Source organism: Erwinia pyri (genome assembly GCF_030758455.1).
Lineage (GTDB): Bacteria > Pseudomonadota > Gammaproteobacteria > Enterobacterales > Enterobacteriaceae > Erwinia > Erwinia pyri.
Window position 1 is genome coordinate 686234 of record NZ_CP132353.1, and the last position, 57050, is coordinate 743283.

At 55.4% G+C, this 57050-nt stretch carries 54 protein-coding genes and 1 riboswitch (1 of these 55 cut by a window edge); of the genes, 30 read left to right on the forward strand and 24 right to left on the reverse strand.

Annotation, left to right across the window (positions count from 1 at the left end; translation table 11 throughout):
* Nucleotides 1–56, reverse strand: partial view of a glycerol-3-phosphate 1-O-acyltransferase PlsY gene (gene plsY / locus Q3V30_RS03230; protein ID WP_306210409.1) — the beginning only. It extends 562 nt beyond the left edge of the window; the window shows 56 of its 618 coding nt (coding positions 1–56); the start codon lies at nt 54–56; its stop codon lies off the left edge, out of view.
* A 107-nt stretch (nt 57–163) separates the two neighbouring features.
* On the opposite strand from plsY, the gene folB reads away from it, so the two are divergent.
* Entirely contained in the window at nt 164–523 is a 360-nt protein-coding gene (gene folB, locus Q3V30_RS03235) for a bifunctional dihydroneopterin aldolase/7,8-dihydroneopterin epimerase (RefSeq protein WP_306210411.1), read from the forward strand.
* 144 nt (nt 524–667) lie between these two features.
* Nucleotides 668–1486, forward strand: a complete 819-nt coding sequence (gene bacA / locus Q3V30_RS03240; protein WP_306213052.1) for an undecaprenyl-diphosphate phosphatase — start codon at nt 668–670, stop codon at nt 1484–1486.
* A gap of 53 nt (nt 1487–1539) precedes the next feature.
* On the opposite strand, the gene Q3V30_RS03245 is transcribed toward bacA, so the two are convergent.
* Together Q3V30_RS03245 and Q3V30_RS03250 are read right to left on the reverse strand one after the other, a co-directional pair.
* Nucleotides 1540–2766 (reverse strand): multifunctional CCA addition/repair protein, encoded by a 1227-nt coding sequence (locus tag Q3V30_RS03245; RefSeq protein ID WP_306210413.1) that lies wholly within the window; start codon nt 2764–2766, stop codon nt 1540–1542.
* A gap of 137 nt (nt 2767–2903) precedes the next feature.
* A complete protein-coding gene (locus Q3V30_RS03250) occupies nt 2904–3524 on the reverse strand; it encodes a TIGR04211 family SH3 domain-containing protein (RefSeq protein WP_306210415.1) in 621 nt (206 codons plus the stop codon).
* Nucleotides 3525–3803: 279 nt separating this feature from the next.
* Between Q3V30_RS03250 and Q3V30_RS03255 the strand changes: the two genes are divergently transcribed.
* From Q3V30_RS03255 to hldE, 3 genes are all read left to right on the forward strand, one after another.
* Entirely contained in the window at nt 3804–5111 is a 1308-nt protein-coding gene (locus tag Q3V30_RS03255) for a CYTH domain-containing protein (protein WP_306210417.1), read from the forward strand.
* Between the two features lie 68 nt (nt 5112–5179).
* The gene (gene glnE, locus Q3V30_RS03260) at nt 5180–8014 is read left to right on the forward strand and encodes a bifunctional [glutamate--ammonia ligase]-adenylyl-L-tyrosine phosphorylase/[glutamate--ammonia-ligase] adenylyltransferase (RefSeq protein ID WP_306210420.1); all 2835 of its coding nucleotides are present in this window, start codon (nt 5180–5182) and stop codon (nt 8012–8014) included.
* A gap of 146 nt (nt 8015–8160) precedes the next feature.
* Nucleotides 8161–9588, forward strand: coding sequence for a bifunctional D-glycero-beta-D-manno-heptose-7-phosphate kinase/D-glycero-beta-D-manno-heptose 1-phosphate adenylyltransferase HldE (gene hldE / locus Q3V30_RS03265; RefSeq protein WP_306210422.1), 1428 nt, complete (start codon nt 8161–8163; stop codon nt 9586–9588).
* A gap of 68 nt (nt 9589–9656) precedes the next feature.
* On the opposite strand, the gene ubiK is transcribed toward hldE, so the two are convergent.
* Entirely contained in the window at nt 9657–10070 is a 414-nt protein-coding gene (gene ubiK / locus Q3V30_RS03270) for a ubiquinone biosynthesis accessory factor UbiK (protein ID WP_306210423.1), read from the reverse strand.
* Between the two features lie 147 nt (nt 10071–10217).
* Nucleotides 10218–10368: riboswitch (FMN riboswitch) on the forward strand.
* A 108-nt stretch (nt 10369–10476) separates the two neighbouring features.
* On the opposite strand from ubiK, the gene ribB reads away from it, so the two are divergent.
* A complete protein-coding gene (ribB, locus tag Q3V30_RS03275; RefSeq protein WP_306210425.1) occupies nt 10477–11133 on the forward strand; it encodes a 3,4-dihydroxy-2-butanone-4-phosphate synthase in 657 nt (218 codons plus the stop codon).
* A gap of 50 nt (nt 11134–11183) precedes the next feature.
* Here the strand turns inward: ribB and zupT are convergent, their stop codons facing one another.
* Nucleotides 11184–11951, reverse strand: coding sequence for a zinc transporter ZupT (gene zupT, locus Q3V30_RS03280; RefSeq protein ID WP_306210427.1), 768 nt, complete (start codon nt 11949–11951; stop codon nt 11184–11186).
* 196 nt (nt 11952–12147) lie between these two features.
* Between zupT and ygiD the strand changes: the two genes are divergently transcribed.
* Nucleotides 12148–12933, forward strand: a complete 786-nt coding sequence (ygiD, locus tag Q3V30_RS03285; RefSeq protein ID WP_306210430.1) for a 4,5-DOPA-extradiol-dioxygenase — start codon at nt 12148–12150, stop codon at nt 12931–12933.
* Between the two features lie 180 nt (nt 12934–13113).
* On the opposite strand, the gene Q3V30_RS03290 is transcribed toward ygiD, so the two are convergent.
* From Q3V30_RS03290 to tolC, 3 genes are all read right to left on the reverse strand, one after another.
* Nucleotides 13114–14274, reverse strand: coding sequence for a glutathionylspermidine synthase family protein (locus Q3V30_RS03290; RefSeq protein ID WP_306210433.1), 1161 nt, complete (start codon nt 14272–14274; stop codon nt 13114–13116).
* A gap of 5 nt (nt 14275–14279) precedes the next feature.
* Nucleotides 14280–14945, reverse strand: a complete 666-nt coding sequence (locus Q3V30_RS03295; protein WP_306210435.1) for a DUF1190 family protein — start codon at nt 14943–14945, stop codon at nt 14280–14282.
* A gap of 143 nt (nt 14946–15088) precedes the next feature.
* On the reverse strand, nt 15089–16558 hold the full coding sequence (gene tolC, locus Q3V30_RS03300) for an outer membrane channel protein TolC (RefSeq protein ID WP_306210437.1): 1470 nt from the start codon (nt 16556–16558) through the stop codon (nt 15089–15091).
* Between the two features lie 213 nt (nt 16559–16771).
* On the opposite strand from tolC, the gene nudF reads away from it, so the two are divergent.
* The 8 genes from nudF (at nt 16772) to Q3V30_RS03340 (ending at nt 23756) form a co-directional block, all read left to right on the forward strand.
* Nucleotides 16772–17407, forward strand: coding sequence for an ADP-ribose diphosphatase (nudF, locus tag Q3V30_RS03305; RefSeq protein WP_306210439.1), 636 nt, complete (start codon nt 16772–16774; stop codon nt 17405–17407).
* Nucleotides 17404–17829: a DUF1249 family protein gene (locus Q3V30_RS03310; RefSeq protein ID WP_306210441.1), complete on the forward strand. Its 426-nt coding sequence runs from the start codon at nt 17404–17406 to the stop codon at nt 17827–17829. The genes nudF and Q3V30_RS03310 overlap by 4 nt, the downstream gene beginning before the upstream one ends.
* A 32-nt stretch (nt 17830–17861) precedes the next feature.
* Nucleotides 17862–18689, forward strand: coding sequence for a 3',5'-cyclic-AMP phosphodiesterase (gene cpdA, locus Q3V30_RS03315; RefSeq protein WP_306210443.1), 828 nt, complete (start codon nt 17862–17864; stop codon nt 18687–18689).
* A 2-nt stretch (nt 18690–18691) separates the two neighbouring features.
* Nucleotides 18692–19273 (forward strand): esterase YqiA, encoded by a 582-nt coding sequence (yqiA, locus tag Q3V30_RS03320; protein ID WP_306210444.1) that lies wholly within the window; start codon nt 18692–18694, stop codon nt 19271–19273.
* A 53-nt stretch (nt 19274–19326) separates the two neighbouring features.
* Nucleotides 19327–21222, forward strand: a complete 1896-nt coding sequence (gene parE, locus Q3V30_RS03325; RefSeq protein ID WP_306210446.1) for a DNA topoisomerase IV subunit B — start codon at nt 19327–19329, stop codon at nt 21220–21222.
* Nucleotides 21223–21303: 81 nt separating this feature from the next.
* Nucleotides 21304–21576 carry a metal/formaldehyde-sensitive transcriptional repressor gene (locus Q3V30_RS03330; protein WP_306210448.1) on the forward strand — a complete coding sequence of 91 codons (273 nt, stop codon included), beginning with the start codon at nt 21304–21306 and terminating at the stop codon, nt 21574–21576.
* A 100-nt stretch (nt 21577–21676) separates the two neighbouring features.
* A complete protein-coding gene (locus Q3V30_RS03335) occupies nt 21677–22786 on the forward strand; it encodes an S-(hydroxymethyl)glutathione dehydrogenase/class III alcohol dehydrogenase (protein WP_306213054.1) in 1110 nt (369 codons plus the stop codon).
* 70 nt (nt 22787–22856) lie between these two features.
* The gene (locus tag Q3V30_RS03340) at nt 22857–23756 is read left to right on the forward strand and encodes a LysR family transcriptional regulator (RefSeq protein WP_306210450.1); all 900 of its coding nucleotides are present in this window, start codon (nt 22857–22859) and stop codon (nt 23754–23756) included.
* Nucleotides 23757–23823: 67 nt separating this feature from the next.
* Here the strand turns inward: Q3V30_RS03340 and Q3V30_RS03345 are convergent, their stop codons facing one another.
* Nucleotides 23824–25818: a BCCT family transporter gene (locus tag Q3V30_RS03345; protein ID WP_306210453.1), complete on the reverse strand. Its 1995-nt coding sequence runs from the start codon at nt 25816–25818 to the stop codon at nt 23824–23826.
* Nucleotides 25819–26568: 750 nt separating this feature from the next.
* On the opposite strand from Q3V30_RS03345, the gene Q3V30_RS03350 reads away from it, so the two are divergent.
* Genes Q3V30_RS03350 through argE form a run of 4 tightly spaced genes read left to right on the forward strand, consistent with a single transcriptional unit; the run spans nt 26569 to nt 30119 of the window.
* The gene (locus Q3V30_RS03350; protein ID WP_306210454.1) at nt 26569–27834 is read left to right on the forward strand and encodes a flavin-containing monooxygenase; all 1266 of its coding nucleotides are present in this window, start codon (nt 26569–26571) and stop codon (nt 27832–27834) included.
* A gap of 38 nt (nt 27835–27872) precedes the next feature.
* On the forward strand, nt 27873–28307 hold the full coding sequence (locus Q3V30_RS03355; RefSeq protein WP_306210457.1) for a RidA family protein: 435 nt from the start codon (nt 27873–27875) through the stop codon (nt 28305–28307).
* Complete coding sequence (locus tag Q3V30_RS03360; protein WP_306210459.1) at nt 28304–28978, forward strand: DUF1028 domain-containing protein; 675 nt, start codon at nt 28304–28306, stop codon at nt 28976–28978. The genes Q3V30_RS03355 and Q3V30_RS03360 overlap by 4 nt, the downstream gene beginning before the upstream one ends.
* Nucleotides 28971–30119, forward strand: a complete 1149-nt coding sequence (gene argE, locus Q3V30_RS03365; protein ID WP_306210461.1) for an acetylornithine deacetylase — start codon at nt 28971–28973, stop codon at nt 30117–30119. Before Q3V30_RS03360 ends, argE begins: the two co-directional genes overlap by 8 nt.
* A gap of 52 nt (nt 30120–30171) precedes the next feature.
* On the opposite strand, the gene Q3V30_RS03370 is transcribed toward argE, so the two are convergent.
* Genes Q3V30_RS03370 through Q3V30_RS03385 form a run of 4 tightly spaced genes read right to left on the reverse strand, consistent with a single transcriptional unit; the run spans nt 30172 to nt 34230 of the window.
* Nucleotides 30172–30903: a class II aldolase and adducin N-terminal domain-containing protein gene (locus Q3V30_RS03370; RefSeq protein WP_306210463.1), complete on the reverse strand. Its 732-nt coding sequence runs from the start codon at nt 30901–30903 to the stop codon at nt 30172–30174.
* Between the two features lie 54 nt (nt 30904–30957).
* Nucleotides 30958–31788 (reverse strand): transporter substrate-binding domain-containing protein, encoded by an 831-nt coding sequence (locus tag Q3V30_RS03375; RefSeq protein WP_306210465.1) that lies wholly within the window; start codon nt 31786–31788, stop codon nt 30958–30960.
* 22 nt (nt 31789–31810) lie between these two features.
* Complete coding sequence (locus Q3V30_RS03380; protein ID WP_306210467.1) at nt 31811–32683, reverse strand: phytanoyl-CoA dioxygenase family protein; 873 nt, start codon at nt 32681–32683, stop codon at nt 31811–31813.
* A gap of 26 nt (nt 32684–32709) precedes the next feature.
* Complete coding sequence (locus tag Q3V30_RS03385; protein WP_306210469.1) at nt 32710–34230, reverse strand: amino acid ABC transporter permease/ATP-binding protein; 1521 nt, start codon at nt 34228–34230, stop codon at nt 32710–32712.
* Nucleotides 34231–34700: 470 nt separating this feature from the next.
* Here Q3V30_RS03385 and Q3V30_RS03390 point away from each other — a divergent pair, with 470 nt between their 5' ends.
* Together Q3V30_RS03390 and Q3V30_RS03395 are read left to right on the forward strand one after the other, a co-directional pair.
* On the forward strand, nt 34701–35642 hold the full coding sequence (locus Q3V30_RS03390; RefSeq protein WP_306210471.1) for a LysR substrate-binding domain-containing protein: 942 nt from the start codon (nt 34701–34703) through the stop codon (nt 35640–35642).
* 199 nt (nt 35643–35841) lie between these two features.
* Nucleotides 35842–36771: a 2-hydroxyacid dehydrogenase gene (locus Q3V30_RS03395; protein ID WP_306210473.1), complete on the forward strand. Its 930-nt coding sequence runs from the start codon at nt 35842–35844 to the stop codon at nt 36769–36771.
* A 37-nt stretch (nt 36772–36808) separates the two neighbouring features.
* On the opposite strand, the gene Q3V30_RS03400 is transcribed toward Q3V30_RS03395, so the two are convergent.
* Entirely contained in the window at nt 36809–37117 is a 309-nt protein-coding gene (locus Q3V30_RS03400) for a putative quinol monooxygenase (RefSeq protein WP_306210475.1), read from the reverse strand.
* A gap of 33 nt (nt 37118–37150) precedes the next feature.
* Complete coding sequence (locus tag Q3V30_RS03405) at nt 37151–37732, reverse strand: NAD(P)H-dependent oxidoreductase (protein ID WP_306210477.1); 582 nt, start codon at nt 37730–37732, stop codon at nt 37151–37153.
* A gap of 153 nt (nt 37733–37885) precedes the next feature.
* Between Q3V30_RS03405 and Q3V30_RS03410 the strand changes: the two genes are divergently transcribed.
* The 6 genes from Q3V30_RS03410 (at nt 37886) to Q3V30_RS03435 (ending at nt 44232) form a co-directional block, all read left to right on the forward strand.
* Nucleotides 37886–38653, forward strand: a complete 768-nt coding sequence (locus tag Q3V30_RS03410) for a transporter substrate-binding domain-containing protein (RefSeq protein ID WP_306210479.1) — start codon at nt 37886–37888, stop codon at nt 38651–38653.
* 209 nt (nt 38654–38862) lie between these two features.
* Nucleotides 38863–41136, forward strand: a complete 2274-nt coding sequence (parC, locus tag Q3V30_RS03415; RefSeq protein ID WP_306210481.1) for a DNA topoisomerase IV subunit A — start codon at nt 38863–38865, stop codon at nt 41134–41136.
* 167 nt (nt 41137–41303) lie between these two features.
* Nucleotides 41304–42041: a 1-acylglycerol-3-phosphate O-acyltransferase gene (locus Q3V30_RS03420; RefSeq protein WP_306210483.1), complete on the forward strand. Its 738-nt coding sequence runs from the start codon at nt 41304–41306 to the stop codon at nt 42039–42041.
* 101 nt (nt 42042–42142) lie between these two features.
* The gene (ftsP, locus tag Q3V30_RS03425; protein ID WP_306210485.1) at nt 42143–43561 is read left to right on the forward strand and encodes a cell division protein FtsP; all 1419 of its coding nucleotides are present in this window, start codon (nt 42143–42145) and stop codon (nt 43559–43561) included.
* 94 nt (nt 43562–43655) lie between these two features.
* Nucleotides 43656–43982: a BrnT family toxin gene (locus Q3V30_RS03430; RefSeq protein WP_306210487.1), complete on the forward strand. Its 327-nt coding sequence runs from the start codon at nt 43656–43658 to the stop codon at nt 43980–43982.
* Nucleotides 43957–44232, forward strand: coding sequence for a BrnA antitoxin family protein (locus Q3V30_RS03435; protein ID WP_306210488.1), 276 nt, complete (start codon nt 43957–43959; stop codon nt 44230–44232). Before Q3V30_RS03430 ends, Q3V30_RS03435 begins: the two co-directional genes overlap by 26 nt.
* A gap of 56 nt (nt 44233–44288) precedes the next feature.
* Here the strand turns inward: Q3V30_RS03435 and dkgA are convergent, their stop codons facing one another.
* On the reverse strand, nt 44289–45113 hold the full coding sequence (dkgA, locus tag Q3V30_RS03440; RefSeq protein WP_306210491.1) for a 2,5-didehydrogluconate reductase DkgA: 825 nt from the start codon (nt 45111–45113) through the stop codon (nt 44289–44291).
* 252 nt (nt 45114–45365) lie between these two features.
* On the opposite strand from dkgA, the gene Q3V30_RS03445 reads away from it, so the two are divergent.
* Complete coding sequence (locus tag Q3V30_RS03445; protein WP_306210493.1) at nt 45366–46259, forward strand: AraC family transcriptional regulator; 894 nt, start codon at nt 45366–45368, stop codon at nt 46257–46259.
* A gap of 27 nt (nt 46260–46286) precedes the next feature.
* Here Q3V30_RS03445 and Q3V30_RS03450 read toward each other — a convergent pair whose 3' ends face one another.
* Both Q3V30_RS03450 and metC read right to left on the reverse strand, forming a co-directional pair.
* Nucleotides 46287–46943, reverse strand: a complete 657-nt coding sequence (locus Q3V30_RS03450) for a DedA family protein (RefSeq protein ID WP_306210495.1) — start codon at nt 46941–46943, stop codon at nt 46287–46289.
* Between the two features lie 98 nt (nt 46944–47041).
* Nucleotides 47042–48241, reverse strand: coding sequence for a cystathionine beta-lyase (gene metC / locus Q3V30_RS03455; RefSeq protein WP_306210497.1), 1200 nt, complete (start codon nt 48239–48241; stop codon nt 47042–47044).
* Between the two features lie 247 nt (nt 48242–48488).
* Here metC and exbB point away from each other — a divergent pair, with 247 nt between their 5' ends.
* Nucleotides 48489–49217 (forward strand): tol-pal system-associated acyl-CoA thioesterase, encoded by a 729-nt coding sequence (gene exbB, locus Q3V30_RS03460; protein WP_306210499.1) that lies wholly within the window; start codon nt 48489–48491, stop codon nt 49215–49217.
* Nucleotides 49218–49222: 5 nt separating this feature from the next.
* Nucleotides 49223–49645, forward strand: coding sequence for a TonB system transport protein ExbD (exbD, locus tag Q3V30_RS03465; protein WP_306210501.1), 423 nt, complete (start codon nt 49223–49225; stop codon nt 49643–49645).
* Between the two features lie 48 nt (nt 49646–49693).
* Here the strand turns inward: exbD and tcuC are convergent, their stop codons facing one another.
* The 6 genes from tcuC to Q3V30_RS03495 form a co-directional block, all read right to left on the reverse strand.
* Nucleotides 49694–51016 carry an MFS transporter gene (gene tcuC / locus Q3V30_RS03470; protein ID WP_306210502.1) on the reverse strand — a complete coding sequence of 441 codons (1323 nt, stop codon included), beginning with the start codon at nt 51014–51016 and terminating at the stop codon, nt 49694–49696.
* 213 nt (nt 51017–51229) lie between these two features.
* Nucleotides 51230–52216 (reverse strand): Csu type fimbrial protein, encoded by a 987-nt coding sequence (locus Q3V30_RS03475; protein WP_306210504.1) that lies wholly within the window; start codon nt 52214–52216, stop codon nt 51230–51232.
* A complete protein-coding gene (locus tag Q3V30_RS03480) occupies nt 52213–54636 on the reverse strand; it encodes a fimbria/pilus outer membrane usher protein (protein WP_306210506.1) in 2424 nt (807 codons plus the stop codon). Before Q3V30_RS03480 ends, Q3V30_RS03475 begins: the two co-directional genes overlap by 4 nt.
* A 3-nt stretch (nt 54637–54639) precedes the next feature.
* On the reverse strand, nt 54640–55359 hold the full coding sequence (locus Q3V30_RS03485; RefSeq protein WP_306210509.1) for a fimbrial biogenesis chaperone: 720 nt from the start codon (nt 55357–55359) through the stop codon (nt 54640–54642).
* A 26-nt stretch (nt 55360–55385) separates the two neighbouring features.
* Nucleotides 55386–55865 carry a Csu type fimbrial protein gene (locus Q3V30_RS03490; protein WP_306213056.1) on the reverse strand — a complete coding sequence of 160 codons (480 nt, stop codon included), beginning with the start codon at nt 55863–55865 and terminating at the stop codon, nt 55386–55388.
* A gap of 73 nt (nt 55866–55938) precedes the next feature.
* Complete coding sequence (locus Q3V30_RS03495; RefSeq protein ID WP_306210511.1) at nt 55939–56505, reverse strand: spore coat protein U domain-containing protein; 567 nt, start codon at nt 56503–56505, stop codon at nt 55939–55941.
* Between the last annotated feature and the right edge of the window lie 545 nt (nt 56506–57050).

Genomic DNA, 57050 nt, shown 5'->3' on the forward strand with positions numbered 1-57050 from the left:
GAAATGGAGCCGCACAGATACGCGAAAAGAATCATACCAAGCGCGAATACACTCATAACACCGTTCCATCCCTTAGGGGTCGTTTTGTTCTCATCATCCGTGGATAATACGCATAATCCGCCGGAAGTGGTATCCGGCAACCACAAAAACAGAGACCAGCATCATGGATATCGTATTTATAGAACAACTGTCGGTGATCACCACCATTGGTGTTTACGAGTGGGAACAAACGATTCAGCAGAAGCTGGTGTTCGATGTCGAAATGGCCTGGGACAATCGCCAGGCGGCAGCCAGTGATGATGTCAGCGACTGCCTGAGCTATGCCGATGTGGCTGAGGCGATCGTTGAGCATGTGGCGGGGGGCAAATTTGCCCTGGTTGAGCGGGTGGCTGAAGAAGTCGCCTCGCTGCTGCTGGCGCGTTTCAACTCACCCTGGGTGCGCATAAAGCTCAGCAAGCCAGGCGCAGTGGCCCAGGCGGCTCAGGTTGGCGTAATTATCGAACGCGGGACTAATCCGAAATAAATTCAATGTGATTGCCATCACAACGAAACCAAACCACATTATGCTCTGTCTTAAGGTTGGCCTAATTCTTGTCAGGCACAATTTTGGCGGATGCGTGAAGCAGCCGCCTTTTTACTGGATTTAAAACGGATAGGGGTAGATTTGATGGCAGATATTCATCAGCTATGGGTGGCAGCAATACTTGGCATTGTTGAAGGGTTAACAGAATTTCTTCCTGTTTCTTCCACCGGGCACATGATCATTGTCGGTCATCTGTTGGGATTTGAAGGCGATAAGGCAGAAACGTTTGAAGTGGTTATCCAGCTGGGTTCAATCCTGGCGGTGGTAGTGATGTTCTGGCGTCGTCTGTTTGGTCTGATTGGCATCCATTTTGGCAAAGTTCCACACGAAGGTACGGGCAAGGGTCATCTTTCGCTGATCCACATTCTGCTGGGCATGGCACCGGCCGTAGTGGTTGGTCTGGTTTTTCATGACCAAATCAAACAACTCTTTAATCCCATTAACGTAATGTATGCGCTGGTTGTTGGCGGCGTGCTGCTGCTGGCGGCGGAGTACCTGAAGCCTAAACAGCCGAAAGCCGAGGGCATCGATGACATGACCTATCGTCAGGCATTTATCATTGGCTGCTTCCAGTGCCTGGCGTTGTGGCCGGGCTTCTCCCGCTCTGGCGCCACTATCTCTGGCGGTATGCTGATGGGTGTAAGCCGCTATGCGGCTGCGGAGTTCTCTTTCGTGCTGGCGGTACCAATGATGATTGGCGCAACGGTGCTGGATCTCTACAGAAGTATGGGCTTCCTCTCCATGGCTGATTTCCCGATGTTTGCCGTAGGTTTCGTAGTAGCCTTTATCGTGGCGCTGATCGCGATTAAAGTCTTCCTGAAGCTGATCCAGCGCATCTCGTTTGTACCTTTCGCCATCTATCGCTTTATCGTGGCGGCAGCGGTTTACATGATTTTTGTGTAATTAAACGCTTGTTCCCGAAGCCAGCTCCTTTCAGGTCCGGCTTCGGGAACGGTTTAAAGCTGCTGTTCCCTCCAGTGGGACAAAGCGGCAATCCTTCTTCTGGTTAACTCTTCCCTGACCTCCACGCCTTTAAATCCGGCCGCCACGACCTCTTTTGTGGACACGCCCAGTGCGATTTCAAACGCTTTACGCAGACAATCGCCCTGAGGATAGGCGTTGCTTTCAAATCCTGTTCGTCCCCGGGCGTCAGCTTCACTGGTCAACGCAATCTGTTCCACGCGGTGCGGCTTTCGCCAGGCATCAATGCGATCAAAGAGCGCGATCAGCGTTTCCGGGCTCTGGCGTTCAATGGTGTGCACCACATCGTGAAATTCGGTCACCAGCAGCGCCAAATCACGGATAGCGTTGGGAACGCGAAGGCGCTGGCACAGGGCTGCCACTAAAGGCACGCCCGCCGGTCCGTGACCGTGATGGCTGGGCCATTTTTCGGGCGGCGTCAGCGCTTTACCAACATCATGAAACAGCGTGGCAAAGCGGACATCGACCTCGGGGCTGAGCTGGGCTGCAATCGCCAGCGTCATCAGCGTATGTACACCGGTATCAATTTCAGGATGCCATTTCGCCGGGGCAGGAATGCCATAAAGATTATCCAGCTCAGGAAAGAGCACCGCCAGTGCGCCGCAGTCCCGCAGTACCTGAAAATAGATCTGTGGATTGCGGGTTTCCAGCGCTTTTTCGGTCTCTTTCCACACGCGTTCCGGCGTCAGCGTGTTCAGCTCGCCGCTTTCTGCCATCCAGCGCATTAACGCCTGGGTTTCTTCGGCAACCACAAAATTGAGGTGGGCAAAACGCGCTGCAAACCGTGCCACGCGCAGCACGCGCAGGGGATCTTCCTGGAAGGCCTGAGAGACATGCCGTAGCTGGCGCTGCTGGAGATCGGCGCGGCCCTGCCAGGGATCGTAGAAATGGCCCTGTTCGTCCTGGGCAATAGCGTTGATGGTCAGATCGCGGCGCTGTAAATCCTGCTCAAGAGTGACATCCGGCGCGGAGTAGCAGACAAAACCGGTATAACCGCTGCCGTTTTTCCGCTCCGTGCGGGCGAGAGCATACTCTTCGTGTGTCTCTGGATGCAGGAAGACCGGAAAATCACGGCCCACCTGCTCAAAGCCCTGACGCAGCATCTCTTCGGGTGAGGCACCCACAACTACCCAATCTTTGTCTTTGACCGGCAGATTTAACAGTGCATCGCGTACCGCGCCACCGACAAGGTAAGTCTTCACTACCGCGCTCCTGATCTGTTTGTTTTATGCATCATACTTGAAGTGTAGAACCATCCCAACGTTGTGCGGCCCATGCTTTCCTGAAGGCATGCCAAAAAGGGCATCAATAGATGCCCTGAGAACTTTACCCGGAGAGGTCAGTTCATCCAGCGATCTTTCTTTTTACGGCTGGGGATCATGTGCGGCAGTAACAGGCCTAACAGCAGACCCACGCCAGCCACACCGCCGCCGTACATAAACCACTGCATAATGATGGTGCGCTGTTTATCATCCAGCTGAACGTTGGCCGCGCTCACTTTTTTCTGCGCCACCACCAGCTGATTTTTCAGCTTCTGGTTTTCCTCTTTCAGGCTGTTAATCGCCCCATCGCTACCCGCCACTTTCTTCTGCATCTCGGCAGTACGCTGGTTCCAGCTGCCATCAATATTAGCCAGCTTGTCAGTGAGATCTTTTACCTGCTGCTCAAGCTGTGGCACGCGCGTCCGCAGGCTTGGCTGCTGGCTGAGCTGTGCTTCGGGGATCCAGGTTGTGCGGCCGTTGGCATCGCGAATCTGCGCATAGTGCGTGCTGTCGTTGGTTTGTAGCAGCTCAACCTGCTCACCAGCATTCAGGGTGCCAACCAGGCGGAAACTGTCGCTGGGGCCACTGCGCACCCAGGTTGAAAGCTCGTCGGAAATATAGCGCTTCTCTTCGGCATGAACGGATGCTGCTACGCTAAAAGTCAGTAAAGTGAGGCCAATAAAATGTATTTTTTTCATTCGATGTCTTGTTTACGTGAATCCTGGACAAAAGTAATGGCACAGTCTGGAGCTGGCTCGCATAAAGCTGAATGAGAACTTTCCTGGTCTCAGGCCAGTGCGAGGCGTGGTGCGAAAGCATAATAAAGCCGAGACAGCCACGGCGATTCTGCATTACTCTTCACCTCATATCTGGCCGATTTGGCTCGCCGTTTTCTGCTGCTCAGGCGCCATGAAACGGGCAGGGAAATCAGGCCAACACTCCATTTACCGTACCGCTAATCATCTGATTAAGAAAATATGACCATCGAAATCGAAGTAAAGTTCATTGCCACGCCGGAAGCCGCTAAAAATCTGCCTGCCCGCCTGGTGGCCTGGCCGCATCAGCATACGGCGCCGCTGAAACTGACCAATATCTATTTTGAAACAGCAGAGAGCCAGCTCCGCCGTTGGGATATGGGGCTGCGCATCCGCGGGTTTGATGACCGCTATGAAATGACGCTGAAAGCGGCGGGGCAAACCGTCGGCGGCCTGCACCAGCGGCCCGAATACAATGTGGATATTGAAAAGCCAGAACTGGCGATTGATCGCCTTCCTGCCGAGATCTGGCCTGAAGGGTGCGATGTTGCGGCGCTTCAGCAGCAGCTTAAGCCGCTGTTCAGCACTAATTTTGTTCGTGAAAGGTGGGTGGTTACTTACAAGGAAAGCGAGATAGAGATTGCTTTCGATCAGGGCGAAGTCAGCGCTGGAGCATTAAGCGAGCCGCTGTGTGAGATTGAGCTGGAGCTGAAAAGCGGAGAGAGGGATGACCTGCTGGCCTTTGCAGCAGAGCTGACGGATCTGGGCGGATTACGGTTGGGCAGCCTGAGTAAGGCCGCCAGAGGGTATGCGCTGGCCAGAGGCAATCCAGCCCGCGAACTGCGGCCGCTCACGGTGATGAAAGTCAAACCGAAAGCCACGGTTGAAGAGGGGATGCTGGCTGCCTTCACGCTGGCGCTGAGCCAGTGGCAGTATCATGAAGAGCTGTGGCTGCGTGGCAACAGCGCGGCGCAGCATGAGGTCCGCCAGGCGCTTGAAGCGCTGCGTCAGACCTTTTCGCTGTTTGGTTCGCTGGTTCCCCGTAAAGCGAGCAACGAGCTGCGTCACTCTCTGACGGGCCTGGAAGAAGCGCTGCTTGAAGAGCAGGTGCAGGCGGAATCGCTCTGCTTCACGCCACTCTCCTTACGTACCCAGTTGGCGCTTACTAACTGGATAGTGACCGAGCGCTGGCGTGGGTTTATCGATGCTAAAGCGGATGCCAAGCTGCAGGGCTCGTTCAAGCGCTTCTCTGACATTATGCTGGGCAGGATTGCCGCCGATTTAAAAGAGACCTTTGCCTCAGTAAAGCAGATGAATGAGTATCAGGACAAACTGACGCGGCTGCATCGGCAACTGCTGGCAGCACGCTTGCTGGCGGGCGCTTATGACCCTGCCGCCGTGGAAGCCTGGATGCAAAGCTGGGAACAGCTGGCGCAGGCGATTGAATCTGGTCAGGAAGTCTGGCTGGAAAGCCACAGCCGACAGGCGCTGAAGCAGGCGGCTTTCTGGAAAAACGGCACGGCTCTCTGATCCTCTCCACGGGTTAGGCCGGAACAGTGCAGACAGAGCATTAATCAACGCGTTAACAGGGAGTTTTTATGTTGTCACCACCTTTGCCAGCTTTGCCCCCTTCTCTGGCACTACAGGCTCAACAGCTCAGCCCGGAAATGAGCGCGCTGAGTCAGGCAGAACAGGGCGCGCTGGTTTTCAGTGATTTCATGCTGGAAAACCTGACGCGTCAGCCAGAGTGGTGGCAGCACCTGCAGCAGCAGCCTCCGCAACCCGCGGAGTGGCAATACTATCCGGCATGGCTGGCGGAAAAGCTGGCAGAAGTGACGGATGAGAATGCATTGATGCGAACGTTGCGGCTGTTCCGCCGCCATATGCTTACCCGCATAGCGTGGATGCAGACGCTGGCGCTCAGCAGCACCGAAGAGTCCCTGAAACAGCTCAGCGAACTGGCAGAAACGCTGATCGTTGCCGCGCGTGACTGGCTGTGGCTGGCCTGCTGTCGGGAATTCGGCACGCCCATGAATGCCGCCGGGGAGCCGCAGCCTTTACTGATCCTGGGTATGGGCAAACTGGGTGGCGGAGAGCTGAACTTCTCATCGGATATCGATCTGATCTTTACGTGGCCGGAAAACGGCACCACCTCCGGTGGCCGCCGTGAGCTGGATAACGCCCAGTTTTTCACCCGCCTTGGGCAACGCTTAATTAAGGTGCTGGATCAACCCACGGCAGAGGGCTTTGTTTATCGGGTAGATATGCGTCTCCGGCCGTTTGGCGAGAGCGGGCCGCTGGTGCTGAGCTTCGCTGCGCTGGAGGATTACTATCAGGAGCAGGGCCGCGACTGGGAACGGTATGCGATGGTCAAAGCACGGCTGATGGGCGGCACGGACGATCGCTGGAGCCAGGAGCTTGAGCTGATGCTGCGGCCTTTTATCTATCGCCGCTATATCGATTTCAGCGTCATTCAGTCCCTGCGAAATATGAAGAGCATGATCGCCCGTGAGGTGCGGCGGCGTGGCCTGAAAGATAATATCAAGCTGGGCGCAGGCGGGATCCGCGAAACAGAATTTATCGTCCAGGTATTCCAGCTCATTCGTGGCGGCCGGGAACGTTCGCTGCAGCTGCGCTCACTACTCCCCACGCTACAGGCAATTGGCGATCTCAATCTCCTGCCGGCAGACCAGGTCGCTCAGCTGCAGGAGACTTACCTCTTCCTGCGCCGTCTGGAAAATCTGCTGCAGAGCATCAACGATGAACAGACCCAGACGCTGCCAGTTGACGATCTGAACCGCGCGCGGCTCGCATGGGCGATGGGGGAGGAGAGCTGGGAAGCGCTGACCGGGAAGCTGGAAAATCATATGGCGGCAGTCCGCGCTATTTTTGACGATCTTATTGGCGATGATACGCCAGAGACGGGCGGTAGCGTTGAGGCGGATGAATATGGCGTGCTCTGGCAGGATCGGCTGGAAGAGGCCGATCTTATCCCGCTGGTTCCTCAACTTGCAACCGACGCCAGGCAGCGCCTTCTGCAGGTGATTCAGGATTTCCGTCAGGATGTGGATAAGCGCACTATCGGTCCGCGGGGCAGACAGGCACTGGATCAGCTGATGCCCCGCCTGCTGAGTGAGGTCTGTCTGCGGGAGGATGCGGCGGTGACGCTCAGCAGGCTGACGCCGCTGCTGCTGGGCATAGTCACCCGCACCACCTATCTGGAACTGCTCACTGAATACCACGGCGCGCTCAAGCACCTGATCCGCCTGTGCGCCGCGTCGCCGATGATAGCCAGCCAGCTGGCGCGCTACCCCCTGCTGCTTGATGAGCTGCTCGATCCGGCCACGCTTTATCAGCCGACGGCAACCGATGCCTATCGCGATGAGCTGCGGCAATATCTGCTGCGTATCCCGGAAGAGGATGAGGAGCAGCAGCTTGAAGCGCTGCGCCAGTTCAAACAGGCACAGCATCTGCGCATTGCCGCTGCGGATATAGCTGAAACGTTGCCGGTGATGAAGGTAAGCGATCACCTGACCTGGCTGGCAGAAGCGATGATTGAGCAGGTGGTGCAGCAGGCCTGGCAGATGATGGTGCAGCGCTATGGACGGCCTTCTCACCTTACTCACCAGCAGGAGCGCGGTTTTGCCGTAGTGGGTTACGGTAAGCTTGGCGGCTGGGAGCTGGGCTACAGCTCCGATCTGGATCTGGTCTTTCTGCATGACTGCCCGGCGGAGGCGGTAACCGACGGCGAGCGCAGTATTGACGGACGGCAGTTCTATCTCCGTCTGGCCCAGCGCGTTATGCACCTGTTCAGTACGCGGACCTCATCAGGCATTTTATATGAGGTTGATGCCCGGTTACGTCCTTCCGGCGCCGCCGGGATGCTGGTCAGCACTTTTGACGCCTTTGATGATTACCAGAGAAATGAAGCCTGGACCTGGGAGCACCAGGCGCTGGTGCGGGCGCGGATCGTCTTTGGTGAGACGGCGCTGAGCCAGCGCTTCGACGAGATCCGTCGCGGTATTCTCTGCCTGCCGCGGGAAGCAGAAAAGCTGAAAACCGAGGTGCGGGAAATGCGTGAAAAAATGCGTACGCATACCGGCAATAAGCATAAAGGACGCTGGGATATCAAAGCTGATCAGGGCGGCATCACCGATATTGAGTTCATTACGCAATATCTGGTCTTACGCTTTGCGGCCAGTGAAGCAAAACTCACGCGCTGGTCCGATAATGTTCGTATCCTGGCGCTGCTGGCCAGCGATGGCCGTATCACGCAGCAGGAAGCAGAGGCGTTAACCAACGCCTACACCACGCTACGCGATGCGCTGCATCATCTGGCTTTACAGGCGCTGCCGGGTCACGTCCCACCGGAAGCCTTCAGTGAAGAAAAAGCGGTGGTAAACAGCAGCTGGCAACGCTGGTTTGGTGAGTGAGCGCTTACATGACAAAGCGTTGTTTCCAGCAGTAGCTGGCAGCATCAGCGCTTAATCTGCCTCTGCGCCGCAGGTAAATGTGCGGGATAGCCAGCTTATGCTATCATCGCGCGCACTATTTTTGACTTCAGCCTGGAGTGTCTGGAATGAAAATTACGCTGCCCGATTTTAACCGTGCAGGTGTTCTGGTTGTTGGCGACGTGATGCTGGATCGCTACTGGTACGGCCCAACCAGCCGCATCTCCCCTGAAGCCCCGGTGCCCGTTGTGAAAGTGGATAACGTTGAGGAACGTCCGGGCGGCGCGGCTAACGTAGCCATGAATATTGCTTCACTGGGCGCGGGTTCACGCCTGGTGGGGTTAACAGGCAAGGATGATGCAGCGCGTGCGCTGGATGCGACCCTGAGCGGCGTTAACGTGCAGTGCGACTTTGTGGCGGTGGCGACCCATCCCACCATTACCAAGCTGCGTATCCTGTCGCGTAATCAGCAGCTGATCCGCCTGGATTTTGAAGAAGGTTTTGAAGGTGTGGATCCGGAGCCTCTGCATGAGCGCATCCGCGAGGCGCTGCCGACCTCCGGCGCACTGGTGCTCTCCGATTATGCCAAAGGGGCGCTGGCAACCGTTGAACGCATTATCCAGATTGCCCGTGAAGCGAAGGTGCCGGTACTGGTTGACCCCAAAGGCACCGATTTTGAACGCTATCGCGGCGCCACCATCCTGACGCCCAATCTCTCTGAGTTTGAAGCGGTGGTGGGCAAGTGCAGGGACGAAGCGGAAATTGTTGAGCGCGGCATGGCGCTGATGACGCAATACGATCTTTCGGCGCTGCTGGTTACCCGTTCTGAGAATGGCATGACGCTGCTGCAACCCGGCAAAAAGCCGTTCCATCTGCCCACGCAGGCGCAGGAAGTTTATGATGTGACCGGTGCAGGCGACACGGTCATTGGCGTGCTGGCGGCTGCCCTGGCGGCGGGAAATACGCTGGAAGAGAGCTGTTTCCTCGCTAACGCGGCTGCGGGTGTGGTGGTGGGTAAACTCGGGACCTCAACGGTTTCTCCTGTTGAGCTGGAAAACGCCATTCGCGCGCGGCCGGAGTCGGGCTTTGGCGTGATGGATGAGGCGCAGCTTAAAGAGGCCGTAGCCCTTGCGCGTCGTCGCGGCGAAAAAGTGGTGATGACCAACGGCTGTTTTGACATCCTCCATGCCGGACACGTCTCCTATCTGGCCAACGCCCGCAAGCTGGGCGACAGGCTGATTGTGGCGGTAAACAGCGATGCCTCTACCAAACGCCTGAAGGGCGAGAGCCGTCCAATTAATCCGTTGGTTAACCGGATGATTGTGCTGGGCGCGCTGGAAGCCGTTGACTGGGTGGTGCCTTTTGAAGAGGATACGCCGCAACGAGTGATTGCCGATATCCTGCCGGATCTGCTGGTTAAAGGCGGAGACTATAAGCCGGAAGAGATCGCTGGCAGCGAAGAGGTGTGGGCTAACGGCGGCGAGGTTCGGGTGCTGAACTTTGAAGATGGCATCTCAACCAGCAACATCATTAAAGCGATCAAGTCGAAAAAGTAAATTCTGGCTTAATCACAGAGACAAAAAGGGCGATCTGAGATCGCCCTTTTTTATTCCCTTCGATCGGCTTACTGCTTATCGATCGCGTCTGTTGGGGTGACCGGCGCGGCTGGATCCGTAGAGGCTGCGGGAGAAGCGGGAGCCGCAGAGGCGTGCGTTGCACCCGGGGTAACGGAAGAGGTTGAAACCGGAGCCGCTGAAGAGAGCGGCGCGGCGGCAGGAGCAGGATCCGTTGCCGTAGTCCCCCGGCTTTCCAGTTCAGCAATACGCTGTTCCAGCGCGGCGAGCTTTTCACGGGTGCGTAATAACACCTGCGTCTGCACATCAAACTCTTCACGATTCACTAAATCCAGACGAGTCAGCTGTGATTGCAGCGTCTGACGAATTTTTTTCTCAACGTCGTCGCCGAACTCACGGATGCCTTTAGGCATAGACTCGTGCACCTGGCGGGCGAGTTGTTCAATTTTTTTCGGGTCAATCATAGCGGCATCCTGGTAGCGGCAAAGTTTCTCTAAGTGTAATGCGATAATCCAAAAGGATAAACCAGAAATCCCTAAAGCGGAAACAGGGCAAACGAATCGCACATTTTGTTCGTTGCCCGGAATTTTTATCGGCGTTATAGTAATTGGGCTTATTCTCAGGGCGGGGCGAAATTCCCCACCGGCGGTAAATCAGCGTTGCTGAAAGCCCGCGAGCGCTTCAGGCCTGCCGGTCTGAAGGTCAGCAGACCCGGTGTGACTCCGGGGCCGACGGTTAGAGTCCGGATGGGAGAGAGTAACGTATCTGGCCGGGCCTGCGCCCGCCTCGCCGTTATTTTTTGTCACTGCATGACACTCCTAAGCACGCCCTGATTCTGGTAACCCATACATTTTATAAGGTTTTATTACCATGAATCAGACGCTACTTTCTGAATTTGGCACGCCGCAGCAGCGTGTGGAACGGGCTCTCGCAGCATTGCGCGAAGGGCGCGGCGTGATGGTGTTAGACGATGAAGATCGCGAAAACGAAGGCGATATGATCTTCGCTGCAGAGACCATGACCGTTGAGCAGATGGCACTGACCATTCGCCACGGCAGCGGCATCGTTTGCCTTTGCCTGACTGAAGAACGTCGTCGTCAGCTTGAACTGCCGATGATGGTTGAAAACAATACCAGCTCCTATGGCACCGGCTTTACCGTGACTATTGAAGCGGCTAAAGGGGTGACCACGGGTGTTTCTGCCCGGGATCGTCTGACCACTATCCGCGCGGCTATCGCTGACAATGCCAAACCTTCCGATCTGAACCGTCCGGGCCATGTCTTTCCGCTTCGCGCCCGCGAAGGCGGCGTTCTGACCCGTGGTGGCCATACTGAAGCCACCATCGATCTGGTTACGCTGGCCGGTTTTAAGCCTGCTGGCGTACTGTGTGAACTGACCAACGATGATGGATCGATGGCTCACGCGCCGGAAGCTATCCTGTTTGCCAGACAGCATGATATGCCGGTAGTGACTATCGAAGATCTGGTCGCTTACCGTCAAAATGACGAGGCGCGTCGGGCAGGTTAACCCGCAGAGCAGAAAAAAACCGGGCGCTGTATGCCCAGTTTTTTTTCATCTTAGCTCAGGCCACTGCTCTGTAGCAGCGTCAGGCTTAATCCCATCACCGCCATCCCGCACAGGACGCCATAGCTGGGGTTATTGTGCGGATCGATCTCTTTAGCCAGCGGCATGAGTTCATCAACAGAGAGCGCCACCATAATTCCGGCAACGGCAGCCATGATAGCGCCCATGATGACCGGTGAAACCAACGGCCCGAGCAGCCAGAATGCCAGCAGCCCGCCGACGATCTCAGCCATGCCGGAAACGCCAGCCCAGAAAATCGCTTTGCTCTTCGAGCCGGTAGCGGCATACATCGGCCCGGCCACCGCAACTCCTTCAGGAATATTGTGGATGGCAACGGCTAAAGCGATACCCAGCCCCATTTCAAGGTCGCTGCTGGCGGTCACAAAGGTGGCGACACCTTCCGGGAAATTATGCAGGCTGATGCCAAGCGTCAGCAAAATCGCGGTGCGGCGCAGGTTAGCTGGCGGCTGACTGCCTTTCAACAGATCCTGGGGATGCTGATGAGGCAGCAGGCGGTCCAGCGCAAAATAGCCAAGCAGACCCACCACAAACATGCCGTAGCCCAAAAGTGGCGACATCCCTTCCGCGCGCAGCGCTGCAGGCAGCATCTCCATCAGCGAGATCAGCAGCATGATCCCAGCCGCAAAACCCAGTGCAAAAGCCAGTACCCGGTTTGACGGTTTTTGCCCTATTACACCCAGAAAGGCGCCGATAAAGGTTGCGCCACCGGCGAGTAAAGTCAGTAACAAAGGCACGGACATAGTGACCTCCTGAAGGAATGAGTAAAGTATAGCCTTTGCTATACCTTAGCAAAAAATACTCAGCAGGAACGTCAGGAATTGTCTGGGCAGATCGTTCAAATTTCCTGAAGATCTTCTTCAGGCTTATCCGGGTTCATCGCCCGTTAAAAGCGCGTAGTGTAGCGCTCATTAAGCCGACACATTCAGGGGAAATATTATGAGTCAGTCACGTATGCCCGCACTTTTTCTGGGTCATGGCAGCCCCATGAATGTGCTGGAAGAGAATGTTTATACTGAAACCTGGCGCGAGCTGGGGAAGACTTTACCGCGCCCGAAAGCGATTGTGGCGGTATCCGCTCACTGGTATACCCGTGGCACCGCGGTCACCGCCATGGAAAAACCCCGCACGATCCACGATTTTGGCAATTTTCCTCAGGCGCTGTTTGATACGCACTATCCAGCCCCCGGATCGCCAGATTTAGCCAGCGCTGTAGCAGAAGCGCTCGCTCCCTTTGAAGTGCATCTGGATCGGGAGTGGGGCTTCGATCACGGCTCCTGGGGCGTGCTGATCAAGATGTATCCTGAGGCGGATATACCGGTGGTCCAGCTCAGTATCGACGGCACGAAACCGCCCGCTTATCATTTTGAACTGGGTCGTAAGCTGGCCGCTTTGCGTGAGCAGGGCATTATGATTGTAGCGAGCGGCAATGTGGTGCATAACCTGCGGATGGTGCGCTGGCAGGGCGAGGCGGAACCTTATGCCTGGGCAAGCTCATTTAACGAATATGTGCGCGAAAACCTGAACTGGGAAGGGGAGGCTGAGCAGCATCCGCTGGTGAATTTTATGCGCCATGAGGGCGCTGAGCTCTCTAACCCGACGCCAGAACACTATCTGCCGTTGCTCTACGTACTGGGCGCGCGGCTGCCTGGTGAAGGGGTATCCGTGCCGGTTGACGGACTGGAGATGGCTTCACTGAGTATGCTCTCTGTGCAGGTAGGATAACGTATCAGGCGGCCGGGACATTCAGGGCAGGTAGAGCATCAGTTTTGACGGCGACTCTGCTGAAGGATAGCGCTGCGTTTGAGCGGGCTGAGTCCGGTTGTGTGCCGGACTCAGCTAAGAGAGGATCCTGTGCTGCGGTTTCAGAAAATTGCTGTTTTCTTCCGCCGCCCGATCCCGCTCTTATTCAATAAACGCATGCGGATAGAAGCGGGAAAGATCCTGAGTGATCAACGCGCGATCTTCCCGCAGACCGATCCCGGCAGGAAGATCGTCAATCAGCCAGCTGCCAATCAGCGTGTAGCTGTCGCCAAATTTAGGCAGCGGATGGAACTGCTGCACAATCATCCCTTCCTCACCATAAGGTCCATCTGCGCGGGCAATTTCCTGCCCCTTATCCATGATGCGGATATTGGCGCCTTCCCGTGAAAACAGTGGCTTAACCACATAGCTATCCATGTGCGGGACCTCATCTTCAGCAAAATAAGCGGGCAGAAGATTAGGATGGCCCGGGAACATTTTCCATAGCATCGGCAGCAGCGCTTTATTGGAGATAATGCTTTTCCACGCCGGTTCCAGCCAGCGAACGCCTGCGTCTTCCAGCTTGGTTGAGAAGACCTCGCGCAGCATAAATTCCCACGGATAGAGCTTGAACAGGTTGCTGATAACCTGATCCTGCACGTCGGTGAACTGTCCCTTTTCGCCTAAACCAATCTCATCGATAAAAAGAAATTCGCCCGGCAAACCCGCTTCCGTCGCACAATCCTGCAGATATTGCACCGTACCGCGATCTTCATCAGTATCGCGGCAGCAGGCAAAGTGCAGCAGGCTGAAGCCATGCTGCTGATGCAACGCCGCAAAGCGCTCAATCAGCTTCTCCTGCAGACTGTTGAACTGGTCGCTGCCTGGCGGGAGGTTCCCTGCGGCGAGCTGATCTTCCAGCCAAATCCACTGGAAAAAAGCGGCTTCATACAGCGAAGTGGGCGTGTCCGCATTGTTCTCCAGCAGCCTGGCGTCGCTCTGGCCATCCCAGGCCAGATCCAGGCGGGAATAGAGCGACGGCTGAGTGGTCTTCCATGACGCGCGAACAAAATCCCAGGTGTGTTTAGGAATGCGAAATTTGGCGAGCAGCTCTTCGCTGTTCACCACTTTATCGACCACCTGTAGACACATCTGGTGCAGCTCGCTGGTTACCTCTTCCAGCTTCTCAACCTGCTGAAGCGTAAACTGGTAGTAAGCATCTTCACACCAGTAAGGCTCGCCGTGCATGGTGTGAAAACGAAAGCCGTACTCGGTGGCTTTCTCACGCCAGTTCGGGCGTTCAGCAATGGCAATACGCTTCATAAACCTCAGCCCCCGTAAGAGCGGCTGGAGCCGGAAGCGGCGCTGCTACGCTGCATCGAGGTCTGTTTCGCCACGCTTTCGCCAAAGCCACCGCGGGTAACGGTGCTGGTGGTCGCTGGTTTCGGCGTCAGGGCGGTTTTCGGCACCGTCATGGTACGGCCAGGTGTGGCCGCGCCGAAGCTTTTGCCGGTGGCATCAACAAACTTACCGTTGGCCGGGCTGTTTGGCGCGCGTGAGGTAAACAGCGGTTGCTGAGCACCCATGCCGCCGCCCATCAGGCGGCCCATCATGTAGCCAGCCATTAATGGCATCCAGAAGCTGCCGCTTTGCTGAGATTCTGCGTTAGTGGTCCCGACGCCCGCCTGAGCTGGCGCCTGTTGGCACTGACCTTCGCCGAATTCTGCCACGCAATCCTCGCGGGTTGCGTATTTCGGTGCGGTTTTCTCCGCTTCTTTTTTGGCGTTATTAAAGGCGGTCGTACACTGTTCGCTCTTGCCCGGGTTGGCGCTGGAGCAGTCGTCCGCATTTTGATACATCGTTACGGTTTCATCCGATTGTTCACAACCGGCAAGCATAATGACCGCGGTGACCGCTAAGGCGACCGGGGTTAAGTGTCGTGCGCTCCAGCTTTTGCGAAAGGAGGCATGATTAATTTGTTTAGTCCGTTTCATCACGTTCTGTCCTGTGCCCAAAGGTAATGGACAGAATAGGGTAATAGCGGTGGAAAATGAAGCGACGGAGGCTGTTGGGAGGGGGATCTTTACTTAGCTATACGTTTGATTGTGAAGGGGCAGCCGATGCTGCCCCTCAGAGATTACTTAGCGAAAGGATTACGGTTGCTATTGGCAGGCGCGCTGCTCTGTGCCGCCGGGGTGGCACGTGGAGCGGCATCACCGTTATTAGCGGAGGCATTTTGCTCTGGCGTTTCCGGTGCGACTGCTTCAGGCGAGGTAGAAATATCTTTGCCCAAACGCGCATTCAGCGCCTGCAGATCCTGCTCATTGAGCGTACCCAGCGCCGACTTGATGTTCAGCTCATTGATCATGTAGCTGTAACGCGCATTAGAGAGCTGCTGTTTAGCACTGTAAAGGGTAGTGGTGGCGTCCAGTACATCAACAATCGTACGCGTACCCACTTGATACCCGGCTTCAGACGCATCAAGCGAACTCTGCGCAGAGACTACGGCCTGACGGTAAGCTTCAATGCTGCTGATGGAGGCGTTCACGTTGTTGAACGAGGAGCGTACGGTCTGTACGGCCGAACGGTGCGCGCTCTCTAGCTGCTCGCTGGCAGAAACGTAGGAATATTGCGCCTGTTTGACCTGAGAAGTTACCGCACCGCCGCTATAGAGTGGCAGAGAGAAGCTCAGACCAACCTGGTTAGAACCGGTAATGCTGTCAGCGGTAGAAGCGGTCTGGTTTGCCCGGCTGCCGCCATATTTGCTGTTTGAAAGTCCGGTAGAGGCGGTCAGGTCCAGCGTTGGCATATGGCCGGTTTCCGCATAGCGGATCTGCTCACGCGCTAAATCCTGCGATAAACGCGCTGACAAGACGTTGAGGTTGCGGCTTTCCGCCTCTTTCAGCAGGGCGTTAACCGGCTGAGGTTTTTCCGTTTTAAAACGTTCAACGTTCAGCGAAGCCAGAGTTGGGTAATAATTACCGGTGACCTGCCGCAGAGTCTCTACGTTATTATCAAGGTTATTACGGGCAGTCACTTCGTTAGCCAGAACGCTGTCATACTGCGCACGGGCGTTCTGCACGTCGGTGATGGCGACCAGACCCACGTTGAAACGTTGCGTCGTCTGGTCTAACTGGCGATAGATCGACTGTTTCTGCGCTTCGGTGTAAGAGAGCGTATCAATGGCGTTCAGCACGTTGAAATAGGCGGTAGCCGTATTAAGGATCAGCGTCTGCTGTGCGCTCTGGTAAGAGACATCCTGTATACCAGCTGTTTTCTCCTGAAGCGTCAGCGCGCGCCATTTTGACATATCAAAAATGGTCTGGGTCAGTTGCAGAGAACCGCTGGTAGTATTGGAATGCAGGCCGCTACTGTCGCGATAACCGTTGTTATAGGTATAATCAGCACCCAGACCTAACTGCGGCAGCAACGGGCTGCGGGATTCGTTAATCTTCTCAAAGGCCGCATCGCGATCGGCCGCAGAGCTGCGCAGATCGGGGTTAGAGAGACGAGCCTGTTGATAAACCTGCAACAGGTTTTCAGCCTGACTGGCGACGCTAAAGCTGCCCAGGCTCAGACCAATAAGTAAAGGGAGCAGTTTGTTCATTTGCATTCCTTGTAGTGCAGCAAAATTGCTATGGTAGCGCTGACGTAAGCCAAAAAATTATCGCCGATTCTAGCAGAGTAAACGGAGCAGTGAAGTTGGCTGAAAGTGCCATGTTGCCCTAATTTACTCAAATAATTCATTAAGAACCACACTCTCAGCGGAATCGGGATTGCATTTCCCGGCTTTGCCCTCATCAGGAAAGGAGCGGTCCCAATGGAAACCAGCAAAAAATACCCAGTGACTTTCACTAAAAACGATGTAGAAATTATTGCACGTGAGTCACTTTATAACGGTTTTTTTTCGCTCACCAGCTACCGTTTTCGCCATCGTCTCTTCAGAGGCGGCTGGAGTGGTGAAGTGAAAAGAGAAGTCTTTGAGCGCGGACATGCCGCCGTGCTGCTACCCTATGACCCCGTGCGGGATGAAGTGGTCCTGATCGAACAAATCCGTATTCCTGCATTTGACAGCAGTCAGACACCCTGGCTGTTAGAATTAGTCGCCGGTATTGTTGAACCCGGCGAAACGCCTGAAGATGTGGTCCGGCGTGAAGCGTATGAAGAAGCTGGAATTCATCCGGCGCGAGTGAACCCGGTGCTGAGCTATCTGGCCAGCCCCGGCGGCACCAGCGAACGGCTGCATATTCTGGTGGGAGAAGTGGATGCCAGCGTGGCGCAGGGAAACCACGGTCTGGAGGAAGAGAATGAGGATATTCTTGTCCATGTGGTCAGCCGCGAACAGGCTTACCGGTGGGTGGAAGAGGGGAAAATAGATAACGCAGCTTCTGTCATCGCATTGCAATGGCTCGAGCTGCACCATAAAAAATTACGAACCGAGTGGAAACCCGAATGATAAAGCGTTATGTCCCTGACTTTCCTGAAATGATGCGCGTCTGCGAAACCAATTTCGCTCAACTGCGTCGCCTGCTCCCCAAAGAGGACCGGGCGGAAGAGTCAGTGACCTATCAGGTTAACGGTGCCAACTATTCGGTCACCATCCAGGAGTCGACGCGTTACACCACGCTGGTAGAGATCAAGCAAACTGCCCCCGCCGTCAGCTACTGGAGCCTGCCAGCCATGTCCGTCCGGCTCTATCATGACGCCATGGTGGCCGAAGTGTGTTCAACGCAACAGATCTATCGCTTCAAAGCACGCTATGATTATCCTAATAAAAAGCTTCATCAGCGTGATGAAAAGCATCAGATAAACCAGTTTCTGGCTGACTGGTTGCGCTACTGTTTAGCACATGGCGCGATGGCCGTACCGGTTTGTTAAGAGTGAGCTGGCGTTAACCCTAAGGATTTTGATTGGAAAGCCTGTTAAAACTTCCTGCGGCGAGTGGGTCCAGGGTCAGGATTTTACAGATCACGGATACCCACCTCTTTGCCGGTAAAGATGAAACGCTGCTGGGTGTGAATACCTGGGCCAGTTTTGACGCGGTCCTTCAGGCGATTTCTGCCAGCCCGCGTCACTACGACCTGATTGTCGCAACGGGCGATCTGGCTCAGGATCATACGGTTGAGGCCTATCAGCATTTCGCTGAGGGAATTGCACGCCTGCCTGCGCCTTGCGTCTGGCTGCCGGGAAATCATGATTTCCAGCCCGCGATGTTCAGTACTCTGGATGAAGCGCAGATTGCTGATGAGAAGCACGTGCTGATTGGCGACAGCTGGCAAATCGTGCTGCTGGACAGCCAGGTTTTTGGCGTCCCGCACGGCATGCTGAGCGACTATCAGCTTGAATGGCTGGAAAAGACGCTGGCGATTGAGCCGCAGCGGCATACGCTGGTTTTGTTACACCATCACCCTTTGCCTTCCGGCTGTACCTGGCTTGACCAGCACAGCCTGCGCAATTCACATATGCTGGAAGCGGTATTGCAAAACTATCCGCTGGCGACCACGCTGATTTGCGGCCACATTCATCAGGATCTTGACCTCAACTGGAACGGGCGGCGCCTGCTGGCCACGCCATCCACCTGCGTGCAATTTAAACCTCACTGCACCAGCTTTACCATCGATTCGGAAGCGCCAGGCTGGCGCTGGCTGGATCTGTTGCCGGATGGCCAGGTAGAGACTGAGGTAGAGCGATTGATTACGCGGGCGTTCAGTCCCGATCCTGATGCGGAAGGGTATTGATCGTGGCGACGTTACTCTATCTGCATGGCTTCAACAGCTCGCCGCAATCGGCGAAAGCGACGCAGTTTCGTGAATGGCTGGCACTACATCACCCGGCGCTTAAGGTTTTTGTTCCCCAACTGCCCGCCTTTCCGGGCGAAGCGGCGATCGAACTGGAAAACTGGATCATGTCTTCCGCAGGCGAAGAGATCGGGATTGTGGGATCTTCGCTTGGCGGCTATTACGCCACCTGGCTCTCACAATGCTTTGCTTTACCGGCGGTGGTGGTTAACCCTGCAGTGCGGCCTTTTGAGCTGTTAACCGATTATCTGGGCAACAACGAGAACCCATACACCGGCCAGCAATATGTGTTAGAGTCACGCCATATTTACGATCTGAAAGTGATGCAGATTGACCCGTTACCCTCACCCGATTTGCTCTGGTTACTGCAACAAACGGGCGACGAAGTGCTCGACTACCGACAGGCCCTGGCGTATTACGAAGCCTGCCGTCAGACGGTGGAAGAGGGCGGCAATCATGCTTTTACCGGATTCGAACGCCATTTCTCCCCGATCCTCGACTTCCTGGGCCTTTCAGGCGCCTGAAGCAGGCCGCGGAGAGTGACCAATCATTTTTAGCCACCAATCAGATTTATACGATGACTCAATCCAGCTATAACGCTGACTCCATTGAGGTTCTCAGCGGCCTTGAACCCGTTCGCCGTCGTCCGGGAATGTACACCGATACCTCACGTCCAAACCATTTAGGCCAGGAAGTGATCGATAACAGCGTCGATGAGGCGCTGGCGGGCCATGCTAAACGCGTTGAAGTGATCCTCCATGCCGACCAGTCGTTAGAAGTGATTGACGACGGGCGCGGCATGCCGGTGGATATTCACCCTGAAGAGGGTGTGCCGGCGGTTGAGCTGATCTTCTGCCGCCTGCATGCTGGCGGGAAATTCTCCAATAAAAACTATCAGTTTTCCGGCGGCCTGCATGGCGTGGGGATCTCGGTGGTTAACGCCCTTTCCACGCGCGTGGAGGTGACCGTCCGGCGTAATGCTGAAGTCTATGAGATGGCTTTTGAAAACGGCGACAAGGTCGAGGATCTGCACGTCACCGGCACGGTTGGCAAACGCAATACCGGCACCCGCGTGCGCTTCTGGCCGGACGTCACTTTCTTCGACAGCCCACGCTTCTCTGTCTCCCGCCTCAGCCATCTGCTGAAAGCCAAAGCGGTGCTCTGCCCGGGCGTGGAAATCGTCTTTAAAGATCGCGTTAATAATACCGAGCGGACCTGGTGCTATGCCGATGGCCTGACCGATTACCTCTGTGAAGCGGTAAACGGCCTGCCAACGCTGCCTGAAAAGCCTTTTGTCGGCGCCTTCGCCGGTGATGTGGAAGCGGTAGACTGGGCGCTGCTGTGGCTGCCGGAAGGGGGTGAGCTGCTGACAGAAAGCTACGTTAACCTGATCCCGACCATGCAGGGCGGTACGCACGTCAACGGCCTGCGTCAGGGGCTGCTGGATGCGATGCGCGAGTTCTGTGAATATCGCAATATTCTGCCGCGCGGCGTCAAGCTCTCGGCGGAGGATATCTGGGACCGCTGTGCCTATGTGCTGTCGGTAAAAATGCAGGATCCGCAGTTTGCCGGTCAGACCAAAGAGCGTCTTTCCTCCCGTCAGTGCGCCGCGTTTGTCTCCGGCGTGGTGAAGGATGCTTTCAGCCTGTGGCTGAATCAGAACGTGCAGGCGGCTGAAATGCTGGCGGAGCTGGCTATCTCCAGCGCCCAGCGTCGTATGCGTGCGGCGAAGAAAGTAGTGCGTAAAAAGTTAACCAGCGGCCCGGCCCTGCCCGGCAAACTGGCTGACTGTAGCGCTCAGGATCTTAACCGCACCGAACTCTTCCTGGTGGAGGGAGATTCCGCAGGCGGATCGGCCAAGCAGGCTCGCGATCGTGAATATCAGGCGATCATGCCGCTGAAAGGCAAGATCCTCAATACCTGGGAAGTCTCCTCGGATGAGGTTCTGGCCTCGCAGGAAGTCCACGATATTTCGGTGGCGATCGGCATCGATCCCGACAGTGAGGATATGAGCCAGCTGCGTTACGGTAAAATCTGCATCCTGGCGGATGCGGACTCCGATGGCCTGCATATCGCCACGCTGCTCTGCGCGCTGTTTGTTCGCCATTTCCGTACGCTGGTGAAAAATGGCCACGTCTACGTGGCGATGCCGCCCCTCTACCGTATCGACCTGGGTAAAGAGGTCTACTATGCGCTGGATGAAGAAGAGAAAACCGGCATCCTCGACCAGCTCAAGCGCAAGAAGGGCAAACCTGGCGTGCAGCGCTTCAAAGGGCTGGGCGAGATGAACCCGCTTCAGCTGCGCGAAACCACGCTCGATCCCAACACTCGTCGTCTGGTCCAGCTGACCATTGAAGATGATGAGGTGGAGAAGACGATGGCGGTAATGGATATGCTGCTGGCGAAAAAACGCTCGGAAGATCGCCGTAACTGGCTGCAGGAAAATGGCCATACGGCAGAGATTGAAGTGTAACAAACGGCCAAACGTTTAGGCAGGGAAGCTTAAACGGGCTGATAACGCCGCCAGATAGAGTAAAAGTTTCCACGAGGACCTATGCCACACTCACCAGAAGATAAAAAACGCGCCCTGAACAGAATCAAACGCATTCAGGGACAGTGTGAAGGGATCCAGCGCTCGCTTGAAGCGGGAGCCGACTGCACACCCATTCTGCAGCAGATTGCCTCAGCGCGCGGCGCGATGACCGGGCTGATGACCGAAATTCTGGAAAGCTATATCCGCGATGAATTTGTGAAGCCGGGCGAGCAGGCGCCGGGTGATGAAGAGATCGCCGTGCTGCTCAGCCTGGTCCGCTCTTATACTAAATAATCCCGGCGGGATTTTTGCTCCAGGCTGTATACCCCCCACCCCTATATGATGTATAGTCCCCCCCACTATATCGTCTGTCTGAATGATCCTGGAGAACATGATGAAATCCCGTGCTGCCGTCGCCTTTGGTCCCGGAAAACCGCTTGAAATTGTTGAACTGGATGTTGAGCCGCCTCGCGCGGGTGAAGTGCTGATCAAAATCAGCCATACCGGCGTCTGCCATACTGATGCCTTTACGCTTTCCGGGGAGGATCCGGAAGGGTTATTCCCGGTTGTGCTGGGCCATGAAGGGGCTGGTGTTGTGGTAGAAGTGGGAGAGGGCGTGACCAGCGTTCAGCCCGGCGACCACGTTATTCCGCTCTATACCGCAGAGTGTGGCGAGTGCCTGTTCTGCAAATCTGGCAAAACTAACCTCTGTACGGCCGTGCGCGCCACGCAGGGGAAAGGGGTAATGCCGGATGGGACGACCCGCTTCTCTTATAACGGTCAGCCGATCTATCACTACATGGGCTGCTCAACCTTCAGCGAATACACCGTAGTAGCTGAGGTGTCGCTGGCTAAAATCAACCCGGAAGCGAACCACGAGCATGTCTGCCTGCTGGGCTGCGGCGTTACCACGGGCATCGGCGCCGTGCATAACACGGCAAAAGTTCAGCCAGGTGATTCGGTGGCAATCTTTGGTCTGGGTGGAATTGGCCTGGCCGCTATTCAGGGCGCTCGTCAGGCTAACGCTGGCCGGATCATCGCCATTGATACCAATCCTGCGAAGTTTGAGCTGGCGCGCAAATTTGGCGCCACCGACTGCATCAACCCGAAAGAGTTCGACCGGCCAATTCAGGAGGTCATTATCGAAATGACCGGCTGGGGTGTGGATCACTCGTTTGAATGTATCGGCAACGTCAACGTGATGCGTGCAGCGCTGGAGAGCGCTCACCGTGGCTGGGGCCAGTCGATCATTATCGGCGTGGCCGGCGCAGGCCAGGAAATTTCAACGCGTCCCTTCCAGCTGGTCACCGGACGGCAGTGGAAAGGCTCAGCTTTTGGCGGCGTCAAAGGGCGTTCTCAACTGCCGGGCATGGTTGAAGAGGCGATGAAGGGAAATATTGAGTTAGAGCCGTTCGTCACGCACACCATGGGACTGGACGACATCAACGACGCATTTGATCTGATGCACGAAGGCAAATCGATTCGTACCGTTATTCGTTACTGATCCTTAAGGTAAAAGATCGCGGCAGAAAGTAAGATATACTGCCGCGATCTCTCTTACTTTAAGGCTGTCCTTGAAAATTACGCTTGAAGAGTTGCGTGCCTGGGTCGTGGTGGTAGACACCGGCTCGATAACGGCTGCGGCAGAGCAGCTAAGCCAGACAACCTCCGGCATCAGCCGCGCATTAAGCCGGCTGGAGAAAAAGCTGCAAACCACGCTGTTGCATCGCACCACCCGGCGGATTGCGCTGACGGAAGAGGGGCATATTTTTCTTAAACATGCCCGGGAGATCCTTAGATCGGTTGAAATGGCGGAAGAGCAGATAGCGCACCGGCGAGAGGTGCCCTCAGGCCGTTTGCGGGTCAATGTTGCCACCCCCTTTATGCTCCATGTCATTGTGCCGCTGTTGGACGCCTTCACCAGCCGCTATCCGCTTATCCAGCTTGAGCTTAATACCGATGACGTGATAATCGATCTGCTTGAACAGCAGACCGATATCGCTATCCGCATTGGCGAGCTCAGGGATTCAGGTATTCATGCGAGGGCGCTGGGCAGCAGCAAGCTGAGATTGCTGGCCAGCCCCGCCTATCTGGCGAAATATGGCACGCCAGCCAGCGTGGCGGAATTAGCTAACCATCGTCTGCTCGGCTTCAGCAAGCTGGATCGTCATAATATCTGGCCGGTATGGCAGAGCGAAGGCGAACTGCTGGAAATCACGCCCACTCTCTCCGCCTCCAGCGGCGAAACGCTGCGGCAAATGGCGGTGTATGGTCAGGGGATCGTGCGGATTTCTGATTTTGTCAGCAGGGAAGATCGCGCCAGCGGACGGCTGGTGCCGGTGTTGGAAGAGATAACCCGCGAGATGGTTCATCCCATCCACGCCGTCTATTACCGCAATACTACGCTGTCAGTACGCATCAGCTGTTTTCTGGATTTTCTTAGCGAGCAGATCGCCAGCAAAGAGATACTGTAAGCAGAATCACGGCAGAGGACTGTGGTAACTGCATGAAAAGTCGCCCGTCTCCGGGCGACAAATGACATTACCGTACCAGATGCAGGAAGTGCAGATGCTTCTCGTACTGGTCAAGGATATCGTGAATGATCTGTTCCTGCGTCCAGCTCATCACGTCATAATCCTGGCCCCCTTCCTTAAGATGGATCTCGGCCCGATAATACTTGTGCTCTTCATCGCGCTCTTCATCCTTCAATCCCACCAGGGCGAAGGCAGGCTGAATATAAGCCCTGAGCCGGACTTCATAGACAAAGTTCAGGTCATCGCCTAAATCGACCTCAAAACGCATCCGGTCATCATGGGAGGCATCGATAGAAGAGCGGGTATTCTGCTTAGCCAGCTCCGTTTCCACCATCACCATGGCGGGTTGAATAACCTCGTTCATAAAGCGTTTCACCTGCGAACGTTTCGGGAAGTAGGCGATATTACGTAACCGGCGTTGCCAGGAAATCGGGTTCCGCGAAGCGGTCGGCGCAATAGTTGTCATCTGCTGGCTGTCACGCTTGTACGCATCCACCTTCAGAGCTTTTAACAACCCATATATCGACACCAGCAGGATCATGGAGAAAGGTAAGGCACTGGCAATCGTCACCGTTTGCAAGGCTTTAAGGCCACCCGCCAGCAGCAGGGCAATGGCGACCACGCCCATCATCGCAGCCCAGAAAATACGCTGCCACAATGGCGTCTTGTCTGTACCGCCGGAAGCCAGCGTATCCACCACCATTGCACCTGAGTCAGCCGAGGTCACAAAGAAGACCACCACCATCGCCATGGCGATAAAGGAGAGGACATTGCCGAAGGGGAAATGCTCAAGGAAATTAAACAACGCCAGCGCGACATCATTCTGCACCGTATCCGCTAAATCGCGCGCGCCTTCCGCCACGATCAGATGGATAGCGCTGTTACCGAAAAAGGTCATCCAGAGCAGCGTGAAGCCGGCAGGCACAAACAGTACGCCAGTCACAAACTCACGAATGGTGCGTCCACGGGACACGCGGGCAATAAACATCCCGACAAACGGCGACCATGAAAGCCACCATCCCCAGTAGAGAAGTGTCCAGCCGCCCAGCCACTGGGTTGACTTCGGCTCGTAGGCATAGAGGTTAAAAGTCTTACTGACAATTTCCGAAAGGTAGCCGCCGGTATTTTCGACAAAGGATTTCAACAGCAGCACGGTCGGACCGAGCGCACCCACCAGCACCAGCAGTAAAACTGCCAGTCCCAGATTCAGTTCGGAAAGAATACGGATGCCTTTATCCAGGCCGGAAACCACGGAAAGGGTCGCCAGTCCGGTGATCACCACAATCAGGATCACCTGCACCGTCATGCTGACAGGCAAACCAAAGAGATGGTTCAGCCCGGCATTAACCTGTAATACGCCATAGCCCAGCGAAGTGGCGACGCCAAAGACAGTACCAATAACGGCAAAAATATCCACAGCGTGCCCAATGGGGCCATAAATTCTGTCGCCGATGATCGGATAGAGTGCTGAACGCAACGTCAGCGGTAAGCCGTGGCGGTAGCTGAAGAAGGCGAGGATCAACGCAACGATGGCGTAAATCGCCCAGGCATGCAGCCCCCAGTGGAAGAAGGTCAGCCGCATCGCCTCTTTCGCCGCCTCTACGGTTTCAGGCGTGCCGACAGGGGGAGAAAGGTAGTGCATCACCGGTTCGGAAACGCCAAAGAACATCAGTCCGATGCCCATCCCTGCCGAGAAGAGCATGGCGAACCATGAAACATAGCTGAAGTCGGGTTCAGCGTGATCCGGCCCGAGCTTGATATTGCCGTAACGGGAAAGCCCAAGATAGCTCACGCTGAGCAGGATCAGGGCGACAGCAAGTATATAGAACCAGCTGGCATTGGTGAAAATGCTCTGCTGCAGCGCTTCGAATTTACTGTTTGCCAGTTCCGGAAACAGCGCGGCGAAGGCGACCAGAAGAATAATCAGCGCCGCTGAAATAAAAAAAACGGGTGGGTTAATCTGGCTCTTGCGAGCCGGTTTTTCAATGCCTTGCTGGCTCATAATTTACCTTTTATCCCAAAGTGAAAGTAAGCATGCTAATGATTTTCTGAACATTAAAAAATAAAAAAACGGGCGAAGAGTCTATAACAGAATAGGAGAAATAACCGAATAATGACGTAAACTTACATTTACTTACAGCGAGAGAAGGCCCGCAGAAGAGGGGAAATATGTTTATAAACAGCAAGATGAATTCAGAAGCGCTGTGCTCAAAGGTGAAAAATGCTTTCTCGCCTTTATCCATTAAAAATGCAGGGGTAATAATACCAAAAGAGAGGATGGGTTTTTTGAATTTTCTGCCAGAAATATAGGGAGAGTGGTTATATCACAGAGTCTGTGACCATTATATAATCTCCTGATACGCAGGCTTATTAATACAAACCCGAATAACCCGTAATAGGCTCATCAAAGGGCATTTTTTATCGTATTCAGATAATTTTGTCAGGCTCAGCGCCTCTTAAGCAGATAATAAACCCCGTTTCACCTTCTCTTCATCCACCTCCAGGCAAAACGCCTGGTCACGGCACGGCTGCCGGAATGGTGCGCGTGTCGGCGCCACAGGCCGCGCGACGGCATCCGCCACGCCGCTACCAGTAGCGAAAATAACTTTTTATCACCGCCTCCTTTTTTCTCCTCATTATTTTCTATCCAGACGCTAGCTTTATAATATTTTACCGACCCTGGCTTCTCCAATAATCTGGCAACTCAAATCGGGCTGCAACGCCGACCTGACGTTATTTGAAGGACGCTGAGATGAGAGTTGAGAGAACAGAGATCGACACGCTGGTTGTGGGCGCAGGTCAGGCTGGTGTGGCGATGAGTGAGCACCTTACCCGGTTGGGGATCCCGCATCTGGTGCTGGAGAAAAACCGTATTGGCGAAGCCTGGCGTAGCGGAAGGTGGGATTCACTGGTGGCGAATGGTCCTGCCTGGCACGATCGCTTTCCCGGCATGGAGTTCCCCGGCTATTCGCCAGACAGTTTTGTCGCCAAAGAAGACGTTGCCGACTACTTTGTGGCGTATGCCAAAAAATTTGACGCGCCGATCCGCACCGGCGTGGAGGTCAAACAGGTGACCCGCAACAGCGGCCGCCCTGGCTTCACGATTGAAACTTCTGAAGGGATCATCGACGCCCGGCGCATTGTGGCCGCAACCGGCCCCTTTCAGCGCCCGGTCATTCCCGCAATTGCGCCAAAAACTAACGCCCTGTTCCAGATCCACTCTGCCGATTATCGCCATCCACACCAGCTTCCTGAAGGTGGCGTGCTGGTGGTGGGTGCAGGTTCATCCGGTGTGCAGATTGCTGATGAGTTGCAGCGTGCCGGGAAAAACGTCTGGCTCTCCGTGGGCGCGCATGACCGTCCACCGCGCGCCTACCGTAACCGCGACTTTTGCTGGTGGCTCGGCGTGCTCGGGCTGTGGGATCTCGCCGCCAGCCAGCCAGGTAAAGAACATGTAACCATTGCCGTCAGCGGTGCACGCGGCGGCCATACGATAGATTTCCGCAAGCTGGCAAAGCAGGGCGTCAATCTGGTGGGGCTGACCAAAACCTTTGATAACGACCGGGTGACGTTCCAGCCCGATCTCAGTGACAACATCAACCGTGGCGATGCCAACTACCTCGCCTTGCTCGACGCTGCCGATGACTACATCGCCCGTAACGGACTGGATTTGCCGGAAGAGCCTGAAGCGCGTCATTTCCTGCCGGACCCGGCGTGCATGACCAGCCCGACGCTGGAACTGAACCTGGCGGAGGCAGGCATCACCGCCATTATCTGGGCAACGGGCTACGCGGCGGATTACAGCTGGCTGAAAGTGGCCGCGTTTGATGAGCAAAACAAGCCTCAGCACCACCGTGGCGTTTCCAGCGAACCGGGCGTTTATTTCCTCGGGTTACCCTGGCTTTCACGTCGTGGCTCAGCCTTTATCTGGGGTGTATGGCACGATGCAAAATATATTGCCGATCAGATCGCCATTCAACGCCAGTACCAGGGCTATGAAGCGGGTGCTGGCCAGTAAACCGGCCTGAGTTTGAGTGACTAAACAGGAGCAGCAAGATGCCGACACATACCCGTATTCGCATGTTTAATACCAAAGAAACCTACCCTAATCAGACGCTGGATAACGATCTTTGTCAGGCGGTACGCGCCGGTAATACGGTCTATGTCCGGGGGCAGGTGGGAACGGATTTTGCGGGGAACCTGGTAGGGCTTGGCGACCCGGGGGCCCAGGCGGAGCAGGCGATGAAAAACCTTAAGCAGCTGCTTGAAGAGGCAGGAAGCGACCTGAGCCACGTGGTGAAAACCACCACTTACATCACTGACCCGCGCTACCGCGAAGCGGTCTATCGTGAAGTGGGCAAGTGGCTGAAAGGCGTCTTCCCTATCTCAACCGGGCTGGTGGTCTCTGCGCTGGCTCAGCCAGAGTGGCTGATGGAAATCGACGTGATCGCGGTGATCCCTGATGAGTGGAACCCGGAGGAGAAAGCATGACACTTTCCATTACAGCACGCTGCGAGGAAACGGGGCAGTTAGGCATTGCTATCAGCTCCTCCAGCATTGCCGTGGGCGCGCGATGCCCGTGGCTTCAGGCGGGCGTGGGCGCGGTTTCCAGTCAAAATATCACCTTACCGGCGCTGGGCCAGCAGATGCTGGCGAGCCTGGAGTCCGGGGCAAGCGCGCAGCAGGCGATGAAAGCCGGACTTGGGGAAGACCGCTTCAGCGAGTACCGGCAGGTAGCTTTGATCGACTCTACCGGAAAAACGGCCGTGTTCAGCGGCGGCAAAACGCTGGGTCTCTGGCATGCCGTGGAAGGCGAAAACTGCGTTGCAGCAGGAAATATGCTTGCCAGTCAATCGGTTATTACTGCGATGGTTGAAGCCTTTACGCACTCCAGCGGTGAGCTGACGGAGCGACTGATTCAGGCTCTGCAGGCGGGCGTCGACCATGGCGGCGAAGCTGGCCCGCTGCATTCTGCTGCGGTGAAAGTGGTGGAGGATTACACCTGGCCGGTGGTGGATCTGCGGATAGACTGGGCAGAGGAAGATCCGGTTGGGCAGCTCAACAGCCTGTGGCAAGCCTATGAACCCCAGATGCAGGCTTACGTGACGCGTGCGCTCGACCCGAGAGAGGCCCCCAGCTACGGTGTGCCGGGTGATGAGTGACTCACTGAAAAGCCTGCTGGCGACGCTGATCGCCTTTGACACCACCAGCCGTGAATCCAATCTTGCGATGATCCACTTCATCCGGGATTTTCTGGCGGAGCGGGGCATCGAATCACAGCTGTTCCATGATAATGAGGGGCGCAAAGCTAATCTCTATGCCCGCATCGGGCCTGCCGGTGACGGCGGCGTGATGCTTTCAGGCCACACCGATGTGGTGCCGGTCGACGGGCAGCCGTGGAGCGTTCCGCCGTTTGCGCTGACCGAAAAAGAGGGGCGTTATTATGGCCGCGGCAGCACGGACATGAAGGGCTTTCTGGCCTGCATGCTGGCCTCGGTGGATCGTTTTCTGGCGCGGCCACTGAAGCTGCCGCTGCATCTTGCTTTCTCCTACGATGAAGAGGTGGGCTGCCTGGGCGTAAGAAGCCTGGTGGCCTGGCTCAATGCTTCTGTGGAAAAGCCTGCGATGTGTATCATCGGCGAACCGACGGAAATGCACCCGGTCTATGGCCACAAGGGCAAACTGGCCATGCGTTGTCAGGTTCACGGTCATGCCTGCCATTCCGCTTACGCACCCTCCGGCGTTAACGCGATTGCCTGTGCGGCGAAGCTGATCAACCGCCTGGATCAACTGGGCGAGCAGCTGGCAGAGCAGCAGGACAGCCGGTTCGATCCGCCTTACAGCACGCTCCAGGTGGGAACCATCCAGGGCGGTACGGCGCTGAATATTGTGCCGCAGGACTGCCAGTTCGACTTTGAAATCCGCTACCTGCCGGGTGCGGATATCACGCATGTCACCGCTCAGCTTCAGGAGTATGCTCAACGCACGCTGCTGCCATCGATGAAGCAGGTGGCGCAGGCGAGTGATATCACGTTTGCACCGCTCAGCCACTATCCCGGTTTACTGACCCCGCCCCAGGCAGAGTTTGCCAGATGGCTGGCGCAATGGAGCGGCAGTGAAGAGTTTCGTACCGTCGCGTTTGGCACCGAAGGTGGCCTGTTTGATGAGGCCGGCATTGCCACGCTGGTTTGTGGGCCTGGCAGCATGGAGCAGGGCCACAAGCCCGATGAGTTCATCAGCAAGCAGCAGCTCGACCGCTGTATGCAGATGATGAATAATCTCTGCGACTGGCTGCGGGCCTGAGCAAAAAAGCCGTCATCAGGGGGACGACGGCTTTTTTCTTACCTTTCTTCACTTAGTCCAACAGCGAAGGATCGGCCTGAATCATCAACGCTTTCATCTCTTCAAAATGCTGGCGGGAGAAATCAGCAATGCCCTCCCAATCCTGTGCGGTTTTCTCCGCCACTTGATCGGACAACACTTTCAGCGGCTGACCGGTTGACCAGGCCGTGACCAGGATCTGGCAGGCACGCTCCAGTGTCCAGATGTCATCAAAGGCTTCACCAATGCTTTGCCCGGTTATCATCACGCCATGGTTGCCCATCAGCAGACGGCTTTTACCCGCCAGCAGACCGGCGAGGCGGGCCCCTTCTGCATCAGAATCAGCCATGCCGCCATACAGCGTATCAATTGCCACACGGTTAAAATAGCGGGCGGTATTTTGATCGATGGGCGGAATATGCGGGTCAGCCAGGCAGGCCACGCTGGTGGTGTAAACCGGATGGAGATGCAGTACAACGCGCACTTCCGGCAGGCGCTGATGAACCTGGCCATGGATCGCCCAGGCCGTTGCATCCACATCATCCCGCCGGGCATCGTCAGGATTATCCGCGTTCAGCAGCAGCAGATCGCTGGCGCGGATGCGCGAGAAGTGTTTCCACTTCGGGTTGAGCAGGAACTGTTTACCATCGGGTGAAATCGCTGCGCTGAAGTGGTTTGCCACCGCTTCGTGCATCCCCAGATGGGCGATAATGCGGAAGGTCGCGGCCAGATCAACGCGCGTCTGTTCTTCAAAGGAGAGTGCCATAAATGTCTCTTTCAAACGTGGCGAGCCTGCCAGCAGCAGGCCCGCCGGGGGAAATTACTGCGCAGGCATCAGGGTTTTGATCTCTTCCGCCGTCGGAGCCTGGAAGTGATATTTCTGCAACAGCTCGGCGTATTCCGGTGTCTTGCTGAACTTTTCGATCCCGTCGATCAGCGCCTGCTTCACTTCGTCGTTGCCTTTCTTCACGCCAAAACCATTCAGCACCGGGTAAATCAGCGTGTCAGAGGAGATCACCACGCGGCTGCCCAGTTTGTCGATCACGCCACGGGCTACGGCGGCGTCGGTGATTTGCGCTTCAACCGCATGAGAAAGCAGCGCCTGAGTGGTTTGCGGATCGGTCGTGTATTCGCTCAGCGCGATAGGCTTCAGTCCTTTCTTCACGCAATAGTCAGCGGAGAGTTTCTGCAGCTGTTGCAGCCAGGAGGTGGCACCCATCGATCCTATTTTATGGCCGCAGAAATCCTCAGGTTTTTTAGGCTGATAATCCGCACCTTTTAACGCCAGTATTGCTTCGCCGCTCTTCAGGTAAGGGATCATATCGATCACTTTCAGACGCTCTGCCGTGATGTACATGGAAGAGTTGGTGATATCAAAGCGGTTGCCCTGCAGACCGGTAATAAGGTTAGGGAAACGCGTATCAATATTGACCGCGCTGCGCCCCATGACTTTCGCTAACCCGTCCAGATACTCAATATCAAAACCGGCCGGTTTATTCTGATCCATATATTCATACGGGAAGAAGGTCATATCCGAACCGGCGGTGATTTTACCCGGCTGAAGAAAGGCCAGCGAACTGAACGAGGTCAGGGCGGTGGCGACGGCTATCGCCCCAACAACAGGCCGGACAGCAAAACGTAATGGCTTCATAGAGGCTCCACGAAATGAAAAGTTATGCAGCGGCAGGATCTTTACCGGCCTGTTGGACGAAGAACGACGCACCACGGGGTTTCTGCGGCAGTCGCAACTGATTTTCGGTACTACGAATCAGACCGCTTTCCTCGCCTGCCACCATTACGCCAGCATGCGTGCTGGGCAGAGGATTCTCGCCAAACGGCAGGCTGTCTTCGGCAGCATAGACGCTGATAAAGAGCGTACGCGGCAGCTCGGTTTCGTTCGGGCTGGAGGCATGCAGCAGGCGGGTGTGCATAAAGCAGACCGAGCCAGCGGGGCCAAAACAGGCCACTGGCTGCTGGCAGTGCTCTTCCACCACGGTTTTATCCACGGCGCCGGTAAAGCGATCGTTCTGCCAGTGTGACCACAGCGGCCCCTTATGGCTGCCCGGCACCACGTTCAGCGGACCGTTCTCTGGCGTGACTTCACTGACCATCAGTAAGGCGGTGATAATGTCGTCATTGCTGTGCGGCGTGAACAGGAAGTCCTGGTGCCACTCCACTTTGGTGGTGGTATGCGGCAGCTTGGAATTGATTTTGCTGTGGTGGAAACGGGTGCCGCTGCCGCCAATCAGCTGACCGGTGATCGCGGCCATCCGTGACTGCAACGCTGCCCGCTCATACGCCGCCGAAATCTCGGTAGGGGAGCTGACGCGGCGAAGTGAAGGGTGATCGGGAGCGTGATCGCCTTCCATATCAAAGCGTGCACGCCCGTCCAGCGTCTCGCCGTAAGCTTCAGTTTGTGCGCGGCTCTCTTCAACCCACTGGTCAAAGTCATGCTGCAACGCGGCAATCTCTTCTGCAGAGAGGACATCTTCGACGACCAGGAAACCCTGTTGGTGAAACTGGTCAATTTGCCATTGTTCGATCATGGTATTTCCCTTGTGCAATAAAATGATTAAGCCAGCGAGACATCCTTCAGGAAGGCCTCTACGCGGGGATGGTGGCCGTTACGCAGCGCCTCTGGCGCGTCGTCGCAGACCACACGCCCTTTTTCCATAAAGACAATTCGGTCAGAGACTTTGAACGCGAAGTTCATCTCATGGGTGACGATCATCATGGTGATACCTTCCTGTGCCAGGGTTTCAATTACCTGGAGCACTTCGTTAACCTTTTCAGGGTCAAGGGCGGAAGTGGGTTCATCAAACAGCATGATTTGTGGGCGCATCATCAGCGCACGGGCAATCGCCACGCGCTGCTGCTGGCCGCCGGATAACTGGTGTGGAAATTTCCACGCATGCTCAAGCATGCCTACTTTATGCAGCAGCTCGCAGGCATGCTGTTTGAGTTCGCTGACCGGCGCCAGCCGGTGATAACGCGGCGCAATCAGCAGGTTGTTCATCACCGTCATGTGCGGGAACAGATTAAAGCTCTGGAATACCATGCCAATGTTCAGGCGATGTTCGGCGTTCTCAATAAAACGGGGCTTTTGCGACCCTTTTTGCTCCAGATGCAGAAAACGCTGACCGTTGATTTTGATCTCGCCATTGTCCAGCTGCTCCAGGCCGTTCAGCAGGCGGATGAGCGTGGTTTTGCCGGAGCCGGATGGGCCAATGACCGATACCACTTCGCCAGGCTGGATCTGCAGGCTGACCGCGCCCAGCACTTCAACATTGTTATACGCTTTGTGCAGTTTGGTGGCCTGAAGGGCCGGGCCGTGATCCTCTGCAAAGGTGCGGGCCATTACGGTGCGCTGCTGTGTAGCCATCTCCAGCATGGCGGCGTCCGGGACGCGGGTGGTTTTACGCTGGGTGACGTCCATATAGCGTTCCAGCGACTTCAGCAAATAGTCGAAGACCGTCACCACCAGCACATAGTAGAAGGCGACCGCGGCCATGGTCTCCATCACTAAAAAGTTTTGCGAATAGAGGCGCTGGCCGACCATTAAAATTTCCGTCAGCGAGATCACCGACACCAGCGAAGTAAGCTTAACGATAGAGATATATTCATTCGCCAGAGAGGGCAGCGCGACCCGTAAGGCCTGCGGGATCACGATGCGCCACTGGATCCCGGCAAAGCGCAATCCCAGCGCGCGGGCCGCTTCGCTCTGTCCCTTAGGGATAGAGAGCAAACCGCCACGGTGAATTTCCGCAATATAGGCGCTTTCGCAGATCACCAGGGCGAACAGGCCGGCCCAGAAAGGATCGCTCAGTACGGCGGACGCGGCAGGAAACGCCTGCGGCATGTTGTAAACGAATATCAGCAGCACCAGCAGCGGCAGGCTGCGGAACAGCCAGATATAGGCACGAGCCGGCAAGCTGAGGAACGGGTTTTTACTCTGCTTACAGAGCGCCAGAACAAAGCCAAATATGATGCTGATCACCCATGTCAGCAGGCTGAGTTTGATCACGGTCCACGTCGCCAGCCAGAAGTTGGCATCGCTAAGCAGGCTGAACATATAGTTCCAGTTAAACGTCATGGATAATTAGCTCACCGAATAAAGAAAAAAGCCTGTCGCGCAACAAAAAATTTTTGAACCGCGGATTTCACGTTCATCTCCACTATGAAGTCAGGCAGATAAAAGAGGCAATTAGTAATTTTTTTGCCTCTGAATTAAAAAAAACTATGCCTCCCTTTCTTTGCTGTTCAGGCAGCCATTACCCGTTATTTTTTGACGCCTGGATAAGGGAGAGCAGATAAAAATGGGCAGCCTGCACTTAAATAGCGCCTCCAGTGAACCAAAATGAGGCAGAGGGGGAAGAAAAGCAGAAATCAACATTTTATAAGCAGGAAAAATAAGAAAAAAGAAGTGAGAAAACATCCCGAATGAAACATCCACCAAAGAAGGCGGGGCCTGATTTTCCAGTGGCATGATAATTGCAATGTCTGTTAACTGAGTTAAAAATTTACTTAGTACCCTTAAGTAACTGGTAATAAGATGATTCGACTATGATGCATTTCACCCTTAAGCAACTTAAATATTTCGTCACGGTAGTTGAAACCGAAAGCATCGCCGAAGCGTCACGTAAATTGCATATCGCCCAACCCTCCATTTCCATCGCCATCAAAAATCTGGAAGACGCCTTCAATCAGCAGCTTTTTATTCGTCATCATGCTCAGGGCGTTTCACTTACGCCTGGTGGACGACGTTTTTATGAGAAAGCCAAAGATCTGCTGCGTTTATCCTACGAGTTTGAGCAAAACTCGCTGGCGGAAAATGAGATGGTTTCAGGAACGATCTCTGTCGGCTGTTTCGAGTCGGCAGCGCCTCTCTATATGCCTAAGTTAATAGCAGGCTTCAGAAAAAAATATCCGAATATCACTATTCAGCTTAATGACGGTGAGCAGCATGAGCTGATGCATGGGTTGCATCGCGGGCGTTTTGATCTCGCTTTCCTCTACGATCTGGAACTGGGCAACGCCATTCATAAAGAGGAGCTGAATGCACCCCATAAGCCCTATGCGCTGCTGCCAGCAGACCATCCGCTGGCAAAAAAAGGGGTGGTCACCCTGCAGGAATTAAGTGGTGAACCGATGATTTTGCTGGATGCGGTGCCCAGTAAAAATTACTTCATTAATATTTTCAAAGATAAAGGCTATCACCCGGAAGTGGCATTCAGTTCGCCTTCCATTGAAATGGTGCGTTGTATGGTCGGTCAGGGGCTGGGCTTCTCGGTGCTGGTTACGCGCCCCTGTTCAACAATGACCTACGATGGCGGAGAATTGGCGCAGATGGAAATTGAAGACGATATGCCCGCCTCGACGCTGGTGATGGCTTATCTGAAAAATAATGATCCCACGCGACCAACCCAGCTTTTTATGGACTATTGCCGCAGCATAGAATTAATGCCGCCGGGTATGGCTTCCTCAACGGCGACACCAATTACGTAGCCGGTGTGATAAATAAACGTGGCTAATTGATGTTACTGAACGAAGAGTAACAGGGAAAATATTATTTGCTGCCTGAAAACAGCTATTCTCCTCAGGGAGAATATTAACCCTGCTTTTAGCCAGTAATATTACGACGCAGGCGCCAGAGAACTGTCGCCTTATCATCTGAAAAAGGTTTCCCTTTCTGAAAGAGACGTTATTGCTTAATTTTGTAGAGGAAAAGGGCATCGAAGAGTGGAGAGACTCTTTTTCGCCGCACTTTCCCGATCTGCACATCGCGGCATGGAACGATCGTTCTGTCGATGCTGCAAGCGTGCGCTATGCCTGCGTCTGGAAGCCAGAGCGCGGCTGGCTGGCAAGCTTCCCTGCATTGAGGGTCATTCTTAGTGAAGGAGCTGGAGTAGATCATATCCTCTGCGATACCACGCTTCCCCGGCACATTCCCATCACCCGTATGGTCACATCAGAAACCGCAGCACGGATGGCGGACTATGTGGTGATGGCATGCTACATGCTGGTGCGGCAGATCCCGGCGATTGTTCACGCGCAGCAGCAGCAGCGGTGGGATAACACGCTTACCGGCAGGCTGGTCAGTGAGACCGCAATAGGGATTCTGGGAATGGGCCAGTTAGGCAGCCTTGCCGCTCAGCGTTTACTGGCAAATGGTTTCAGGGTCAACGGCTGGTCACGCTCGGCCAAAACAGTGCCCGGTACAGGGTGCTACAGCGGGGATAAAGGATTGCAGGCGCTGCTTAAACAGAGCGATATTGTGGTGAATCTGCTACCGGATACGGTGGAAACTCGTGGGATCATCAATGATGATTTGCTGGCGCAGTTGCCCAAAGGGGCGGCTGTCATCAACGTCGGGCGTGGGCATCAGTTACAAAGCGATGCGCTTTTGCGCGGGCTAAATAGTGGGCAGATCGGCGGGGCCGTGTTAGATGTCTTTCCGGAGGAGCCGCTACCTGCAGACGATCCTTTATGGCGTCATCCCGGCGTGATTGTCACCGGCCATGTCGCTTCACTGATTTCCACGCAAGCCAAAATGCAGCATGTGATAGCGGTTATTAAAGCCGATCGTCTGGGAGAGCCTTTGCCGATGCTTTATAACCGTGAAAGAGGGTATTAACGCAGACAGGGCGGCATCGCTGCCGCCCCGGCCCAGCTTATTTAGCCGGTTCCAGCACGAAAATCTTCACGTCCACCACATCATCTTTGATGTTGGTGCGATGCTGCTCCATATGTGCAGCCTGCTGATGCTGCTCCAGATGGCGCAGGGAATCCCAGTGCTCAACCATAAAGATAGAGTCGGGCGAGTTTTGCTTCCACGGTACCTGAGCCTGATGATCGAACAGCGCCTGGTAGCTGCCGCAACCCTCTTCCTGCAACACCGTTGGTGTCACTTTCTCAATTGCCTGCATAACGGCCGAACGGCGGCCGGGCTTAACGCAAATTTCAGCGATCACGGTGAGCATACTCGTTCCTTAATGAGATTGTCGTCTGACTAGTTAAGCAAAGATTTCGCTCAGATGTGTCCGATAGCGTGCGATATCGGCAGGAATATCAGGCTGCTTGATCACGTCGTTACAGATAAAGGTCGGTAAAGCTTCCATGCCCAGGAACTGATTAGCCTTATGGAAATGCAGATAGAGACCATCCACGCCCACCCCTTCGAAAAATTGCTCCGGATCGGTGAAAGCCTGTAAAGGCGCATTCCATGTCAGGGAAAGCATATATTTTTTGCCCTGAATCAGCCCGCCGGAGCCATATTTTTTGGCCGCATCTGAACGGGTACGCCCATCGCTGGCATACAGAGAGCCATGACCTTCGGTAAACACTTCATCAATATATTTTTTCAGGATCCACGGCTCGCCCATCCACCAGCCAGGCATCTGATAAATCACGGTATCCGCAGCCAGATACTTCTGTACTTCATCCGCCACGATATACCCTTCGTCAACGACGGTGATATCAACCTGGTGGCCTGCATCACGTAAAAAAGAGGCGGCGACTTCTGTTAATGTATGGTTCAGTTCGCCTTTGGAGTGGGCGAACGTTTTTCCGGCATCAATGATAAAAATCTTGCTCATACTCTGTTTTCTCCAGTTCATGAAATTAATGCCAGTCTACGCGCGAGAGCCGGGCAGAAAAATGTGCTGGTGATCACAACACTTTTGCTTTCTGCGCAATAATGGGGCTGCAGAGGGTAGGATTTATCCTCTTTCACCATGGGAGCAACAACAATGATAAAAACAGGGATTGCCGCCTTACTGCTGGTGGCGGGCGGCGCCAGCGCTCAGTCACACCTGGACCGGGTGCTGCAAAGCAAAGTGCTGACGGTATGCACCACCGGCGATTACAAGCCTTATACCTTTCTGCGCGCGGATGGGCAGTATGAAGGCATCGATGTGGCTATGGCGCAGTCGTTAGCGAAAAATCTGGGGGCAGAGGTGAAATGGGTGCCGACAACGTGGAAAACGTTAACGCCTGATTTCCTCGCCAAGCAGTGCGATATCGCCCTCGGCGGCGTTTCTGTCACGCTGAAGCGTCAGCAAACCGCCTGGTTCGCCACGCCGCTCGGCACAGATGGAAAAATACCGCTGGTTCGCTGCGCCGACAAGGCGAAATACCGTACTGTTGAACAGATCAACAAACCTTCGGTGCGGCTGATTGAACCGGCGGGCGGCACCAACGAGGCGTTTGTTCACAGCCATCTGCCGCAGGCTGAGCTGACGCTGTTCCACGATAACGTCACGATCTTCCAGCAGTTAGTGGATAAAAAGGCGGACGTGATGATTACCGACGCCTCTGAAGCGCTGTTCCAGCAGAAGCACTATCCGAAGCTGTGCGCGGTCAACCCGGAGCAGCCGATGCAGTATGGCGAGAAAGCCTACATGCTGCCGCGTGACGACCTGAGCTGGAAGCTCTATGTCGACCAGTGGCTGCATCTGAGCAATGCCACCGGCGAGTATCAGCAGGTTGTCAGCCAGTGGCTGGCCGTCACCAAATAAACAATAAGTATGGCAAGGCTTAACCGGTTTCTGCCGGAAGCTGGCATCAGGCAAATAGCGCGCACAGGCGGAGGATCTTTCTCCTCCGCCTGAATCGCCTTTCCCGCCACACTACCCTGTGACAGCACCCGCCCTGATAAGGTACTATCCTCGCCAAACGACCCCGATGTGGCGCGGTGAATGCGCCGCGATGTGAGGAATAAAGAGTAATGAGTGACCTGACGCAGGATGGTGCAGAGCGTCGTGCCCTGCATAAGTTTACGGAAGAGGCCTACCTCAACTATTCCATGTACGTCATCATGGACCGCGCGCTGCCCTATATCGGCGATGGCTTAAAACCCGTTCAGCGCCGTATTGTCTATGCCATGTCGGAACTGGGGCTGAACAACAGCGCTAAATTTAAGAAATCTGCCCGTACCGTGGGTGACGTGCTGGGTAAATACCATCCTCACGGCGACAGTGCCTGCTACGAAGCGATGGTGCTGATGGCGCAGCCTTTCTCCTACCGCTACCCGCTGGTGGATGGCCAGGGAAACTGGGGTGCGCCGGACGATCCTAAATCGTTTGCGGCGATGCGTTATACGGAATCCCGCCTCTCTAAATATGCCGAAGTGCTGCTGGGCGAGCTGGGGCAGGGCACCGTTGACTATATTCCCAACTTCGACGGCACGATGCAGGAGCCGAAGATGCTGCCTGCGCGCCTGCCGAACATTCTGCTGAATGGCACCACCGGCATTGCGGTAGGTATGGCAACGGATATTCCGCCGCACAACCTGCGCGAGGTGGCAAAAGCCGCTATCAAGCTGATCGATTCGCCAAAAACCACGCTGGATGAGCTGCTGGATATCGTCCAGGGGCCGGACTATCCGACCGAAGCGGAGATCATCACGCCGCGCAACGAAATCCGCAAAATTTACCAGAGCGGACGTGGCTCCGTGCGCATGCGTGCGGTCTGGAAGCGGGAAGATGGCGACGTGGTGATCACCGCGCTACCGCATCAGGTTTCCGGCGCCCGCGTGCTGGAGCAGATTGCTGCGCAGATGCGCAACAAAAAGCTGCCGATGGTAGAAGATCTGCGCGATGAGTCAAACCACGAAAACCCAACGCGGCTGGTGATCGTGCCGCGTTCCAACCGCGTGGATATGGACCAGGTCATGAACCACCTGTTCGCCACCACCGATCTGGAAAAAAGCTACCGCATCAACCTCAATATGATCGGCCTGGATAACCGACCGGCGGTGAAAAACCTGCTGGAGATCCTCAGCGAGTGGTTAGTCTATCGACGTGATACGGTACGTCGCCGTTTGCAGCATCGTCTTGATAAAGTGCTGCGTCGCCTGCATATTCTTGAAGGTTTGCTGGTCGCATTCCTGAACATTGACGATGTGATTCATATTATCCGCACGGAGGATGAGCCGAAGCCGGTACTGATGTCGCGTTTTGCGATCAGTGAAACCCAGGCTGAAGCGATCCTTGAGCTGAAATTACGCCATCTCGCCAAGCTGGAAGAGATGAAAATTCGCGGCGAGCAGGATGAGCTGGCGAAAGAGCGTGACAACCTGCAGGGCATTCTGGCTTCAGAGCGCAAGATGAATACGTTGCTGAAGAAAGAGCTGCAGGCAGACAGCGACACCTATGGCGACGACCGCCGCTCGCCGCTGCATGAACGTGGCGAGGCAAAAGCGATCAGCGAAAGCGAGCTGGTGCCTTCTGAGCCGGTGACTATCGTGCTGTCGCAAAGTGGCTGGGTGCGCAGCGCCAAAGGCCACGATATTGACCCTGGCGGCCTGAGTTACAAAGCGGGCGACAGCTTCCGTGCGGCGGCCAGAGGCAAGAGCAATCAGCCGGTGGCGTTTATCGACTCCACCGGGCGCAGCTATACGCTGGATCCGCTGACGCTGCCTTCGGCAAGAGGGCAGGGCGAGCCGCTGACCGGCAAGCTGACGCCGCCGCCGGGTGCCGTCATGGAGCAGGTGCTGATGGAGGCGGATGACCAGAAACTGCTGATGGCGTCCGATGCGGGTTACGGATTCGTCTGTACCTTTAGCGACCTGGTCTCCCGTAACCGCGCGGGTAAAGCGCTGCTCAGCCTGCCGCAGAACGCCAAAGTGCTGACGCCGATGGCGATCTACCATGATGACGATTTGCTGCTGGCGATAACGGCGGCGGGCCGGATGCTGATGTTCCCGGTAGGGGATTTGCCGCAGCTCTCCAAAGGCAAAGGCAACAAGATTATCTCGATCCCATCAGCTCAGGCCGCCTCTGGCGAGGATGCGCTCACCTGGCTGCTGCTGCTCTCTCCTCAGACCTCCGTCACGCTGCACGTTGGCAAACGTAAGCTGACGCTGAAGCCGGAAGAGTTGCAGAAATTCCGTGCCGAGCGGGGGCGTCGCGGTACGCTGTTGCCACGTGGCCTGCAGCGTATTGATCGGGTTGAGGTTGACGGCCCGGCCAGGCCTCCTGTGGGTGAGAGCGAAGCGTAACCACAGGCCAGCCGCTACAAAGCTGGCTGGCCGCAGTCTGTTTCCTAATTCAGGTATACTTTAACGGTTACCTGGGGAGAGGGCGCGAAGCCCTGCCTCCGGCCAGGTTGTCATCTGCTCAGCAAACGACAGCCTGCAGAGAGTCTGAAAGCAATAACGAGGAAGTGATGCTCGCAATTATACGTTTTTTTATCGTGGTGATTTATTCAATACTGGTGTGTGTGTTCGGCTGCATTTATTGCCTGTTCAGCCCACGTAATCCCCGCCACGTGGCCACGTTTGGCCATCTCTTTGGTAAGTTGTCGACCGTGTTTGGTCTGAAGGTAGAGCTGCGCCGGCCTGAAGGGGCGGATAACTACCCAAACGCCATCTACATCGCCAACCACCAGAATAACTACGACATGATTACCGCAGCCAAAATTGTGCAGCCCACTACGGTAACCGTGGGTAAGAAAACCCTGCTGTGGGTGCCTTTTTTTGGTTTGCTCTACTGGCTGACCGGCAACTTACTGATAGACCGCGATAACCGAGCAAAAGCGCACGGCACGATTGGCGAACTGATTGAACAGTTCAAAAAGAAGAAGATCTCTTTCTTGATGTTTCCTGAAGGGACACGCAGCCGGGGGCGGGGCCTGCTGCCGTTCAAAACCGGCGCCTTCCATGCCGCTATAGCCGCTGGCGTGCCGATCATTCCTATCGTAGTCTCTAATACGCACGACAAGATAAAACTTAACCGTCTTAACAACGGTCATGTGATTATTGAAATGCTGCCGCCGGTCGATACGGCTGCGTTTGCCGATCAGTCGGTGCGTAAGCTGGCCACGCATTGTCGTGAATTAATGATGGTGAAGCTGGAAGCGCTCAACGCAGAAGTGGCCGAACGCGAAGCAGCGGATAAAAAATAGTATTCGCCGGTCGCCTGACCGGCAAACCAGCACTCCTTACAATCATAAAAAAATGGATAGCAGTCCGGCAACCGGGTTGCGTTTTGCCTTACGGAGTTTTTATGTCATTCACTCGACGTCAGTTTCTTCAGGCTTCCGGGATCGCGCTTTGCGCGGGGTCATTGCCGATCGATGCGCTTGCCGCCGGGCCGGGTACCCCTTTGCCGGTTCCGCCGCTGGTGGAGTCTCGTCGTGGACAGCCTATTTTTCTGACGTTGCAGCGCAGCCACTGGTCTTTTACCGGCGAGGGCAATAAAGCGCAGGTCTGGGGCATCAACGGCCTCTATTTAGGGCCTACGGTGCGGGTCTGGAGCGGCGATGACGTTAAGCTGATTTACAGCAACCGGTTGAATGAGTCCGTGGCGATGACCATCAGCGGACTTCAGGTTCCGGGTGCGCTCTCCGGTGGCGCGCCAAGAATGATGTCGCCAGGGGTGGACTGGGCGCCCGTATTGCCCATTCGTCAGGCGGCGGCAACCTGCTGGTATCACGCCAACACGCCAAATCGCATGGGGCCGCATGTCTATAATGGTCTGGCGGGGATGTGGATGGTGGAAGATGAGATCAGCAAGGCGCTGCCCGTGCCTAACCATTACGGCGTGGATGACTTCCCGCTGATTATTCAGGACAAACGTCTCGATAACTTTGGCGCGCCGCAGTATGACCCGCCCGGCAGCGGCGGTTTTGTAGGGGATACGCTGTTGGTAAACGGTGTGCAGAACCCGTTTGTTGAAGTTTCCCGTGGCTGGGTGCGTCTGCGTTTGCTTAACGCCTCCAACTCGCGCCGTTATCAGCTGCAAATGAGCGACAACCGTCCCTTTAACGTTATCGCCAGCGATCAGGGCTTCTTACCCGCTCCGGTGGCGGTTAATCAGCTCTCGCTGGCACCGGGCGAACGCCGGGAAATTCTGGTGGATATGAGCCAGGGCGATGAAGTCTCTATCACCGCAGGGATGGCGGCAGGGATTGTCGATCGTCTGCGCGGTCTGTTTGAGCCTTCCAGCATTCTCACCTCTACCCTGATCCTGACGCTTCGTCCTACCGGGCTGCTGCCGCTGGTGACCGATAACCTGCCGATGCGTTTGCTGGCGGATCAGGTCATTGACGGCAGCATCAGCCGTACGCGTGAATTTACCCTGGGCGACTCGCTGCCGGGCATCAACGGCGCGCTGTGGGATATGGAGCGCATCGACATGCAGGCGCAGCAGGGCACTTATGAACGCTGGATAATTCATGCGGATCTGCCGCAGTCATTCCATATTCAGGGGGTGATGTTCCTGATCAAGAACGTTAACGGCGCACAGCCGATGGCGGAAGATCGCGGCTGGAAAGATACCGTCTGGGTGGATGGCACCGTGGAGCTGTTCGTCTCCTTTACGCAATCCTCAGCCGACCATTTCCCGTTTATCTATTACAGCCAGACGCTGGAAATGGCCGATCGCGGCTCTGCCGGTCAGCTACTGGTTCAGCCTGCGGTGTGAGGACGCTTCCAGATTTACTGCTTCAAAGATAAACTGGATAAAATATGCGCTATTGTGTAGTGACATAATTGTCACTACAATTCAGGGAAGAGCGATGAACTATTTTCATCAACAGGCAGGATGCCTGTATGAATGGGATACGCATAAAGCCAGACAAAATAGTTTGAAACATCAGGTTAGTTTCGAACTGGCTTGTGAAGTTTTTCACGATCCCGATATATTATCTCTACAAGATCTCAGTGAAAATTATTACGGCGAGGAACGCTGGCGTCATCTGGGTAAAGTTGATAACTGTCTGATTTTGTTAGTGGTAACAACCGAGAGAAAGGATGCGATCAGAATTATTTCTGCGCGAGCTGCTTTGCCCTCTGAGAAAAGAGCCTATTACAAAGGAGATGCCAGATATGACTACACGCGATGAAGAAATTAAGCATCTGCTGGCAAAGCAGGAGCATGAAATTGATACCAGCGATGTGCCGGAGCTGGAGGAAGGTTTCTGGAAAGAAGCTGTTCGCGGACAATTTTATAAGCCCAAAAAAGTACAGAAAACGGTAAGGATTGACGCCGATATCCTGCAATGGCTGGAACATTGTGGGCCAGGGTACCAAACCCGCCTGAACAAAATTCTTCGCGAAGCAATGCTTAAAGATATTGTACAAAATGGGCAGTAAGCGATCGTTTTTTTGCCGCGAAAGAAGGGGCAGAAAGCCTGCCCCTTGCAGCCGTATCAGTTCAGCTCTTCCGGGTTAGGTCCCAGACGGTTACCTTTGTCCAGCGAGGCGATATCGCTGATTTCCGGTTTCTCCAGACGGAAGTCAAACACCTTAAAGTTCTCTTCAATACGGGATGGCGTGACCGATTTCGGGATCACCACCAGACCGCTGTCCAGATGCCAGCGGATCACAATCTGTGCCGGGGTTTTGCCATATTTTTTGGCCAGGTTTTTAATGATCTCCTGGTCAAATACCCCTTTCCCGCCCTGCGCCAGCGGGCTCCAGGATTCGGTCTGGATCTGATGCATCGCATTCCACGCATGCAGCGTACGCTGCTGGAACATCGGGTGCAGCTCAATCTGATTGATTACCGGACTGACGCCCGTCTCATCCAGCAGACGCTTAAGGTGAGTTTCCTGGAAATTACAGACGCCGATGCTTTTGGTCAGCCCCTGTTTTTGTAACTCAATCATCCCTTTCCAGGCTTCAACAAAGTTATCTTTAGCCGGACATGGCCAGTGCATCAGATAGAGATCCACGCTCTCCAGCTGCAGTTTCTGCAGGCTGGTCTCCATCGCCTGTTCTGCATTAAGCTGATCGTCATTCCACAGCTTAGTGGTAACAAAAATCTCATCGCGGGCGACGTCAGTTTCCTGCAGCGCCTGGCCGATTCCCTCTTCGTTTTTATAAATCGCGGCGGTATCAATAGAGCGATAGCCTACCTCCAGCGCTTTCACCGCGGCTTTACGCGCGTCATCAATGGTGGCCTGCCAGACGCCAAGCCCAAGCTGCGGCATCATGTTGCCATCGTGGAGTTTGATTATTGGTTGATCTGCCATGATATCTCCTTTGCAACGAATGAACCGGCACCTCTGTACCGGTTAGTGAAACTAAGTCTAGTTGAGAAAGCCGTCCAGCCTGAAAAATCTTGTCAGCAGAGAGAGCGGCTCGGCCTTTTTATTCTGGCTTTCATCATCGCTACGCTCAGGGCGTCTCCTGCGGCAGGCTTGCCCAAACCTCCAGAACACTGGAGAATAGTGGGCGGAATCGTCAGGATAATATTCAGAAACTTCTGAGTGGGATAAGTGAAAATGGATCGCAACACACTTTGTACGCAGCTGGCCAGGCAGGTAGTGCATCTGGTGACCTCCGGGGCTTCGCCGCTCGCCTCGCTGCCGGACGTTCGCCTGATTTATGCCGATAAGCCCAGCGGACGGACGCCGGTTCTCTACTCCTCCGGCATCGTTATTCTTTTCCAGGGTCACAAGATTGGCTATCTGGGTAACAATGTTTTTAACTACGATGCCACGGAATACCTGATGCTTACCGTGCCGCTCTCGGTGGAGTGTGAAACTTTTGCCACGCCGGAAGCGCCGCTGGCGGGGATCCTGCTTAATGTCGATCCGGTAAAGCTGCAGGATTTACTGATCGATATCGGCGACGATGAAAGTTTCCATCCGGAGCCGCAAACGCGAGGGATCCACTCCTCGCCGCTGACGGAAGAGATGCTCTGCGCGGCGGAGCGGCTGCTGGACGTGCTGGCGAACCCGCGCGACGCGCGCGTGCTGGGGCCGCAAATCGTCCGGGAGATGCTCTACCACGTGCTGATGGGCCCCTGCGGCGGCGCGCTGATGGCGTTAGTGAGCCGTCATACGCAGTTCAGCCAGATAGCCCGGGCGCTGCGGCGTATTGAGCATCACTATACGGATAACCTGAGCGTTGACCTGCTGGCCGCCGAGGTCAATATGAGTGTCTCCGCGTTCCACCATAACTTTAAGGCCGTTACCAGCACCTCGCCGTTGCAGTATCTCAAGAGTTACCGCCTGCACCAGGCACGCATGTTGATGCTGCATGAAGGGTTAAAAGCCAGCGCGGCGGCGATGCGGGTGGGCTATGAGAGCGCTTCTCAGTTCTCACGAGAGTTTAAGCGCTATTTTGGCGTAACGCCGGGTGAAGAGGCGATGCGGATGCGTCAGTCGGGCTAGTTCTCAGGCCGGGCAACCCGGCCTTTTTCAGGCCGATTTTTTGCGTTTGAAAACCAGAACCAGGCTGCCAAACAGTCCGGCGCAAAGCAGCACCAGCGGCAGGATCATCAGAATTGCCATCACCTGATCTTCATGGCGTTTAATAAAGGGCACCTGGCTGATGGCGTAGCCGAGCGAGACCAGAATTCCTACCCACAGGGCGCCACTCAGCCAGTTAAAGAGCTGGAAACGGCCATTCTTAAGGCCCGAAATCCCTGCCATTGTAGGCAGAATAGTGCGGACAAAAGCCAGAAAACGGCCAACCAGCAGCGCCATCAATCCGTGGCGATGGAACAGATTCCAGGCGCGCTGGTGGTACTGCGCGGGAAGGTGCATCAACCAGCTTTTTACCAGACGGGTATTGCCCAGCCAGCGGCCCTGGAGATAGCTCAGCCAGCAGCCCAGGCTCGCCGCCAGCGTCAGGATCAGCAGCGTAGGAATAAACTCCATCACGCCTTTGGCGATCATCGCCCCCGCCAGCAGCAACAAACTGTCACCGGGCAGAAACGAGGCTGGCAGCAGGCCATTTTCCAGCAGCAGAGTAGTGAACATGATCCCATAGACAATCCAAATGACATTCGGATTGGCCAGCGCCGCAAAATCCTGGTGCCACAGCGCCTGAACAATCTCGTGCAATACACCCATTTCATTTCCTGTTTACTGCGTTTATCTGTCGATTGTACGCGCAAATATACCGTCACACCTTGATCGCGGGCGCGGATGCCGCGCCGTTGAACTTATGTTTAGCTTATCTGGCCGCTCAGGCGATCAAAGCCTGCGGCCAGGTCCTCAATTAAATCGTCGACGTTTTCCAGGCCAATATGCAAACGCACCAGCGTACCGGTGAACGCCACGCCCGTTGCCGGCCTGATTGCCGCCAGCTCTTCAGGCTGATTAGCCAGAATTAATGACTCATAGCCGCCCCAGGAGTAGGCCATGCTGAAGTGCGCAAAATGGTCGAGATAGTCAGCCAGCTGCCGATCGGTTAGCCGCGCCTTCAGGACAAAAGAGAACAGGCCGCTGCTGCCGGTAAAATCCCGTTGCCAGAAAGCGTGCCCTTTACATTGCGGCAGAGCCGGGTGGTTTACCACGGCAACTTCCGGCCGCCCGGCCAGCCAGTTGGCTACTTTAATGCTGCTCTCTTCATGCTGACGAAGACGGACCGCCAGCGTTCTCAGCCCCCTGCTGGCCATATAGGCGGTATCCGCATCGACCATCTGGCCCATCAGATAGGAGTTCTCACGCAGTTGCGGCCAGCAGCGCTCGTTGGCGACCGCCGTCCCGATCATCGCGTCTGAGTGACCAATCAGATATTTGGTGCCAGCCTGAATGGAAATGTCGATGCCGAACTCCAGTGCGCGAAACAGGATCCCCGCCGCCCAGGTGTTATCAATCATGATCACGGCGTCAGGGGCTTTGCTGCGAACGGCGGCCACGATCGCCGGGATATCCTGCACCTCCATGGTGATGGAGGCGGGGGATTCAAGGAAAACAACGCGAGTCGTCGGCTGCACCAGTTCGGCAATCTCCGCCCCCAGGCAATGATCGAACCAGGTGGTAGAGACATTCATTTTGCTGAGAATTTTAGTACAAAAATCCTGAGTTGGCTCATAGACGGAGCCTGCCATCAGCACGTTGTCGCCCGCCGAGACGAAAGCCAGGATCGCATTGGCTACCGCCGCTGCGCCGCAGGGGTAAAGCGCACAGCCTGCGCCACCCTCCAGTTCAGTCATCGCTTCCTGCAGAGAAAAGTGCGTCAGGGTGCCCCGGCGGCCATAAAACAGCTCGCCATCGGCACGGCCAGCCGTGCAGCGTTTTTTCTCTGCCACGCTGTCAAATACCAGCGAAGAGGCACGCTGGATCACGCTGTTAACGGATCCCTGGGTATAACGTTTACTGCGCCCGGCGGCAATCAGCGCCGTTTCAATTTTTTTACTGGTCATCAGAAAGCTCTGTCTGCGAATGGCGGGTTTTTCTTAACGTTAACACGCCAGGCGTCAGCGGAACATTGCGGGAAGGAGAGAGTGAGAAAGATTCATTAAAAAGCGGTGGGGAATGCGGTAAATCAGTGAATGTGCAAAAAATGTTTTCCGGAAAGTAAATAGTAATGATAACCACTATCAATTCACCACTGATTTGGTATGATCCGCACTGGTTTTTTTTACCCGTTAATGACGTTGGAGACAGAGCGTGACCAATAATTTGATGCAGACGGATCTCTCCGTCTGGGGCATGTACCAGCATGCGGACATCGTAGTAAAAGTGGTGATGATCGGTTTGCTGCTGGCGTCGGTCGTGACCTGGGCAATCTTCTTCAGCAAAAGCGCTGAACTGAGCTCGGCTAAGCGCCGCCTCAAACGTGAGCAGCAGGCGCTGGCTGGCGCACGCACGCTGAAAGAAGCGGCTGAAACCTGCGCCACGTTTAAGGCCAACAGCCTGACTACCCGGCTGTTGCAGGAGGCGGAAAATGAGCTGCAGCTCTCTGCCGGATCGGATGACAATGACGGCATCAAAGAGCGTACCTCTTTCCGCCTTGAGCGCCGTGTCGCCTTCTTCAGCCGTCATGCTGGCCGCGGTAACGGATTCCTGGCAACCATTGGTGCCATCGCGCCGTTCGTCGGGCTGTTTGGTACGGTCTGGGGCATCATGAACAGCTTTATCGGCATTGCGCAGACGCAGACGACAAACCTGGCCGTCGTGGCGCCGGGTATCGCCGAGGCGCTTCTCGCTACGGCCATCGGCCTGATTGCGGCTATCCCTGCGGTGGTTATCTACAATATCTTTGCCCGCACGATCGCCAACTACAAAGCCTCCATGGGGGATGTTGCGGCTCAGATTATGCTGCTGCAGAGCCGCGATCTGGATCTGGCTGCCAGCGGCACGCAGCGTGCGCCAGCTCAGAAACTGCGGGTAGGATAAGCACCATGGCTATGCGATTAAATGAAGATCCTGAAAGCAACGGCGAAATGCATGAGATCAACGTCACGCCCTTTATTGACGTGATGCTGGTGCTGCTGATTATCTTTATGGTCGCCGCGCCGCTGGCTACGGTTGACGTTCGCGTCAACCTGCCCGCCTCTTCCAGTGCTCCTCAGCCGCGCCCTGAAAAGCCGGTCTATCTCTCCATCAAAGCGGACAAGCAGCTCTTTATTGGCAACAACGCGGTAACGCCAGAAACGCTGGTAGAGACGCTGAACGGGCAGACGGAAGGGAAAAAGGAGACCACCATTTTCTTCCAGGCCGATAAGTCAGTGGATTACGAAACGCTGATGGGGGTGATGGACAAGCTGCGTCAGGCGGGCTATCTGAAGATTGGCCTGATGGGCATGGAAACCGCCGGGAAGTAATTCTCGTGTGCTGAAGAAGGGGCCGGTATCTGCATACCGGCCCCTTTTTTATGACATCTGCATTGCCGTAGCAGCGCTCTGTTTTGCCTGATACTGCTGAATTAACCGTTTGATGATCATCGTGCCGATCAGACCGCATACCGCGGCAAAGGTCAGCCAGACGCCGGGCATCGCTTTATCCCCCGTGGCGTGGATCAGGTAGCTGGAAATCGCAGGCGTAAAGCCGCCAAAGAGCGCTGTCGCCAGGCTGTAAGCGAGTGAGAAACCGGTAGCACGAACCTCGGCTGGCATCACTTCCGCCAGATAGATCACCATCGCGCCGTTGTAGCTGGCGTAGAGGAAGGAGAGCCACAGCTCCGCTTCCAGCAGGTGCGAAAAGGTTGGAGAACCCACCAGCCAGTGCAGTACGGGCCAGGCGGTGGCGATCATCAGCAACGTAAAGAGGATCAGCAGCGGACGGCGGCCAAAGCGATCCGACATCGCGCCCATTATCGGCAGCCAGATCAGATTCGAGATCCCCACGCAGAGCGTGACGAAGAAACTCTGCCTGTCGCTCATCATCAGCACGGTTTTACCGAAGGTAGGAGTGAACGCGGTGATCATATAGAACATCACCGTGGTGGTGACCACCATCAGCATTCCTGCCAGAACCAGCGCCCAGTTGCTGGCAACAGAGCGGACAATCTGCCTCATAGAGGGGTGGACTTTGCGCTGGCTGAAGGCTTCCGTCTCTTCCAGCATGCTGCGGATCCAGAACAGGAACGGCACAATCAGACAGCCGATCACAAACGGAATACGCCAGCCCCATTCCGTGACCTGATCTTTTGCCAGCAGATGGTTCAGCGCCAGCCCCAGCAGGGCGGCAAAGATCACCGCAACTTGCTGGCTGCCGGACTGCCAGCTCACAAAAAAGCCTTTGCGGTTCTCTGGCGCGATCTCAGCCAGATAGACCGATACGCCGCCGAGTTCAACGCCGGCAGAGAAGCCCTGCAGCAGGCGGCCCAGCAGGATCAGGATCGGCGCAGCGGCCCCCAGCGTGGCATAGCCCGGCACGACCGCAATGGTTAAAGTGCCGACAGCCATCAGTCCCAGCGTCAACAGCAAGCCTTTACGGCGGCCGTGGTGGTCAATATAAGAGCCGAGCACAATGGCGCCAAGCGGGCGCATCAGGAAACCGGCACCAAACGTCATCAGCGTCAGCATCAGCGAGGCAAAAGGATCATCGCCGGGGAAGAAGGTTTTGGCAATGGCGGTAGCGTAGTAGCCAAATACCATGAAATCGAACATTTCCAGAAAGTTACCGCTGGTTACGTTGAAGATGGTTCTGGCAGAGCCCTGTGGTTTTTTTAGTGGAGTGGCGGGAGAAGTCACGACGGTTCATCCTTTATGGTTTTCTCCCGTTTTAGCCTGCCGCCAGGGGTTTTAATGTGATGTCGATCACTTTTGAGCCTGAGATGAAGATACCTATTGGTAACAAATAATTAACAAAAGAGCTTGTACCCTCTCTCAGCCGACAGCAATAACTGGTGCTAACGATAAGTTTTGCTGAGCAGAAAGGGGGCTGGCCCCTTTCTGCCTGGCTGGTTAAAACGAGAGATCCACAACCACGCTGTCGCTGTAGCTGCCTGCCACCGGCGTGCTCTGCGTGGTGAGGATTCGCGCCGTATAGTTAAACGTGCGCGTCAGGCCATCCGTACTGATGCTGTTAGCACCGGTACTGGAGACTCTCTCCGTGCCGGTGGCTCCCCAGCGGGTGGTGGTGGCGCTTTTATAGATCTCATAGGCCAGCAGGGTGCTGCCGCTGGCCATGTAACGCTGCGCGCCCACCGCGTGGTTGCCGTTGCTTATCCCTACGGTGTAGGTGCTGCCTTTGGTACAGATGACATTAATGGATTGCGAAACGGTGTTAAAGCTGCTGACCAGCGGTGCGCTGCCGAAGCTGATATTGGGGGCGGTGATAGTGGTGCAGTCGTTGGTCACGATAAGCGTGGTAGTAATGGGAACCGTGCCGGACCCTGTCTGCTGGTTACCCAGCAAACATAATCCTACCGCACCAAGCCCGGTGCAGATGTTGTAGTTCACCAGAATATTCAGCGTGACGGTATAGGTTCCGGCAGCCACGACCTGCCCGGGAACCGTTCGGAGATAGAGGGGAATAGAGAAGTTTTGCCCGCCCCCTAGCCCTAAAAGATTGAGTAACTGCGCCTGACTGTAGGTTGTCGCCGCGCCGCCAATCGACAGCTCGTTACTGCATGCGGTATCTGTGCAGGCTCTGAGCGGAATAGCGTCCGTACCAGTACTGATAACTTTCAGCGCGCCACGCGTTCCGCTGGAGAAAGTGGCGCTTGCCAGCTGGAGCCGGACATAATCTGTTGAGAGCAGGGAAAGCACGCTGCCCGTGCCGCAGTTCACCAGCACGTTAGCGGTGGTGGCGCTGGCTGTAGTGTTAATGGCAAAGGAGCTTGCGGTGCCGAAACTCGCCGTTGCGGAGGGAAGCGTACAGGCCGCCTGGCCCGGCAAGGTGAAGGCCATTAACAGCAGCAACAGCAGGCCGGAGAGCAATCTTTTCATGGTGGCGTTCCTGAAGAGGGATCGGGAGAAAGAGGGCAGGTCAGAGGACCGTAAGTTTCCAGCGCTTTCGGGCGTCCATTCGGCACGGTCAGCACCGCCTCACAGTGGCGGCCATCCGGCGTTTCAGCCCGGAACGGATTCTGGATGGCGAGATTTTCCATCCAGGCGAGACCATCCCAGCCAACATATTCGGTTGCCTGCCCCTCGCGGATTATCTGCGTGGAGACCGGCAGCGGCTGACCATTCTGATCGTGCAGAATAACGCTGGCGGCACGCAGGGGCTCAACCGGGAAGTGCAGCAGATAGCCGCTGTCGCGTTTTACCGCAAAGCGCTGCTCAACGTGGGAGGTGGTCATATCGGCAGGCAGATCCAGCGTATCGATATCATATTTGGCCGGATAGTAAGAGCTGATGCCCGGCACCAGCAGATAGCCCTGATCGTCCGTATGGCCCATCAGCTGATTTTCATAGCGAACCTTAATATTGGGATAATCCGTTTTCACCAGCACGAATGCGTCGTTGACCTGGTTAGCCGCAAACAGGCTGCCATCCATCAGCACCAGCGAGCCGGTGATATCGGCCCATTCGGTGCTGTAATCATCGTCGCCATAAAAGCCCGCCGAGGTTTCGATATTGTTATTCCGCCAGCTCAGGCTGCCCTGACGATAATCACTGCCGCTGCTCTGATTTGCCCAGGAGGCGTCCCAGGCCAGGCCGCCCTGAGAGGGCATCGCGCGGGAAGCGGTGAGGCGTTGGGAAGTGCCGCCCTGCTGATCCCGCTCCATGCTGACGCTGGCGGTGCCGAGATCGCTGAAGGGGATCAGTAGCGAAATGGCGCCGGACCATTCCCCCTGCTGCTGGTCGCGGCTGGCAGCAACATACAGACTGCTGTTGCCCCACAGGTTTTTGCTCCAGGAGAGATTCCACAGCTGCGTGCGGTCGCCGGTGCCGCTGGTAATATCAATAAAGGCAGCGCCGAGGCTGCCGTACTGATTGAGTGAGAGGCTTGCGCTGTACTGAGCGCTGCGACGACTCAGCGTATACACCGTACCGGCCACGCCGCTGTTGCGGTCGCCATAGAGCGCCAGGTTACCGAATCCTGCGGAGCGCACGATATGCTGCGTGCCGACGCTGAAGCGGCTGTTGTTGTACTGATAGCCCCAGCTGTACTGGTTACCGTGCTCGCCCTGCATCTGGCTTTGGGTCAACGCGGTGTTGATGACCCCCAGCGAGCCGATGCGTAACTGTCCGCCGGCTCCCCCCAGCGCCAGTGACTCAGCCCCTTCGGCATGACTCTCCAGCGTCAGCCAGTCGTTCAGGCCATAGCGATAAGAGCCGCTGACCGCGCCTGCGCCGTAGTCAAAATTCTTTATGCCATAACTCTCACGCAGGGCGCCCGCCGAGAAGGAGAAGTCTGAGAGGCCAGGTTTAAGCAGTTCGCTGGAGACGTAAAACGGCAAAGTGGTGGTAACACGACGGCCTACCGCATCGGTCGTGACCACTACCGCATTGCCCGCACCGTTAACAAAAGGCATATTCGTCAGCGACCAGGGGCCAGGCTGAACGCTGTTGGTGCTGTTTTTGTAACCATTAACGAACAGGTCTACGGTGGACGGTACCGCCGCCTGCCCGGAAAATGAGGGAAGGGGATAGGTAATCAGATCGGGACGGAGTGAAAAGTCGCGCCCAATCTGGATGCCGCCCAGCCTGACGCTGTTGCTCCAGGAGAGCGAATCGGTGGTCAGATCTCCCACCCGCCAGCTTAGCGAGTGGTTCTCGTTCTGATTGCTCCACCAGGTGTCATAACGCAGATACCCTTCATCCTGAGCGCCGGGCGTGCCGGAAAGTTGCTCCTGATAGACCCCGTTAGTCGCAAACTGGCCCTGGCTGCCAAACAGGCGGAACTCATTCCAGGCGGAAAGCCGCGTGCCGCTGGCGGAGGTATGGCTGGTATAGAGATCGTAATTGAACAGCGCGCCAGGCGTGGTTCTGCCGGGATAGCGCGGGCCATTACTCTCTTCGCTGGTCAGCGTCTGTTTCGGCAGCCAGGCTGGCGGCACGGTCAGCAAAATACGTTGCCGGGGCTGGTCATACACCGCCTTCACCTCTGCCATGGCGGAGACATCCATGATTGAAGAGGTGATTCTGGCGGTAGGGATCCCGGCGCGCTGCAGATCGCCCGCCCGCAGCAGATAGTGATCGTTCCGAAACTCAACCGGTACGACCTGCCCGCTATCCAGATCGTTGACAACCAGCCCCAGCATATACTGCTGCTGCTGCTGTCCCGGTGTATTCTGCTGCGGTGGCGGCGGCAAAGAGGAATAGGTTTCCGCGCTGCCTGTCAGAGGGAGCAGGCAGCTTATGACGCCGGTCACGGCCAGGGAGCAGCGTCCAACAGACGCAAAGCATCGCCTGCTCATGGCTTACTGTGAAGAACCGGTGCTATGCCAACTTTTATTATTTTCCAGCTGCGCGCTCAGTTCAGAGCGGTTGGAAGCCGGGAAATTCAGAGGGAAAGTATTGCTGGAGTTCGCCAGCACGTAGCCAAACAAGCTGTTGGAGAGCTGTCTTCCTCCTAACGAGACCTTGCTCAGCCTTGCATGGCCTGAGCCGCTGTTGGTGATTTTAATGGCCGACCGGCCGCTCTGATTAACCACTTCCCAGCTCAGTTTAGGGCTGGCTGAATCCGCGCTCAGTCCCTGGCCGTAGGTAAAAAGCGGGACCGAATAACGCATCTGGAAGTTCAGACCTGCCTGATCTTTGCCCGGCGTCTGCGGCGTCGGGATCTCATCCAGCAACACCCGGTAGGCAACTTCCCGGCCCGGCGGCGGCGGCGTTTGATTAATCAGACGGACCAGCTGCTTCTGACCAGGCTCAATCCTTACCAGCGGTGGGCTGGCTACCACTGTTTGCTGCGTCTGATACTGCTCCTGACCGTTCACCTGTTGCCAGGTGAATATTCTTACCTGCATCAGCGTGGTGGCTTCACCGCGGTTTTCCAGCCAGAGCTCAGTGGCTTTATCGCCGCTGTGAATTTTCGGATCAATGGGCCAGATCAGCACCGAGTTCCCCGCCCGGGCCGGGGTGAGAATGGCGCAGGCGAGCAGCCCGGAGAGCAGGGCAGTAAGAGGTAGCGTCTTCATGATTCAATCCTTTTCAATTCCCTGTTTTACCAGCTCAACGTCACGGTGAGCGTGTCGCTGTAAGTCCCGGCCCGGTTAACTCCGCCTAGCTGCAGAAGTCCGTAAATGGGCAGGGTAATATTGTTCGCATTGCTGTAAGTCAGCGCCACGTTCTGATTAACCGGAATAGCGCTCGCCGCGCTGTGTGTGGCGCTGGTGTAGAGCGTATAGGCGACCAGGTCGGTATTATTCGCTATTTTCAGATTGCGGCTGGCGCCGTAGTTGCCGCCGCCGTTGATGCTCATGTTCAGCGTCGTGCCGGGGGTACAGGCCAGGTTGATGGTGGAACTTTGAACATAACTGGCACTGACTGAGCGGCTGCCTACGCCGGGTTGGGTGCCGAAATCCAGCGCGCCAAAAACCCCGGTATTGGTTCCAGAGATCAGACAACCATTCACCACGGTGGCGCTTACCTGAAAAGTTTGCGTGGGCAGCGACCAGCCCCGATAGCTGATGCAGAGCATCATCAGGCAGAGCAGGCCACTCCGCCTCCCTGGTCGCGTTCCCCACTGCGGCACGTCAGATTCCCTGTCTTTTCACTCAGTAATTTACGGCGACGTTAATGGTATCTGTGTAGGTTCCTGCCGGAATAGCAGCATTAAAGCCGCCGCCGGTGATTCGGCCATAGATGGGGTAGTTATCGCCATTCACTGGATCTGTGGTACCGGTATTTGCCAGGTTGGTATTGTTGGCAATAGGCGTGGTGTAGGAGGTTGTGCCGTAGAGGGTATAGGAAATTCCCTGTGTGGCATCGCTGCCCAACACCAGATAACGAGGCTGTGCGGTGACGGCACCAAACACCGTAGCAGGTGCGGCGTTACTGCTGGTCAGCTGAACATTATAGGTCTGCCCGGTGGTACAGCGGACAAAAATACCGTTACCCAGCGATCCCACAAGGGTGGCATTCAGGGTATCGAAGGTCGCGGCGCTGCTACCAAAGTCTAAGGTACCGAAGTTAACGCCGGTGGTGGCAGACTGCCCATTAACCAGGCAGCCGGTCGTGAGGACCAGTCGGGCGTTAACGGTTCCCGTGGTGGTGGCGGCAAAGCCAGAAGAGACTACGCCAAGGCTCAGGCCACAGCCCAGCAGAAAAAGCTTCATTTTCATAACCATTCCTTACTGATTAGAGAGATGATGGTGCTTTTTCGCCTGGTGTGAAATTAATATAAGTGAGGCTAAATTAAACAGCTAAAATAATAGATCTCTATCACAATAAATGGCCTGACCGGGTCTTCAGACATCTGAATTAACAGCTTACTCTTATTTTTCTTTACTATAGATCAGCATGCACCCTGGAGAGAAGCGAAACGCAAAAATAAAGCTTATCAATTACTGAAAAAAAATCAGGAAGGTTGGCAACCCTGAGTTCACAGGGTATAACAATAAAATTGAGACTTATCTTATTTAAGGCTTCTTAAAAAAAAGAGGCAATGCTATGTTCATCTGCAGGTACTAACGATCGATAAGCGATATAAATTATAGGGATATCATTTTATTTACCGGGTTTATTATCACGGCCGGTCTGGCTTTATTTTTGAGGGCATAAAGTTGGCTGTTCTTTAGCCGATACCGTGATCGTTGAAGGCGGGTTTTTTCAGCAATTTTGTTTAACTACACGGCGCCAGATATGGCATCAGCACCCGAGATTTCCC

Coding starts and splice junctions, on each gene's coding strand:
- folB (WP_306210411.1), top strand. CDS start 164: ATGGATATCGTATTTATAGAACAACTGTCGGTGATCACCACCATTGGT.
- bacA (WP_306213052.1), top strand. CDS start 668: ATGGCAGATATTCATCAGCTATGGGTGGCAGCAATACTTGGCATTGTT.
- Q3V30_RS03250 (WP_306210415.1), bottom strand. CDS start 3,524: ATGAAAAAAATACATTTTATTGGCCTCACTTTACTGACTTTTAGCGTA.
- Q3V30_RS03255 (WP_306210417.1), top strand. CDS start 3,804: ATGACCATCGAAATCGAAGTAAAGTTCATTGCCACGCCGGAAGCCGCT.
- glnE (WP_306210420.1), top strand. CDS start 5,180: ATGTTGTCACCACCTTTGCCAGCTTTGCCCCCTTCTCTGGCACTACAG.
- hldE (WP_306210422.1), top strand. CDS start 8,161: ATGAAAATTACGCTGCCCGATTTTAACCGTGCAGGTGTTCTGGTTGTT.
- ubiK (WP_306210423.1), bottom strand. CDS start 10,070: ATGATTGACCCGAAAAAAATTGAACAACTCGCCCGCCAGGTGCACGAG.
- ribB (WP_306210425.1), top strand. CDS start 10,477: ATGAATCAGACGCTACTTTCTGAATTTGGCACGCCGCAGCAGCGTGTG.
- zupT (WP_306210427.1), bottom strand. CDS start 11,951: ATGTCCGTGCCTTTGTTACTGACTTTACTCGCCGGTGGCGCAACCTTT.
- ygiD (WP_306210430.1), top strand. CDS start 12,148: ATGAGTCAGTCACGTATGCCCGCACTTTTTCTGGGTCATGGCAGCCCC.
- Q3V30_RS03290 (WP_306210433.1), bottom strand. CDS start 14,274: ATGAAGCGTATTGCCATTGCTGAACGCCCGAACTGGCGTGAGAAAGCC.
- Q3V30_RS03295 (WP_306210435.1), bottom strand. CDS start 14,945: ATGAAACGGACTAAACAAATTAATCATGCCTCCTTTCGCAAAAGCTGG.
- tolC (WP_306210437.1), bottom strand. CDS start 16,558: ATGAACAAACTGCTCCCTTTACTTATTGGTCTGAGCCTGGGCAGCTTT.
- nudF (WP_306210439.1), top strand. CDS start 16,772: ATGGAAACCAGCAAAAAATACCCAGTGACTTTCACTAAAAACGATGTA.
- Q3V30_RS03310 (WP_306210441.1), top strand. CDS start 17,404: ATGATAAAGCGTTATGTCCCTGACTTTCCTGAAATGATGCGCGTCTGC.
- parE (WP_306210446.1), top strand. CDS start 19,327: ATGACTCAATCCAGCTATAACGCTGACTCCATTGAGGTTCTCAGCGGC.
- Q3V30_RS03330 (WP_306210448.1), top strand. CDS start 21,304: ATGCCACACTCACCAGAAGATAAAAAACGCGCCCTGAACAGAATCAAA.
- Q3V30_RS03335 (WP_306213054.1), top strand. CDS start 21,677: ATGAAATCCCGTGCTGCCGTCGCCTTTGGTCCCGGAAAACCGCTTGAA.
- Q3V30_RS03345 (WP_306210453.1), bottom strand. CDS start 25,818: ATGAGCCAGCAAGGCATTGAAAAACCGGCTCGCAAGAGCCAGATTAAC.
- Q3V30_RS03350 (WP_306210454.1), top strand. CDS start 26,569: ATGAGAGTTGAGAGAACAGAGATCGACACGCTGGTTGTGGGCGCAGGT.
- Q3V30_RS03355 (WP_306210457.1), top strand. CDS start 27,873: ATGCCGACACATACCCGTATTCGCATGTTTAATACCAAAGAAACCTAC.
- Q3V30_RS03360 (WP_306210459.1), top strand. CDS start 28,304: ATGACACTTTCCATTACAGCACGCTGCGAGGAAACGGGGCAGTTAGGC.
- argE (WP_306210461.1), top strand. CDS start 28,971: ATGAGTGACTCACTGAAAAGCCTGCTGGCGACGCTGATCGCCTTTGAC.
- Q3V30_RS03370 (WP_306210463.1), bottom strand. CDS start 30,903: ATGGCACTCTCCTTTGAAGAACAGACGCGCGTTGATCTGGCCGCGACC.
- Q3V30_RS03375 (WP_306210465.1), bottom strand. CDS start 31,788: ATGAAGCCATTACGTTTTGCTGTCCGGCCTGTTGTTGGGGCGATAGCC.
- Q3V30_RS03380 (WP_306210467.1), bottom strand. CDS start 32,683: ATGATCGAACAATGGCAAATTGACCAGTTTCACCAACAGGGTTTCCTG.
- Q3V30_RS03385 (WP_306210469.1), bottom strand. CDS start 34,230: ATGACGTTTAACTGGAACTATATGTTCAGCCTGCTTAGCGATGCCAAC.
- Q3V30_RS03390 (WP_306210471.1), top strand. CDS start 34,701: ATGATGCATTTCACCCTTAAGCAACTTAAATATTTCGTCACGGTAGTT.
- Q3V30_RS03400 (WP_306210475.1), bottom strand. CDS start 37,117: ATGCTCACCGTGATCGCTGAAATTTGCGTTAAGCCCGGCCGCCGTTCG.
- Q3V30_RS03405 (WP_306210477.1), bottom strand. CDS start 37,732: ATGAGCAAGATTTTTATCATTGATGCCGGAAAAACGTTCGCCCACTCC.
- Q3V30_RS03410 (WP_306210479.1), top strand. CDS start 37,886: ATGATAAAAACAGGGATTGCCGCCTTACTGCTGGTGGCGGGCGGCGCC.
- parC (WP_306210481.1), top strand. CDS start 38,863: ATGAGTGACCTGACGCAGGATGGTGCAGAGCGTCGTGCCCTGCATAAG.
- Q3V30_RS03420 (WP_306210483.1), top strand. CDS start 41,304: ATGCTCGCAATTATACGTTTTTTTATCGTGGTGATTTATTCAATACTG.
- ftsP (WP_306210485.1), top strand. CDS start 42,143: ATGTCATTCACTCGACGTCAGTTTCTTCAGGCTTCCGGGATCGCGCTT.
- Q3V30_RS03430 (WP_306210487.1), top strand. CDS start 43,656: ATGAACTATTTTCATCAACAGGCAGGATGCCTGTATGAATGGGATACG.
- Q3V30_RS03435 (WP_306210488.1), top strand. CDS start 43,957: ATGCCAGATATGACTACACGCGATGAAGAAATTAAGCATCTGCTGGCA.
- dkgA (WP_306210491.1), bottom strand. CDS start 45,113: ATGGCAGATCAACCAATAATCAAACTCCACGATGGCAACATGATGCCG.
- Q3V30_RS03445 (WP_306210493.1), top strand. CDS start 45,366: ATGGATCGCAACACACTTTGTACGCAGCTGGCCAGGCAGGTAGTGCAT.
- Q3V30_RS03450 (WP_306210495.1), bottom strand. CDS start 46,943: ATGGGTGTATTGCACGAGATTGTTCAGGCGCTGTGGCACCAGGATTTT.
- metC (WP_306210497.1), bottom strand. CDS start 48,241: ATGACCAGTAAAAAAATTGAAACGGCGCTGATTGCCGCCGGGCGCAGT.
- exbD (WP_306210501.1), top strand. CDS start 49,223: ATGGCTATGCGATTAAATGAAGATCCTGAAAGCAACGGCGAAATGCAT.
- Q3V30_RS03475 (WP_306210504.1), bottom strand. CDS start 52,216: ATGAAAAGATTGCTCTCCGGCCTGCTGTTGCTGCTGTTAATGGCCTTC.
- Q3V30_RS03480 (WP_306210506.1), bottom strand. CDS start 54,636: ATGAGCAGGCGATGCTTTGCGTCTGTTGGACGCTGCTCCCTGGCCGTG.
- Q3V30_RS03485 (WP_306210509.1), bottom strand. CDS start 55,359: ATGAAGACGCTACCTCTTACTGCCCTGCTCTCCGGGCTGCTCGCCTGC.
- Q3V30_RS03490 (WP_306213056.1), bottom strand. CDS start 55,865: ATGATGCTCTGCATCAGCTATCGGGGCTGGTCGCTGCCCACGCAAACT.
- Q3V30_RS03495 (WP_306210511.1), bottom strand. CDS start 56,505: ATGAAAATGAAGCTTTTTCTGCTGGGCTGTGGCCTGAGCCTTGGCGTA.